General features: G+C 39.7%; 49 protein-coding genes (2 of these 49 cut by a window edge). 21 read left to right on the top strand and 28 right to left on the bottom strand.

Features of this window, described 5'->3' with window-relative positions; translation table 11 throughout:
- Nucleotides 1-2,515: the 5' portion of a PVC-type heme-binding CxxCH protein gene (locus BIZ36_RS00245; RefSeq protein WP_187455844.1), read on the bottom strand. Its footprint begins 983 nt before the window's first position; the window shows 2,515 of its 3,498 coding nt (coding positions 1-2,515); its start codon is at nucleotides 2,513-2,515; the stop codon falls past the left edge of the window.
- Nucleotides 2,516-2,674: 159 nt separating this feature from the next.
- Here BIZ36_RS00245 and BIZ36_RS00250 point away from each other — a divergent pair, with 159 nt between their 5' ends.
- From BIZ36_RS00250 to BIZ36_RS00260, 3 genes are read left to right on the top strand one after another with little or no spacing between them, the layout of a single operon-like run.
- A complete protein-coding gene (locus BIZ36_RS00250) occupies nucleotides 2,675-3,541 on the top strand; it encodes an AraC family transcriptional regulator (RefSeq protein WP_187455845.1) in 867 nt (288 codons plus the stop codon).
- A 56-nt stretch (nucleotides 3,542-3,597) separates the two neighbouring features.
- Nucleotides 3,598-5,148, top strand: a complete 1,551-nt coding sequence (locus tag BIZ36_RS00255; protein ID WP_187455846.1) for an NAD(P)/FAD-dependent oxidoreductase — start codon at nucleotides 3,598-3,600, stop codon at nucleotides 5,146-5,148.
- 53 nt (nucleotides 5,149-5,201) lie between these two features.
- Entirely contained in the window at nucleotides 5,202-6,497 is a 1,296-nt protein-coding gene (locus BIZ36_RS00260; RefSeq protein ID WP_187455847.1) for a DEAD/DEAH box helicase, read from the top strand.
- 8 nt (nucleotides 6,498-6,505) lie between these two features.
- Here the strand turns inward: BIZ36_RS00260 and BIZ36_RS00265 are convergent, their stop codons facing one another.
- A complete protein-coding gene (locus BIZ36_RS00265; protein ID WP_187455848.1) occupies nucleotides 6,506-7,534 on the bottom strand; it encodes an AI-2E family transporter in 1,029 nt (342 codons plus the stop codon).
- Nucleotides 7,535-7,735: 201 nt separating this feature from the next.
- Between BIZ36_RS00265 and BIZ36_RS00270 the strand changes: the two genes are divergently transcribed.
- Nucleotides 7,736-8,569, top strand: coding sequence for an endonuclease/exonuclease/phosphatase family protein (locus tag BIZ36_RS00270; RefSeq protein ID WP_222937109.1), 834 nt, complete (start codon nucleotides 7,736-7,738; stop codon nucleotides 8,567-8,569).
- A 3-nt stretch (nucleotides 8,570-8,572) separates the two neighbouring features.
- On the opposite strand, the gene BIZ36_RS00275 is transcribed toward BIZ36_RS00270, so the two are convergent.
- Entirely contained in the window at nucleotides 8,573-9,685 is a 1,113-nt protein-coding gene (locus BIZ36_RS00275; RefSeq protein WP_187455849.1) for a peptidoglycan DD-metalloendopeptidase family protein, read from the bottom strand.
- An 84-nt stretch (nucleotides 9,686-9,769) separates the two neighbouring features.
- Nucleotides 9,770-10,600 carry an alpha/beta fold hydrolase gene (locus BIZ36_RS00280; protein ID WP_187455850.1) on the bottom strand — a complete coding sequence of 277 codons (831 nt, stop codon included), beginning with the start codon at nucleotides 10,598-10,600 and terminating at the stop codon, nucleotides 9,770-9,772.
- 108 nt (nucleotides 10,601-10,708) lie between these two features.
- Between BIZ36_RS00280 and BIZ36_RS00285 the strand changes: the two genes are divergently transcribed.
- The gene (locus tag BIZ36_RS00285) at nucleotides 10,709-11,071 is read left to right on the top strand and encodes a TfoX/Sxy family protein (protein ID WP_187455851.1); all 363 of its coding nucleotides are present in this window, start codon (nucleotides 10,709-10,711) and stop codon (nucleotides 11,069-11,071) included.
- Nucleotides 11,072-11,105: 34 nt separating this feature from the next.
- Here the strand turns inward: BIZ36_RS00285 and BIZ36_RS00290 are convergent, their stop codons facing one another.
- Both BIZ36_RS00290 and BIZ36_RS00295 read right to left on the bottom strand, forming a co-directional pair.
- Entirely contained in the window at nucleotides 11,106-12,161 is a 1,056-nt protein-coding gene (locus BIZ36_RS00290) for an NAD(P)-dependent alcohol dehydrogenase (RefSeq protein WP_187455852.1), read from the bottom strand.
- Between the two features lie 122 nt (nucleotides 12,162-12,283).
- Entirely contained in the window at nucleotides 12,284-12,763 is a 480-nt protein-coding gene (locus BIZ36_RS00295) for a Dps family protein (protein ID WP_187455853.1), read from the bottom strand.
- Nucleotides 12,764-12,870: 107 nt separating this feature from the next.
- On the opposite strand from BIZ36_RS00295, the gene BIZ36_RS00300 reads away from it, so the two are divergent.
- Nucleotides 12,871-13,815: a LysR substrate-binding domain-containing protein gene (locus BIZ36_RS00300; RefSeq protein WP_187455854.1), complete on the top strand. Its 945-nt coding sequence runs from the start codon at nucleotides 12,871-12,873 to the stop codon at nucleotides 13,813-13,815.
- 48 nt (nucleotides 13,816-13,863) lie between these two features.
- Here the strand turns inward: BIZ36_RS00300 and BIZ36_RS00305 are convergent, their stop codons facing one another.
- Nucleotides 13,864-14,061: a hypothetical protein gene (locus tag BIZ36_RS00305; protein WP_187455855.1), complete on the bottom strand. Its 198-nt coding sequence runs from the start codon at nucleotides 14,059-14,061 to the stop codon at nucleotides 13,864-13,866.
- A 150-nt stretch (nucleotides 14,062-14,211) separates the two neighbouring features.
- On the opposite strand from BIZ36_RS00305, the gene BIZ36_RS00310 reads away from it, so the two are divergent.
- Nucleotides 14,212-15,480 carry a D-alanyl-D-alanine carboxypeptidase/D-alanyl-D-alanine-endopeptidase gene (locus tag BIZ36_RS00310; RefSeq protein WP_187455856.1) on the top strand — a complete coding sequence of 423 codons (1,269 nt, stop codon included), beginning with the start codon at nucleotides 14,212-14,214 and terminating at the stop codon, nucleotides 15,478-15,480.
- Between the two features lie 5 nt (nucleotides 15,481-15,485).
- On the opposite strand, the gene nudK is transcribed toward BIZ36_RS00310, so the two are convergent.
- Genes nudK through BIZ36_RS00325 form a run of 3 tightly spaced genes read right to left on the bottom strand, consistent with a single transcriptional unit; the run spans nucleotide 15,486 to nucleotide 18,380 of the window.
- Complete coding sequence (gene nudK, locus BIZ36_RS00315; RefSeq protein WP_187455857.1) at nucleotides 15,486-16,073, bottom strand: GDP-mannose pyrophosphatase NudK; 588 nt, start codon at nucleotides 16,071-16,073, stop codon at nucleotides 15,486-15,488.
- A 9-nt stretch (nucleotides 16,074-16,082) separates the two neighbouring features.
- Nucleotides 16,083-16,676, bottom strand: coding sequence for a gluconate 2-dehydrogenase subunit 3 family protein (locus BIZ36_RS00320; protein ID WP_187455858.1), 594 nt, complete (start codon nucleotides 16,674-16,676; stop codon nucleotides 16,083-16,085).
- A 3-nt stretch (nucleotides 16,677-16,679) separates the two neighbouring features.
- Nucleotides 16,680-18,380: a GMC oxidoreductase gene (locus BIZ36_RS00325; RefSeq protein ID WP_187455859.1), complete on the bottom strand. Its 1,701-nt coding sequence runs from the start codon at nucleotides 18,378-18,380 to the stop codon at nucleotides 16,680-16,682.
- Nucleotides 18,381-18,541: 161 nt separating this feature from the next.
- Between BIZ36_RS00325 and BIZ36_RS00330 the strand changes: the two genes are divergently transcribed.
- Nucleotides 18,542-20,104: a M81 family metallopeptidase gene (locus BIZ36_RS00330; protein WP_187455860.1), complete on the top strand. Its 1,563-nt coding sequence runs from the start codon at nucleotides 18,542-18,544 to the stop codon at nucleotides 20,102-20,104.
- 8 nt (nucleotides 20,105-20,112) lie between these two features.
- On the opposite strand, the gene BIZ36_RS00335 is transcribed toward BIZ36_RS00330, so the two are convergent.
- Nucleotides 20,113-20,532 (bottom strand): response regulator, encoded by a 420-nt coding sequence (locus BIZ36_RS00335; protein WP_187455861.1) that lies wholly within the window; start codon nucleotides 20,530-20,532, stop codon nucleotides 20,113-20,115.
- A gap of 180 nt (nucleotides 20,533-20,712) precedes the next feature.
- On the opposite strand from BIZ36_RS00335, the gene BIZ36_RS00340 reads away from it, so the two are divergent.
- Nucleotides 20,713-22,188, top strand: coding sequence for a DUF5060 domain-containing protein (locus BIZ36_RS00340; protein ID WP_222937111.1), 1,476 nt, complete (start codon nucleotides 20,713-20,715; stop codon nucleotides 22,186-22,188).
- Here the strand turns inward: BIZ36_RS00340 and BIZ36_RS00345 are convergent.
- Both BIZ36_RS00345 and BIZ36_RS00350 read right to left on the bottom strand, forming a co-directional pair.
- A complete protein-coding gene (locus BIZ36_RS00345) occupies nucleotides 22,185-22,982 on the bottom strand; it encodes a TIGR00266 family protein (protein ID WP_187455862.1) in 798 nt (265 codons plus the stop codon). The genes BIZ36_RS00340 and BIZ36_RS00345 overlap by 4 nt on opposite strands.
- A gap of 67 nt (nucleotides 22,983-23,049) precedes the next feature.
- Nucleotides 23,050-23,511 (bottom strand): DUF4442 domain-containing protein, encoded by a 462-nt coding sequence (locus BIZ36_RS00350; protein WP_187455863.1) that lies wholly within the window; start codon nucleotides 23,509-23,511, stop codon nucleotides 23,050-23,052.
- Nucleotides 23,512-23,644: 133 nt separating this feature from the next.
- Between BIZ36_RS00350 and BIZ36_RS00355 the strand changes: the two genes are divergently transcribed.
- The 6 genes from BIZ36_RS00355 to BIZ36_RS00380 all read left to right on the top strand — a co-directional run bounded on the left by BIZ36_RS00355 (nucleotide 23,645) and on the right by BIZ36_RS00380 (nucleotide 29,537).
- Nucleotides 23,645-24,127 carry a DUF4870 domain-containing protein gene (locus BIZ36_RS00355; RefSeq protein ID WP_187455864.1) on the top strand — a complete coding sequence of 161 codons (483 nt, stop codon included), beginning with the start codon at nucleotides 23,645-23,647 and terminating at the stop codon, nucleotides 24,125-24,127.
- 101 nt (nucleotides 24,128-24,228) lie between these two features.
- Nucleotides 24,229-24,630: a PadR family transcriptional regulator gene (locus tag BIZ36_RS00360; RefSeq protein WP_502709160.1), complete on the top strand. Its 402-nt coding sequence runs from the start codon at nucleotides 24,229-24,231 to the stop codon at nucleotides 24,628-24,630.
- A gap of 45 nt (nucleotides 24,631-24,675) precedes the next feature.
- Nucleotides 24,676-26,490: a PspC domain-containing protein gene (locus tag BIZ36_RS00365; protein WP_187455865.1), complete on the top strand. Its 1,815-nt coding sequence runs from the start codon at nucleotides 24,676-24,678 to the stop codon at nucleotides 26,488-26,490.
- A gap of 127 nt (nucleotides 26,491-26,617) precedes the next feature.
- Nucleotides 26,618-27,349: a head GIN domain-containing protein gene (locus tag BIZ36_RS00370; RefSeq protein WP_187455866.1), complete on the top strand. Its 732-nt coding sequence runs from the start codon at nucleotides 26,618-26,620 to the stop codon at nucleotides 27,347-27,349.
- A 122-nt stretch (nucleotides 27,350-27,471) separates the two neighbouring features.
- On the top strand, nucleotides 27,472-28,482 hold the full coding sequence (locus BIZ36_RS00375; protein ID WP_187455867.1) for a dipeptide epimerase: 1,011 nt from the start codon (nucleotides 27,472-27,474) through the stop codon (nucleotides 28,480-28,482).
- The gene (locus BIZ36_RS00380; protein ID WP_187455868.1) at nucleotides 28,482-29,537 is read left to right on the top strand and encodes an aminotransferase class I/II-fold pyridoxal phosphate-dependent enzyme; all 1,056 of its coding nucleotides are present in this window, start codon (nucleotides 28,482-28,484) and stop codon (nucleotides 29,535-29,537) included. The genes BIZ36_RS00375 and BIZ36_RS00380 overlap by 1 nt, the downstream gene beginning before the upstream one ends.
- Before the next feature lie 9 nt (nucleotides 29,538-29,546).
- Here BIZ36_RS00380 and BIZ36_RS00385 read toward each other — a convergent pair whose 3' ends face one another.
- Both BIZ36_RS00385 and BIZ36_RS00390 read right to left on the bottom strand, forming a co-directional pair.
- Nucleotides 29,547-31,022, bottom strand: a complete 1,476-nt coding sequence (locus BIZ36_RS00385) for a SusD/RagB family nutrient-binding outer membrane lipoprotein (RefSeq protein WP_222937112.1) — start codon at nucleotides 31,020-31,022, stop codon at nucleotides 29,547-29,549.
- Between the two features lie 4 nt (nucleotides 31,023-31,026).
- Entirely contained in the window at nucleotides 31,027-34,182 is a 3,156-nt protein-coding gene (locus BIZ36_RS00390) for a SusC/RagA family TonB-linked outer membrane protein (protein ID WP_187455869.1), read from the bottom strand.
- Nucleotides 34,183-34,454: 272 nt separating this feature from the next.
- Here BIZ36_RS00390 and BIZ36_RS00395 point away from each other — a divergent pair, with 272 nt between their 5' ends.
- The gene (locus tag BIZ36_RS00395) at nucleotides 34,455-34,901 is read left to right on the top strand and encodes a hypothetical protein (protein ID WP_187455870.1); all 447 of its coding nucleotides are present in this window, start codon (nucleotides 34,455-34,457) and stop codon (nucleotides 34,899-34,901) included.
- Between the two features lie 76 nt (nucleotides 34,902-34,977).
- On the opposite strand, the gene trxB is transcribed toward BIZ36_RS00395, so the two are convergent.
- Complete coding sequence (gene trxB, locus BIZ36_RS00400) at nucleotides 34,978-35,946, bottom strand: thioredoxin-disulfide reductase (RefSeq protein ID WP_187455871.1); 969 nt, start codon at nucleotides 35,944-35,946, stop codon at nucleotides 34,978-34,980.
- Nucleotides 35,947-36,178: 232 nt separating this feature from the next.
- On the opposite strand from trxB, the gene BIZ36_RS00405 reads away from it, so the two are divergent.
- Both BIZ36_RS00405 and BIZ36_RS00410 read left to right on the top strand, forming a co-directional pair.
- The gene (locus BIZ36_RS00405; RefSeq protein WP_187455872.1) at nucleotides 36,179-36,868 is read left to right on the top strand and encodes a LytR/AlgR family response regulator transcription factor; all 690 of its coding nucleotides are present in this window, start codon (nucleotides 36,179-36,181) and stop codon (nucleotides 36,866-36,868) included.
- A gap of 206 nt (nucleotides 36,869-37,074) precedes the next feature.
- On the top strand, nucleotides 37,075-37,779 hold the full coding sequence (locus tag BIZ36_RS00410) for a LytR/AlgR family response regulator transcription factor (protein ID WP_187455873.1): 705 nt from the start codon (nucleotides 37,075-37,077) through the stop codon (nucleotides 37,777-37,779).
- Here BIZ36_RS00410 and galK read toward each other — a convergent pair.
- From galK to BIZ36_RS00430, 4 genes are read right to left on the bottom strand one after another with little or no spacing between them, the layout of a single operon-like run.
- A complete protein-coding gene (gene galK, locus BIZ36_RS00415) occupies nucleotides 37,776-38,912 on the bottom strand; it encodes a galactokinase (RefSeq protein WP_187455874.1) in 1,137 nt (378 codons plus the stop codon). The genes BIZ36_RS00410 and galK overlap by 4 nt on opposite strands.
- A 13-nt stretch (nucleotides 38,913-38,925) precedes the next feature.
- Nucleotides 38,926-40,065, bottom strand: coding sequence for a formylglycine-generating enzyme family protein (locus BIZ36_RS00420; protein ID WP_187455875.1), 1,140 nt, complete (start codon nucleotides 40,063-40,065; stop codon nucleotides 38,926-38,928).
- Between the two features lie 25 nt (nucleotides 40,066-40,090).
- Nucleotides 40,091-41,671, bottom strand: coding sequence for an arylsulfatase (locus tag BIZ36_RS00425; RefSeq protein WP_187455876.1), 1,581 nt, complete (start codon nucleotides 41,669-41,671; stop codon nucleotides 40,091-40,093).
- A 10-nt stretch (nucleotides 41,672-41,681) separates the two neighbouring features.
- Nucleotides 41,682-43,031, bottom strand: a complete 1,350-nt coding sequence (locus BIZ36_RS00430; protein ID WP_187455877.1) for a Gfo/Idh/MocA family protein — start codon at nucleotides 43,029-43,031, stop codon at nucleotides 41,682-41,684.
- 368 nt (nucleotides 43,032-43,399) lie between these two features.
- On the opposite strand from BIZ36_RS00430, the gene BIZ36_RS00435 reads away from it, so the two are divergent.
- Nucleotides 43,400-44,668 carry an MFS transporter gene (locus BIZ36_RS00435; RefSeq protein ID WP_187455878.1) on the top strand — a complete coding sequence of 423 codons (1,269 nt, stop codon included), beginning with the start codon at nucleotides 43,400-43,402 and terminating at the stop codon, nucleotides 44,666-44,668.
- A gap of 57 nt (nucleotides 44,669-44,725) precedes the next feature.
- Here BIZ36_RS00435 and BIZ36_RS00440 read toward each other — a convergent pair whose 3' ends face one another.
- From BIZ36_RS00440 to BIZ36_RS00450, 3 genes are all read right to left on the bottom strand, one after another.
- Nucleotides 44,726-46,168: a rubredoxin gene (locus tag BIZ36_RS00440; protein WP_187455879.1), complete on the bottom strand. Its 1,443-nt coding sequence runs from the start codon at nucleotides 46,166-46,168 to the stop codon at nucleotides 44,726-44,728.
- A gap of 13 nt (nucleotides 46,169-46,181) precedes the next feature.
- Nucleotides 46,182-49,715, bottom strand: a complete 3,534-nt coding sequence (locus BIZ36_RS00445; RefSeq protein WP_187455880.1) for a nitrate reductase — start codon at nucleotides 49,713-49,715, stop codon at nucleotides 46,182-46,184.
- A gap of 137 nt (nucleotides 49,716-49,852) precedes the next feature.
- Nucleotides 49,853-51,202, bottom strand: a complete 1,350-nt coding sequence (locus BIZ36_RS00450; protein WP_187455881.1) for an alpha-amylase family glycosyl hydrolase — start codon at nucleotides 51,200-51,202, stop codon at nucleotides 49,853-49,855.
- Nucleotides 51,203-51,399: 197 nt separating this feature from the next.
- Between BIZ36_RS00450 and BIZ36_RS00455 the strand changes: the two genes are divergently transcribed.
- Both BIZ36_RS00455 and BIZ36_RS00460 read left to right on the top strand, forming a co-directional pair.
- A complete protein-coding gene (locus BIZ36_RS00455; RefSeq protein WP_187455882.1) occupies nucleotides 51,400-52,683 on the top strand; it encodes a serine hydrolase domain-containing protein in 1,284 nt (427 codons plus the stop codon).
- A 290-nt stretch (nucleotides 52,684-52,973) separates the two neighbouring features.
- Complete coding sequence (locus BIZ36_RS00460) at nucleotides 52,974-53,570, top strand: ankyrin repeat domain-containing protein (RefSeq protein ID WP_187455883.1); 597 nt, start codon at nucleotides 52,974-52,976, stop codon at nucleotides 53,568-53,570.
- A gap of 5 nt (nucleotides 53,571-53,575) precedes the next feature.
- Here BIZ36_RS00460 and BIZ36_RS00465 read toward each other — a convergent pair whose 3' ends face one another.
- The 5 genes from BIZ36_RS00465 to BIZ36_RS00485 form a co-directional block, all read right to left on the bottom strand.
- On the bottom strand, nucleotides 53,576-54,247 hold the full coding sequence (locus BIZ36_RS00465; RefSeq protein WP_187455884.1) for a response regulator transcription factor: 672 nt from the start codon (nucleotides 54,245-54,247) through the stop codon (nucleotides 53,576-53,578).
- 135 nt (nucleotides 54,248-54,382) lie between these two features.
- On the bottom strand, nucleotides 54,383-55,675 hold the full coding sequence (locus BIZ36_RS00470; protein WP_187455885.1) for an alginate export family protein: 1,293 nt from the start codon (nucleotides 55,673-55,675) through the stop codon (nucleotides 54,383-54,385).
- Nucleotides 55,676-55,706: 31 nt separating this feature from the next.
- Entirely contained in the window at nucleotides 55,707-56,540 is an 834-nt protein-coding gene (locus tag BIZ36_RS00475; RefSeq protein ID WP_187455886.1) for an ABC transporter ATP-binding protein, read from the bottom strand.
- 17 nt (nucleotides 56,541-56,557) lie between these two features.
- The gene (locus tag BIZ36_RS00480; RefSeq protein WP_187455887.1) at nucleotides 56,558-57,397 is read right to left on the bottom strand and encodes an ABC transporter ATP-binding protein; all 840 of its coding nucleotides are present in this window, start codon (nucleotides 57,395-57,397) and stop codon (nucleotides 56,558-56,560) included.
- A gap of 18 nt (nucleotides 57,398-57,415) precedes the next feature.
- On the bottom strand, nucleotides 57,416-57,671 hold the end of the coding sequence (locus BIZ36_RS00485) for an ABC transporter permease (RefSeq protein WP_187455888.1). 851 nt of this gene lie beyond the right edge of the window; only the last 256 of its 1,107 coding nucleotides appear in the window; its start codon lies beyond the right edge, outside the window; the stop codon is at nucleotides 57,416-57,418.

The following is a 57,671-nucleotide window of genomic DNA, read 5'->3' on the forward strand; positions in this document are numbered from 1 at the left end:
CAGCCGCATAAACTGCCTTGGACAACCAACTGTCTTCCAAAATAGTGTCGTCCTCACTTAAATCGAACAATAGTTTTCCAATCGCATCGGAAGGTCCTCTTTCCGCCAAATAAAGGATGGCCGCCATGCGCACAGAGGCATCCTTGTCATACAGAACTTTTGATTCTTCTACAACCTTATCTGAAGCTTCTGTTCTTGGCAACATTTGTAACGCCGCCTTACGAACCGCTGCCGATGGATGACGAAGCGCTCCTTGCACTACTTCCCTGGCTTCTTTATTGGCATCAAGGGACACAAGACCATCAATAGTCCAAAGTGCATGAAAAGCTCCAAAATTCATTCCCGTTTCATCTTGTGATCGGTTTTGAGCTAATTCAAAAAGCTCCGGAAGTATTTCGGTATTACCGGTTTCTACCAATAAACGCTGGGCCGTCATTCTCCAGAACATATTCGTATTTTGCAACTGCTCCAATAGTTCATCTGAATCTGAAGCATCTAAAACCAAACTTTCCATTTGCTCCTCACCCTTGGGAACAATTCTCCAGATACGACCTCTAGATTTGTCACGTAAGGGGTTAACATAAGCATTTCCATCACCATTCTCAGCTTTGTAACCGCCTCTTTCCTCACTTGGGGTTGGGTTGTGTTGAATAATGAAATTATACCAATCTGCTACCCAAACATTACCATCCGGACCTACTTTTGCCTCTACCGGTGACACCCACTCATCTGAACTTGCGAACAGGTTACCACCGTCCGCTTCCTCATATCCAGCACCTACTTTTTTAATTTTGTTGATGTGGACCAAATTTCCGGTGGGTTCACATACAAAGGCCATTTTATTCCAATACTTGCTAGGATAGTTTCTTGCCGTATAAAAATGGTGCCCTGCAGCAGCCGTAAATCCTCCAAAGACATCTACCTGCCGTATATTATCGGTTATAGGCTGCATGGCATAGTGACCATCTATTTTTAGACTTCCGGTTGCGGGAATTCCTTTTATGTCATCCATAAGAGCGTTGGGTATACCAACATAAACACTATGGGTATTGTTGGCGGTGGACGCAAAGATTGAATTGTCTTCCGTAAGTCCCAAGCCCCAAGTATTGTTGCTGGTATTGGTTAATACCTCAAAAGTTTCCTTTTTAGGGTGGAATCTGTATACATTTTGATTGAACTTAAAATCATCACCAAAAATTTGACCTTCAAACCCGGAATACCCAACTACCCCATACAATTGATTATCTATTCCGTATTGTAAATTGGATGGTCCGGCATGGGTATCAAACGTGCCCCAGCCGTCTATCATTACTTCACGAACATCTGCTTTGTCATCCCCATCGGTGTCTTTTAAGAACAAGAAATGAGGTGCCTGAGAGACTACTATTCCGCCATCATAAAATGAAAAACTAGTAGGAATATTGAGGTTTTCGGCAAAAATGGTAAACTTATCGGCCTTTCCATCGCCATCGGTATCCTCGCAAATTTTAATCCTATCATCGCCCACTCCGTTGTCATTTCTTACCGTATTGGGATAATCCACGGTTTCAATGACCCAGAGTCTGCCTTTTTCATCCCAATTAATGGCTATGGGATTGATAATATCCGGTTCTGAAGCAAAAAGCTCCAATTTAAATCCTGCCGGGACTTGGATAAGTTTTTCAGATTCTTCTGGAGATAAAGGCAACTGATATTTAGGAGCTGGGTCTCTTTTTTCATAATTGGGAATATTGGCCCTTTCTTCATATTGAAGCACAGGTATGGTCGATGCAAAAGCTTCCCAATTTTTTTTGGCGGTGTCGTCCACTGCCCATAGAATGCCCTCTTTTACCAACTTTTGAAAACCAGGATGGGTCCATGTGCGCTCATCATGCCCGTATGCGGTATAAAACACTTTTCCCTCTCCATATTTTTTCACCCAAGTCCATGGTTCGTGATGGTCTCCCTCTACTCTCTCCATTAGAACCTCAATATCATCTGCAATCTTATCATGTACATAAGTTTCATCCCAAGTAGAAAATGGCTCTACATTTTGCATTACGGGATGCTCTTTTTTGATAATATCCGTTGTAAATGTCCCTGTACCATGCTCTTTGAACTGGGCTCCTACCATATTAATATAGTCAGGGGAGTTCTTAAAACAGAAACTCGCACAGTGTAAGGGAACAAAAGCGTGCCCCTCTTTTACGTATGAAAGCAAGGCCTCTTCTTGGCTAGGGGTAATTTCTTCATGATTGGCGTAAATGATGAGACCATCGTATAAGGATAGGTTCTCGGCATTTAAATCATTTACATCCTCTGTATAGGTAATATTTATTCCGTCTTTTGTTAATGCAGATGCCAAAATGGGGAAGTATGCCTTTGAATTATGATGTTCTATTTCATGTCCCAAAAAGAGCATTTCTATTCTTCTGGGTTGGTCATCCTTCCAAGACTGCTTTTTTTCTTTGGAACCACAACTTACCAAAATGAGTAAAAAAACAAGGGTTCCAAGCGTTGAGAAATTGAGTTTCATAGGGTGGTAATTTTCAGTTATCAATAATAGTGATAATACACACTTGAAATTTACCCTCTAATATCACATACTGACTGTTTTATATCATAAAAATAGAATTAATGGAATTTTAATGATAATTTAGTTGTTGAACCACAAGAATGCACCTTACACCATATTTTGAAAGCAGCTTTAGAAAAATCGCCCATTCCCGTTTCCCGCGCATATGTTGCCAAACTATTAAACGAGCCCGTTTTTGACCCCCATTGGCACTTTCACAGCGAATACCAAATATTTATGGTCTTAAAAGGGAACGGCACCCGATTTATAGGCGACAGTGTGAAACCTTTTAAAACAGGTGATATCACCTTTACCGGCTCTAACCTGCCGCACCTTTGGCGTAGCGACCAAGAACAGGAACAGGATCAAAACATTGCATGGAGCAAAGGGGTGGTCATCTATTTTAAGGAGGACTTTTTAGGTGATAATTTTCTTAGAACGCAAGAAGCTATAAGACTTAAAAACCTATTTGACAAAAGCTTGCGCGGAATGGAGTTTACAGGACAAACCGCAATGAAGCTTCAAAAAATGATTCTAGAACTGGTAACACTTGAAGGATTGGACGGTATATTACACCTGCTAAATATATTAAAAACCATCAGCCAAACCGAAGATTACAATTTATTGGCTAGCCCTGGTTATACCAACACACTTAGAGAGGCAGACACAGAACGTATGTATATGGTGTACGCCTACGTGATGAAAAATTTTAAAAATAAAATCGCCCTTTCAAAAGTAGCGGAAATGACCAATATGACACCCACATCGTTCAGCAGATATTTTAAAGTGCATGCCAACAAATCATTTACCCAATTTGTAAGTGAAATTAGAATAGGACACGCTTGTAAACTTTTGATCGAGAAAAAGAAAAATATTTCCTCTGCCTGTTATGAGAGTGGATTTCAAACCCTGAGCAATTTTAACAAGCAATTCAAGACCATCACCAAGAGGACTCCAAGGCAATACAAAAGTGAATACGGATTGTAAGAAAGCAGCACGCAATAAAATCATGTTTAGTTAATGAAATCAGCTAATTTTGCGGCATGTTAAAAACGTTACAAATACGTCTTACCCTTGAGGAAGAAGCCATAGAAGGTCAATTGAAAAGAAGGGCGGCCACCTATTTGGGTCTTAATGAGGCCGAGTTTGAACTGGCCATTCTTAGAAAATCCATAGACGCCCGAAAACCGGAAGTGGTCTTTAACTATAAGTTGGCCGCATACGTGGGGGAAAATGCTCCTAAAACCGATTATACCTTTAACTATAAAGATGTTTCCAACGCTCCTAAAGTACACATCATAGGATTTGGGCCTGCCGGTATGTGGGCCGCATTGCGGTGTTTGGAACTTGGTTATAAACCTATTGTTTTTGAAAGGGGAAAAGATGTACGGGAACGTAGACGGGACCTAAGGGCCATTAATCAACAACATACCGTTAATGAAAACTCCAATTATTGCTTTGGAGAAGGCGGAGCGGGAACTTACTCAGATGGTAAACTATACACCCGAAGCCTAAAAAGAGGCGATGTAAAAAGAATCTTCCACAGTTTGGTGCATCACGGTGCCACGGAACAGATCTTAATTGATGCCCACCCCCATATTGGCACCAACAAGCTTCCAAAAGTGGTAAAAAACATTAGGGAGACCATACTTAAATATGGCGGGGAAGTCCATTTCAATATACAACTGACGGACTTAATTATAAAAAATAAAAGCATTCAAGCGATTGTACTCAATAACTCTGAGGAACTTCCGGTGCAGCGGGTTATTTTGGCCACGGGACATTCGGCAAGGGATGTTTTTCAACTTTTGGACAAGAAAAAAATCGACATTCAGGCCAAATCCTTTGCCATGGGCGTAAGGGCAGAACACCCTCAGCACATTATCGATTCCATTCAATACCATTGTGATGGAAACCGAAATGAATTGCTTCCTGCTGCATCGTACAGTTTGGTGCATCAAGTTAAAGGTAGGGGCGTTTATTCCTTTTGCATGTGCCCTGGAGGATTTATAGTTCCCGCGGCAACTGCACCGGGTGAGGTGGTTGTTAATGGCATGTCTCCCTCCAAAAGAAATAATAAATACGCCAATTCCGGTATCGTCGTTGAAATCAATATAGATGAAGATTTAAAACGATACGAAAAATTTGGTGCTTTAAGAGGGTTGGAATTTCAAAAGGATTTGGAACGGCTAGCCTTTACAGCCGGTGGAAGAACGCAAACAGCACCTTCTCAACGAATGACGGATTTTGTGGAAGGCAAGCTTTCCGAAACCTTAAACGATACTTCCTATCAACCAGGGTTACAAAGTGCCCCGCTCCATTCCTTGCTTCACAAACAGATCGGCAGTAGACTACGAAAAGGATTTGAAGAATTTGGCAAAAAAATGAAAGGCTACTATACCGAGGAAGCCAATATAGTAGGTGTAGAATCACGTACCTCTTCGCCAGTTACCATCCCTAGAAACGATAAATTGGAGCATCCCACCATTAAAGGTCTGTTCCCTTGTGGGGAAGGAGGCGGCTATGCCGGAGGTATCGTTTCCGCTGCCATGGATGGTGAACGTTGCGCAGAGGCCGCCATTATTGGATTGTAATTTATTTCTACCACTTGGTTAAATAAGCGTACCTTCGCGCCTTATTTTCAAGTATGAACTTTAAAGACCTTGGCCTCGCCCAACCTATTTTAAAAGCCCTTGATGCAGAAGGGTATACAACTCCTACCCCCATCCAAGAACAAGCCATTCCCATTTTGTTAAAGGGAAAGGACTTATTGGGAGTAGCCCAAACGGGTACAGGTAAAACCGCCGCTTTTAGTATTCCTATTATCCAGTTGCTTTTAGAAGAAAAAGAAGCATCTAACTCCTATAAAAAAGTAAAGGCACTGATTGTTACCCCTACAAGGGAATTGGCCCTTCAAATTGGAGAAAGTATTACAGCCTATTCGAGGTTTACCGGATTAAAAAACGCGGTCATCTTTGGCGGGGTAAAGCAAGGAAAGCAGGTAAAAGCATTGGAAAAAGGGGTGGACATCCTAGTTGCGACCCCTGGTAGGTTGTTGGACTTGATGGGACAAGGCTTTGTATCTTTTAAAGACTTGGAATATGTAGTCTTAGATGAAGCCGACCAAATGTTGGATATGGGCTTCATTCATGATATTAAAAAAATAATCGCAGCATTACCCCCAAAACGCCAGTCGCTCTTTTTTTCGGCTACCATGCCCAAGGACATCGTGGAATTGTCCAAAAAAATGTTGGGAGATTTTGAGAGGGTCACCATAAGGCCACAGCAAGCCACTGCCGAGCGCGTAGAACAGGGTGTTTACTACGTAAGTAAAAGAAATAAGACCCGTTTACTGATTCATTTATTAAGGGAACGACCTAAAGATTCTACATTGGTATTCTCCCGAACCAAACACGGAGCCAATAAAATTGTAAAAAAATTAGACCAGGCAGGAATCAAGGCCGCGGCCATTCACGGGAATAAATCGCAAACGGCCAGACAAAATGCACTTGGTGCATTCAAAGATGGTAAATTGAAAGTATTGGTGGCAACGGATATTGCCGCGAGGGGCATTGATGTGGAAGAATTGGCCTTGGTCATTAATTTTGATTTACCCAATGTACCGGAAACCTATGTGCACCGTATTGGCCGAACCGGACGAGCCAGCGCCAGTGGTATTGCCCTATCATTCTGTGATAAGGATGAGCGACCCTATTTAAAGGATATAGAAATGTTGATCAAACAACGTGTACCTTTAATGCCGGAACATCAATTTGTTGATGATGAGCCGGAGCAGGAAAAAACTCCTGAAAAAAAACCCGCCAACAACCCCAATCCCGCAAAAAGAGGTCAGGGCCAGCGCCGAAGAAATTCAAATTATAGAGGTAGAAATAAAAATCGCAGAAATAGAAGGCAGGGAGGTAATTCTAAAGACAAAAATTAATTCTTAGACTATAACCGCTGTTCTTGAGTATCTGCTTTTCCATATTCGTTTTTATAGATTTTCACTATTATTAGGAACAAGCTTATTAATAATGGTCCGAATATAAGTCCGATAAACCCAAATAGCGGAACCCCCACAATGACACCGATAAGCGTAATCAAGGGGTGTACATCATCCAATTTCTGTAAAATGTAAAGTCGGATAATATTATCCGTTGAGCCCACCACAATTAATCCGTACAGGAGAATTCCCCATGCCTGAACATCATTTCCGCTGGCCAGGGTAAGAATAAAAACGGGCAGAATACCTACCAAAGTACCTATAAAGGGAATCATGGAGCCAACAGCCACTATGGCGAACCAAAAGAAAGGATTATCAATACCAAAAATAAAGAATCCGATTAGGGCTACAATTCCCTGGGCCACAGCTACTAAAGGAATACCTAATGCATTGGAACGTACCATTGCCTGTACTTCCTTACCAATTATTCGTAAGTTCATTTTACTAATGGGGATATATTCAAACAACGACTCTTTTAATTCCTTTCTATTGGTCAACATATAGTACAACAAAAAGTACATGATAGCTATAGAAATAAACAGGTTAAAGGTGCTGCCCGCAAAAGCGGAAACACTTTCCGTTAACCAAGCAGATGCCCCAGATGGGTCAATCTGCGAGGTTAAATCATAGTCCACCGTTTTTTCGACAACGAAAAGTTGGTCTTTGACAATTTCAATAACACTTTCAGATTTTTCTACGGCCTTGCCCATTTTACTTCCCAACATGGCAATAAGACCTCCAACAGGAATTAATATACCAATGAAAGAAAGCACCATTAATAAACCCGCAGCAATATTGGGGTTCCACCCTTTTTTAATCAGTTTGATCATCCACTTCCTAAAAATGACGTAAAGCGTAACCGCTCCAAGAACTCCTGTTAAATAAGGTACAATTTCCCAAAAAATAAGACCTCCAATTACTAATATGAGAAGAAGGACAAATATTTGTCTTATGATATTTGGGTGAATTGATTTCATAAACTAAGGATATATTGGTTGCTTTTTGCTGGCCGAAATGTATACGCTACTGATGAAAACCCCTATCCTTTACACACCTATTTTTGACTGTATCCGAACGAACTTTAAAAAAAAGTAAAGTCAAGATTTTAACTTTTAATTGAATATTCTTTTGATAGGGAAATTGCTAAATTGCCAGTTATCAAACTATCATTTCCTAAAATGAAAAAGAACCTATTACTTTCCAGTCTTCTATTTCTTGCCTTTGCATGCGCTTTTGCCCAAAGTCCAACTGTGATGACCTACAATATAAAGTATGATAATAAGGAGGATCAGGTCAACAATTGGAATTTTAGAAAAGAGGCCATGGTAGATTTGATTCACAATCAGCGACCTGATGTTATAGGTATGCAAGAAGTACTTCACAGGCAATTAGAATTTTTGGATAAGGGTTTGGATAATTACGCCTATGTAGGAGTGGGCAGGGATGATGGAAAGGAAAAGGGTGAGTACTCCCCTATCTTTTACAACTCCAGCGAATATGAGGTTTTGGAATCCAACACGTTTTGGTTGTCCAGATCACCTGAAAAAGTTTCCGTAGGTTGGGATGCTTCCATGGAAAGAATTTGCACCTATGCAAGATTTAGAGAAAAAAAGAGCCAAAAAGAATTTTGGATGTTCAATACGCATTTTGACCATAGGGGCGATAAGGCACGGAAAAAATCCGTTCGCTTAATCCTTAAAAAGATTGATGAAATAAATTCTGAAAATCTACCGGTAGTATTGACCGGAGACCTTAACCTGCTACCGGAGCAAGCGCCCATTCAGTATTTGAGCAAGAGAATGAGCGACGGTCTGGAAACTTCCAGAAAAAAGAATGAAGGTCCGCATGGCACTTTTAACGGATTTAATCTGGAGGACCCCATAAGCAATAGAATAGACTATATTTTTACCCGAGGCTTTTCTGTTAACAATTACCAGCACATAGACGAACGATTGGAGAATGATAACCATATATCCGATCATTTACCAGTAGTTGCTGAGTTGGTAAGGTAACTATTATTTAGAAATAGATTGGCCGATGGACAGCAGGCTTTGGTGCACAAAGGCCCTTTGTTCTTTAAACTTAATATGTACCCAGTTACCTGAAAAACCCAACACCTGAAGGGAGTCCTTTAATCTAACCTCACCTATTTTGCTATATGCCGTAGCAGGCCCTTGCCTTATATTGGCTCTGGATGCCGCAATTACGGCCCATTTTCCATTAGGACTACTTTTAAGTTCAGTGTTAAGAGGTCGTTCTCTCATTTTTACGAAAGGCAAAGGATCAATTGCCCCTTTGTAACCGTCATAAATACCAAAGTGTAAATGAGGCGCGGTAGTTCTAGCATTTCCTGTATTCCCTACCAAACCTAGGGTATCTCCTACTTTTAATTTCTGACCCGTCTTAACAAGAATACTATCTAAATGGGCATAATACAGCGAAAGGCCCAAAAAACCTGTTCGTTGCCATACCTGTTTACCTCCAAGGCCTTTATTCGTCACAGAACTTACCCTACCCGAGGTCACTGCCAAAACTGGTGTTCCTCGTTCCGCAAAAACATCGATTCCCTCGTGGGACCTTCTTCCTCCGTCCCTGCTAGCTCCCCAAAAACTTATAATCGCCTTATTACTCTTTCCAAGAACAGGAAAAGCAAAAGATGGCTCCGTATATAATTCCAACTGAAAGGGTGCTGTTCCATAGATTTCTGGCTGTACAACTAGTTTATAAATGCCATTTTTTTCCACTTTATAGGACAAATTACGCTCTCCGCTTTCGTTGGATAGGATGGAATTAAAATTTTCATCTTTTTCAAAAAGGTTGATAAAAATTTTTTTATCCAGGGTATCTGTCAGAACCTTAATGTTCAAAATTTCCCCTTTTTGCAACTCAAGTTTGTAGCTTCGAGCAACGGTACTTTTAGTATAAAAATATCCGTTCTCCACATACGGTAACGGTACTTCTAAACTATCTAAAAGACTGCGTTCAAAATCATTTTTCCAACTTGTAAATAAAAGGCTGTCCCTTTGTAAATTCCTTTCATATAATTCGCGTGCCGTTGATTGTGTGATTATATCGGTAACCTTTCTAACTTGATTACATCCCAGTATCAAACAACAGAAAATAACCACAAATAATGACTTTAACCCCATACTACCGAAAGAACAAAAATGAAAAAGCCAAGTGTAGACTTGGCTTTTTCAAATTATCAATTTTTACTTGCTTATAAAGTCTATAAGTAGCTCATTTAACTCTTCGGCATGAGTAATGTTAAGACCATGTGGTGCACCTTTTATAATCTTATAAGTATTGTCTCTTATACCTTTTGCCGCCTGCTCTGCAGAGGTAGCAATAGGGACCGTCTCATCCGCATCTCCATGTACAATGAGGGTGGGCAAATCTATATTTTTAAGTTCTTCCCTAAAATCTGTATGCATCCAAGCAAGGGCCGTCTGGATGGTGGCCCTGGGAGAGGCGTGACTGGCAATTATAAAATCATAGTCTAACTGTGCTTGGCTAACTTTATCCTTATTACTATCATAGTTATAAAATCCTCTGTGAAAGTCTTTTAAAAAGCCTACACGATCACTTTGCAGTGCATTTTTTATGTCATCCAAAGCCGTTTCGGGCACCCCGTCCGGATTATCATCTTTCTCCTTGACCAAAGGAATAATTGAACTTATCAAGGCCGCTTTGGAAATTTTATTCGACCCATAATCGGTTAAATATCTAACTACCTCACCTCCGCCCATGGAAAACCCCACGATAATGGCATCCTCAAGCTTGAGACCTTCAATTATAGTATGCAGGTCGCTAGCTAAGGACGAATAGTCATATCCATCCCATGAAACAGAGGAAATTCCAAACCCTCTACGATCATAAGTGATACACCTGTATCCAGATTCTACTATTTTCCAAACCTGTTGTTCCCAAGATTTGCTGCTTAATGGCCAACCATGAATTAAAATTACCGGTTGCCCTTCACCGTGATCCTCATAAAATATATCTACGGATTCTTTTCCTGTTGTATTTGTTATAAATGGCATATAAATTAATTTTTAGTTCAAGCGAAATGTAGGACCATTTAAACCCAATCATTAATGCAAAACATAAACTTGTTGCTTTGAACAAAGATTTAAGTTAGCTTTAAGTATATGGCGTACGATAGTTATATGGCCGATAGGCTACGGAATTTATTAAGGGAAAAATCCATCTATTTTGAAGAAAAGAAAATGATGGGGGGACTTTGTTTTATGGTCGATGAGAAAATGTGCTTCGGTCTCATTAGCGATAAATATGCTGATACGCCCCTATTGATGTGCCGAGTAGGACCCGAAAATTATGAGAGAGCCCTGCAAAAGCCACATTGTTCCGAAATGAACTTTACCGGACGTGCGATGAAAGGCTTTGTTTTTGTTTCCGCCGAAGGCTTGGATACCGAACAAGATTTGGAAGAGTGGGTTCAGTTTTGTTTGGACTACAACCCTATAGCCAAGAAAAGTAAAAAGAGAAAATGAAGAACCCTTCCGTTGGAAGGGTTCTTGGTAGAAATTAACTATCTTTTAATGATTGCATATCAATTACAAATCGGTATTTCACATCGGACTTTACCAATCTATCATAGGCTTCATTAATATTCTGGATATTGATCATTTCAATCTCAGAGACTACATCGTTCTCCCCGCAAAAATCGAGCATTTCTTGGGTCTCTTTAATACCACCGATCATAGAACCTGCTATTCGCTTTCTTCCCATAATGATTCCGCCACCATGCAATGACTCAAGTGGTTCTACAGCTCCGACAAGCACCATGGTCGCATCTCTTTTTAATAGAGATACATAAGGATTCATATCATGGCCCACCGGAATAGTGTTCAATAAGAAATCAAAAGAACCGGCATGTTCTTTCATTTGTTTCTCATCTTTAGAAATTAAAACCTCATCTGCGCCTAGTTTTTTTGCGTCCTCACTTTTATTGGGAGATGTGGTTATCATTACGGTATGTGCTCCCATGGCATGGGCAAATTTGATACCCATGTGACCCAATCCTCCCAGACCGATCACGCCAACCTTATCCCCTTTTTTTACATTCCAGTGAGACAAAGGAGACCAAGTGGTAATTCCGGCGCAAAGCAAAGGTGCAGCTGCCTTGGGGTCTAGATTTTTCGGTATATGAAGTACGAAATTTTGGTCTACCACTATTTTTTCGGAATAGCCCCCAAAAGTATGTCCTCCCAGATGTTTGTCCGGTCCATTATAAGTCATCACAGCACCTTTTTCACAATACTGTTCCAAATCATCCTTGCAAGCACTGCATGTCTGGCAAGAGTCGACCATACAACCAACCCCGACCATATCATTTACTTTAAAATTTTCTACGTTTTCACCTACTGACACTACTTTTCCTATAATTTCATGCCCAGGAACTACCGGATATTTAGAGTTTTTCCAGTCATTTCGCACTTGGTGTAAATCGCTATGGCACACGCCACAATACAATATCTCAATTTCTACATCTTCTGGAGTAGGTTTTCTTCTATTGATTACGAATGGTTCTAAATCTGCCTCTTTTGATGAGGCAGCATATGCTTTAGTTTCTTTTGACATACATTTAATTTTTGAACAATCTAGGTTATTAAAAAATTTGCTAGTTGTTCAATTCAATAAATTATTGAACAAAAAGCCCCACCAAATGGCGGGGCTTGTATAAATCTTTAAACTTTAGTGCATTAAATTTCCTCGGCCAACCAAGCTTTCATCATCCAAACCGTTTTCTCTTGTTCCGTGATAAAATCACTCATCATCGCATTGGTACCTTCATCCCCGGATTTATCCGTAGCATCTAAGATACGCCTTTCAATAACCAATAATTCCTTTAGGGAATCCACTATCAATCTAATAGAATCCTCGTCATTAGAGACATTCTTTCCCACCGGTACCTTGGATGTTTTGATATAGTCCTCAAAAGTATGTAGTGGTACGCCTCCCAAAGTTAGAATACGCTCTGCAATCATATCTACCTTTTCATTGGCATCATCATATAGTTCCTCGAATTTTGGATGCAGTTCAAAAAAACGCTTCCCTTTAACGTTCCAATGTATACCTCTTAAATTCTGATAATATCTTTGGAAATTGGCTAAAAGTTCATTTAAATCCTCGCTTACTGTTTTAGAATCTTTTTCACTTAATCCTATGCTATTCAATTTCATTTCGTTTCTATATTTTTGATTACACCATAAAATTATAAAATATCAGAGGCTTACATAATAAGTTTTATTGATAGTTTTTATAACTTTATCGCTTTAATTTATTTACAATGACAATAACGCAATTGCAATATGTTTTGGCGGTCGCAGAACATAAAAATTTTACCTTGGCTGCTCAAAAGAGCTTTGTTACCCAACCTACTCTGAGTATGCAGGTACAAAAATTGGAGGATGAACTTGATATACTCATTTTTGACCGAAGCAAAAAACCGATTACCATTACTGAGGTGGGAAAAAAAATTGTAAACCAAGCTAAGAATATTGTCAATGAGGCCAACCGTATTCAGGACATTGTAGACCAAGAAAAAGGATTTATTGGCGGGGATTATATGCTGGGTATTATACCCACTGTAATGCCCACCCTACTGCCCATGTTCCTTAAGACCTTTATAAAAAGATATCCAAAGGTCAATCTTATTATTAAGGAACAAAGCACGGAAAATCTCATTAAAAATCTTCAAGACGGTCATTTAGATGCAGGAATAGCCGCCACACCATTGGAAATTGAATATTTAAAGGAACGCCCGTTGTACTATGAACCTTTTGTGGGTTATGTACCTCCCGGACATAGACTTTATCAGCAACCAAAACTTAAACCCGAAGATTTGGATATACAAGATGTTCTTCTATTGCAAGACGGCCATTGTTTTAGGGATGGAGTTATCAATCTTTGCAAGGCGCCTAGAAATTTTCAGGAAGAACATTTTAGATTGCAGAGTGGTAGTTTTGAAACTTTGGTCAACTTAGCGGATGAGGATTTGGGAATGACTTTACTACCCTACCTCAACACTTTGGAGTTGGATGAGCATAAAAAAGAAAAATTAAAATACTTTGAAGCCCCTTCTCCTGCCAGGGAAGTGAGTCTTATCTACCATAAAAGCGAATTGAAAATTCAAATTACAGAAGCCCTACGTGACGTAATACTAGGCATTGTGAGAGGTGCCATTGCCTTTCAAGATGTAAAAATTGTAAGCCCCTTAAATAAAAAAGCTTGAATTGTACAAAAGCAAATCGCCCTCCAAAATGTGGAGGGCGATTTGCTTTTATGCCTTTAGATAAATTAAACTTTGTTGTAATTCTGGCTTATCAGTTAAATATTGCTGTAACCATATTTTTAGCTCTTCCACTTCCTCTGGCAGTAATCTCTCTACCGCCTTTTTAAGCTCTTTTAAAAACAACCTAGAATCGAAACTAACTTTTTTCAATACAGTTTTAGTGTACTCTAGCATACCTTTTGCCATTGATTATTTATTTAGTTAATTGTTCTTTGGGGACCTTTTTGGTCAACCTAAAGTTAAACATTAAACCTCCTCTATTAGTGTAATTCCGTTGTTAAATCTTAGCCAATTTCTTGTTAAATAGCCTATTTTTGGGGTGCCAAACAAATCTATATGTATAGAATATTTCTTTCCGCCCTCCTTGTAGCCTTACTTTCTGCATGTGCCAGTAGTTCCAAGATCATCAACAAAACTTCTAAAGAATTATTACAAACGGAGTTTTACGATAATCATTTTACCGGCATGCTAATTATTGATCCTTCCTCCAATGATACCCTTTTGGACTACGATAGCGAGAAATATTTTATACCCGCAAGCAACACTAAAATTTTTAGCCTCTATACTTCTTTGAAAATGTTACCGGATAGTATTCCGGCATTCTCGTACATCAAAGAAAATGATACTACGTACATTCAAGGTACCGGCGATCCCACCTTATTTCATCCATATTTCAATAGTGACAAAGTGGTTAAATTTCTAAAAAACCAGTCCAACCTAAAATTTAAAATAAACAATCTGAAGGATGAAAAATTAGGACCGGGTTGGTCATGTGGCGATTACCAATATTACTATCAAGTTGAGCGAAGCGCTTTACCCCTTTACGGAAATGTCTTAACAGTTACCAATAGTACGGAACCTAAGGTACAGCCTTCCGTCTTTAAGGATAGTATTATCGCTATTAATTCCCGTGATAACCGAGAGCAGGAAAAGAATATCTTCTACTTTGACTCCAATAGGAAAGACACTTTAGAAGTTCCTTTTAGAACCAGTGAACTGCTTTCCAAATCTATTCTGGAATCTGAGTTGGGAAAAGAAATTATGGTAGGGAATGATTTTCCTCTCGGGACAAAATCAGTTTTTTATAGCATGCCCAAAGATACCGTGCTTAAGAGGATGATGCATGTTAGCGACAATTTTATAGCAGACCAACTACTCATCTTAGCTTCTTCTACCCTGTCTGATACGCTCAGCATTCATATGGCTCAAAAATATATGCTTGAAAATTATTTAAATGATTTAAAGCAAGAACCTAGGTGGGTAGATGGTTCGGGGCTCTCGAGATATAATCTCATAAGCCCAAAATCAATCGTTCATGTTTTGCATAAAATGTACAGGGAAATAGAAATGGAGCGACTATTAAGCTTCTTTCCGGCTGGAGGAGCTTCTGGAACTTTGAAAAGTTGGTACCCTGGCGACCCAGAACCGTATGTTTACGCCAAAACCGGAAGTCTGAGCAATAACCATTGCCTGAGCGGCTTTATAAAAACAAAATCTGGCAAGACCCTAATTTTCAGCTTTATGAACAATCATTTCAGGAAGCCTTCATCCGACGTCAAAAAACGTATGCAGATGATTCTGGAAAACGTAAGGGATACTTATTAACCTTTTTATTCATCTATAAGTCCATGTATTTTAGCATACTGCAAAAGCATAATGGATTTGGAGTCTTTAATCTCCCCACTTGAAATCATGGACATCGCAGTTGAAAACGGCATTTCAAGAACTTCTATATTTTCGGTTTCATCTGCTGCACCGCCGCCTTCGTTCACTTTCATACGGGCCTCATATTCGCCCACGAAAAAATGAAGGATTTCCGTTACCGAACCGGGAGACATATAACTTTCAAAGACTTTTCTAACCTTATCTATTTGATATCCGGTTTCTTCCTCTACCTCTTTCTTAATGCATTCTTCTGGGTTCAAACCGTCTAACAGTCCTGCGCATACTTCCACCATCATGCCGTCTTCGTTACCGTTCACGTAAGTAGGCATTCTAAACTGTTTGGTCAACACTACGGTCCCTTTCTTTTTGTTATATAACAAAATAGCAGCTCCGTTACCCCGGTCATACGCTTCACGCTCTTGGATCTCCCACAAGCCGTCATCTTTTTGATATTCGTAGGTGTATTTATTTAAGGTATACCAGTTGTCTGATAGTACTTCCTTGGTAATATTCTTTATTCGGGAATTGTTCATCTAGGCTATTTACAAACTCCATTTATTCCCCACTTCGGATAGGGGCTTACAAGGTTCATACACCCCTGGGACAGGGTCATAACTCAATACATTTTCGCCAATTTCTTGGGAGGTGGTATAGGCCCAAATAGCCATTGATTTCATTGACCTATAAAAGCCAATAGGCTGTTGGTCACCAACGGAGGTTCCCCATATTCCAGGGTTGAATTTCCCAGAGTTGGCTTCTTGTTCCTTCAAAAAGGCCATTTTGTTATCGTCATTTAAATCTGCAAAATTAGAGCCATAAGCCTTGGTACTCTGTTGGTTAAAAGCAAGAATATCCGCTCTCATTGCCTTTTGTCCTTCTTCATCATAGGTATGTGCTATGACCTTATCAATAAACATATCCGCTTTTACATCTAGAGCACCAGGAGTTTGGGTTCTGGGCAAAATGGTATCTAAAAGAGATGAAATGGTTACCGCTTCATTTTGGGTTAAAAATTCAGGCTGCCAGTCTACTCTTTTTTCTTCTTTACAAGCTTGAAACAAGGAAAATAAGGTTGGGGTCAACACTGTAGCCCCCGCCAATAATCCCGTTCTTTTTAATGCTTTTCTCCTATCCATAACCTATAAATTCATTTTTTTCAATTCTGATACCGCATGGTCTGCCGCCCGGGCCGTAATAGCCATATAAGTAAGTGAAGGATTCACGCATGATGAAGATGTCATACAAGCTCCATCCGTTACAAAAACATTATTGGCCCCATGTACTTGGTTAAACTCATTTAAAACAGAAGTTTTTGGGTCGCGGCCCATTCTGGCCGTACCCATTTCATGCACACCATATCCTGGCGGATGTTCCTTGTCAAAACCTAATACATCCTTGACGCCTGCTTTTTCAAGCATTTCCACAGCATCTTCCTGAATTTGTTTATTGAGTGCCTTTTCGTTCTCCTTAAATTCAGCATCTATAGTAAGCGTAGGTTGTCCCCATTTATCCAATACATCCTTGTTAAGGGAAATTTTGTTCTCATGGTATGGTAGGCATTCCGCAAAACCGGTAATGAAAAACTCCCACGGACCTGGTTTTAGAAGTCCGTCTTTAAAGTCGGCACCAAACTCTTCCTTATTGGCAGCATTACCCCCTCTATAGGCTCCTCCCTGATACCCAAATCCTCTTAAAAATTTGTCCGATTTACTATTTTCGTCAATATTCCAATAGCGAGGGATGTAAATTCCGTTGGGTCTTCGTCCTTTATAATAGGTATCTTCAAAACCTTCCACTTTTCCAATAGCCCCAACTCTATAGGTATGGTCCATTAGGTTATGGCCCAATTCTCCACTATCATTTCCCAAACCGTTTTCAAACCTTTTGGAAACGGAGTTCATTAAAATATGGGCTGTACTAAGTGCAGAAGCGTTTACGAAAATGATTTTTGCGGAAAACTCCATATCCTCGTTTGATTCCGCATCAATAATTCTCACGCCCGTTGCTTTTCCTTTCTTGTCATCATATAGAACCGATTGTACAATCGAGAAAGGCCTAATGGTAAGATTTCCGGTTGCATTGGCCGCTGGCAAGGTAACCGCATTACTACTAAAATAGGCACCAAACGGACACCCACGGCTACATCTGTTCCTATACTGGCATTGCCCCCTTCCATTATGAGGTTGTGTTAAATGGGCTACACGACCTATGGTCATGTTTCGTCCGGGAAAGTTCTTTTCAATTCTAGACTTTACGTGTTTCTCAACACAGTTAAGTTCCATGGGAGGTAAAAAATGACTGTCTGGCAATTGCGGAAGTCCCAAGGCCTCTCCACTGATACCCGCAAATTTTTCTACATAAGTGTACCAAGGTTCTAAGTCCTTATATCTTATGGGCCAATCTATTCCGTGTCCATCTTTGGCGTTGGCCTCAAAATCTAAATCGCTCCATCGGTAGGTTTGTTTCCCCCACAATAAGGATTTTCCTCCCATTTGATGCCCTCTAAGCCAAAGAAATGGCTTTTCTTCGGTATAAGGATTTGCTTCGTCATCTGCCCAAAAGTGCTCTGTATCTTGACCTACCCAGCCAGAACGTATATTTTTGTAATGCTTTTTTTTCTGCTCAGGAGTGAGTCCACCTCTATAGTCCATATCCCATGGGTCCAAGTTCATGGTAGGATAATCTATTACGTGTTTCACTAAAGGGCCGCGTTCCAACACCAAGGTTTTTAATCCCTTTTCACAAAGTTCTTTGGCTGCCCATCCTCCGCTAATTCCAGATCCTATGACTATGGCATCATAGGTCATTTCCTTTTTCGCATCAATATTGTAATTGGCCATAAATAATATAAAATTTACCATCCCAAGATAGGGATATTTCAAAGAGCCTACAAAAAAATACGATATCTCAAAAAGTCTTGTACTTCTCCTTTCTCAAGATAATATAGATTCCAAAAGTTGTACCTTTTACTGCTCCAAACTAAACCAAACAAAAATTTCTCATGAAAAATTTTTTTGCTCTATTTTCCGTATTATCCTTTCTTTTTGGATGTAATAGTCCCGCCGATAAAAAAACAAAAGGCGATCTTCCAAGAATCGCCATTGCTGGTATAGGTATTGAATCCAGCACCTTTTCACCAGCTACGACCGATGAGGCAGCTTTTCATGCGCGCATCGGAGATTCTATTTTTGGGCGCTATCATTTTTTTGCAGATACCACGAGTATTCGCCAAAGGGTCGAATGGATACCCACCGTATTGGGAAAATCAATACCGGGAGGTATTGTAACCCGCGAGGCCTACGAATCTTTGGTAGAAAAAACCTTAAAGATGCTTGAGGAAAATGGACCTTATGACGGATTGTTCTTTGATATTCACGGTGCAATGAGTGTGCAAGGAATTTCTGATGCCGAAGGTGACCTCATTAAAAGAATTCGAGAAGTTGTTGGACCGGAAGTCATGATTTCTACCTCTATGGATCTTCATGGCAATGTTTCGTATGATCTTGCCAAACATTCGGATTTAATTACCTGTTATAGAATGGCCCCTCATGAAGATGCCCTAGAATCCAAACTAAGGGCTATCACCAACTTATTAGATCGTTTAGAAAGTGGTAAGGGCAAACCGGCCTACAAAGCGTATGTTCCAGTTCCTATTTTACTTCCAGGGGAAAAAACGAGTACCCGTATAGAACCGGGAAAAAGTCTTTATGCAAAAGTACCGGACGTTGCTGACAAGGAAGGTGTTATTGATGCCGCGATTTGGATCGGTTATGCTTGGGCAGACGAACCTAGAAACCATGCGGTAGTCATGGCATATGGAGATGATGAAGAAGCGGTTAAAAAAGGCGCCGAATATTTGGCTGATTCTTTCTGGAACGTACGCAAACAATTTGAGTTCGTTGCCCCTACCGCCACCTTGGATGAAAGTCTTAAAAAAGCACTTTCAAGTAACAAAAAACCATTTATGATAAGTGATATGGGCGACAACCCAACTGCTGGTGGCGCGGGAGATGTTACGTGGACTTTAAATGAATTATTAAAAAGATCGGAGTTTAAAAGGGAAATCGGCCCCTCCGTTATATATGCTTCTTTGCCCGGACCTGACTTGGTTGAAAAAGCATTGGAAGTGGGTGTTGGTAAAAGAGTCAAGGGGTTGGTAGGTGCCCAGGTTGATGACCGCTTTGCCCCTCCTATTGAATTGGAGGGTATCATTACCGCAATCAAGAAAGGTGACCGAGATGCAGAAGTTGAAGTGGTCGTAAAGGTGGGTAGCATCCATGTTATTGTGACACAAAAACGAAAGCCTTACCACCATAAAAAGGATTTTACGGATTTACAGCTCGACCCGGAAAACACGGATATTGTAGTGGTGAAAATTGGTTATTTGGTACCTGAGCTATATGACATGCGAGGTGATTGGATCATGGCCCTGACTCCTGGTGGAGTAGACCAAGATTTGGAAAGATTAGGCTACCAAAATATTAAGAGACCTATGTTCCCGTTGGATGCGGACATGGAGACTCCTAATCTAAAGGCACAGTTAATTCCGTTGGCCAACCAATAAAAACCTTATTAAAGATAATTGGCATTAAAAGTCTCTTCCAAAAGTGGTTTGGATAAAGGCTTATCAAAATGCCCTTTTACGGAAGGGTGTTCTTTTGCTTTCTTTCGGTCTTTAGAATTGGTAAAGGCCGAAAGAATGTAAACATCTGTGGAAGATTTTCCCTTTGTCATTTTATCAAAATTGGCGAGAAACGTCCAGCCATCCATACCGGGCATAATCAAATCCAAAAGAATGATATCGGGTTTTTCTTCATCACTGTCCAAAGAATCGGAGAAAATTTTTAGTGCCGTTTCCGCACTATCGAAATCGATGACCTTGCAGTTTCCGTTCCATTGCTCTATACCATAACGAGTGGCGAAAAGAGAAACAAAATCATCATCAATGACCCACACTACTAATTGTGTGTTCGTAACCGATTTAGACTTCATGAAAAAAAATCAGGGCTTTAGGGGGTTGATACTGAGATTCGCAGGGTAAATATAGGTAAAAGTGTCAATGGCCTAGTTCTATTTCTCTTCAAATTACCAATTACCTCTATAACGAACAAAATTTTGGTAAATTTAATCAGTAAGATACATCATGCCTTATAAAACCATTTTCTACCCGTCATGAAAAATGCAATACTTTTCATTGTTCTTTTAACAAGTATATTTTCATTTGCCACTGAAAAATGGGATGTTTTTGAAGTGGAATTCAAAGGTCCAGTCACCACTAATCCATTTACCGACGTACAATTGGAAGCGCAATTCAAGCACGGAAATATTAGCTACATAGTCAACGGCTTTTATGATGGCAATGAAACTTATAAAATTAGGTTTATGCCAGAATTTGAAGGAGAATGGACATTTAAAACCCAAAGTAATATAAGCTCTCTTGATAATCAGACAGGAAAATTTATTTGTACCCCAGCCACGGAAGGTAATCGCGGGCCTGTAGTAGTTCGAGATACGTTTCACTTTGCCTATTCAGACGGTACTCCTTTTTATCCTTTAGGAACAACTGCTTATGCTTGGGCACACCAAAACGATAAGTTGATCGAACAAACATTAAATACGCTTTCTGAGCATAGTTTCAATAAGATTAGAATGACAGTAATGCCAAAATACTATGGGCGATATATTTCTAACGAACCTATACATTATCCTTTTGAAAAATCATCCGATTCTACTTGGAACCACAAAAAATTCAATTTGGAGTTTTTCAGGAATATTGAAAGGCGCATTGGACAGCTGAAAGAACTTGGAATTGAAGCAGATGTTATTCTATTCCATCCGTATGACAAATGGGGTTTTAGTAAAGGAACGGTAGAAGAAAACCAGTTGTATCTCAAATACCTCATTGCGCGCATCTCTTCCTATAGTAACGTTTGGTGGAGTATGGCCAACGAGTACGACCTTATGAATAAATCAGAAGAAGAGTGGGAAGTTTATTTTAAAAGCATTCTAAAAAACGACCCGCACCGCCACTTAAAATCCATTCACAACGGGAAAGCTTGGTACAACCACTCAAAACCATGGATTACCCATTTAAGCGTTCAGACGCCCTACTTAGAAAAAACACAACAATGGCGAGAAACTTACCAGAAGCCAGTTATCAATGATGAGTTCGTTTATGAAGGCAATGTACCCTATGACTGGGGCAACTTGACGGCAGAAGAAACGGTGAACCGCTTTTGGATTCTTTATTGTCGCGGTGCATACGCCTCTCACGGAGAAACCTATACCCACAAAGAAAACATTCTTTGGTGGTCTAAAGGAGGGAAATTATACGGTAAAAGCCCGAAGCGGCTAACTTTTTTGCATCAAATTATGAAAGAAGCTCCCGATGTGGTTCATCCCATTCATACAGAATGGAACAAAGAAACGTACTTGTACAACGGTACTGATTACTATCTCCACTACTATGGCAATAGTCAACAAGCAAGCGCCATCTTAAATCTTTCAGAGGGTAAAAAGTATAAGCTTGAGGTAATCGATGCTTGGAATATGACCGTTGTCCCCTTAGGTGGTCATTATTCGGGTAAGGTTGAAATACCACTGCCCCAACGACCTTACATGGCAGTTAGGGCAAAGGTGATTCACTAAAATCGGTTATCGCCACCTACAATATCGCCAAGGGTACCTAAAATGCTTCCTTCTCCCTTATCTTTACCTCCTCTAGGAATAGAAGCCAATACACGACCTGCCAAACGGCTAAAGGGCAAGGATTGTATATAAACGGTTCCGGGGCCACGTAACGTGGCAAAAAATAGACCTTCTCCGCCAAAAACGGTATTTTTGATACCACCTACAAATTCAATATCATAATCCACCTCTTGGGAGAAACCAACGATACAACCGGTATCTACTTTGAGTACTTCACCGGGTGCCAATACTTTTTTAGCCAAGGTACCGCCTGCATGGATAAAAGCAAGGCCATCTCCTTCCAGTTTTTGCATAATAAAACCTTCTCCCCCAAAAAGACCACGGCCCAATTTTCTAGAAAATTCGATACCTACGGATACACCTTTGGCTGCGCATAGAAAAGCATCTTTCTGACATATGAATTTTCCATTTTTCTCGGAAAGGTCTATGGGTACTATTTTACCGGGATAAGGCGATGCAAAACTCACTTGCTTTTTCCCCATTCCAATATTTAAAAAAGCCGTCATAAAAAGACTTTCCCCTGTCAGTATTCGCTTTCCGGCAGAAAAAATCTTACCTAGAACTCCCTTTTCTTGATTGCTTCCATCTCCAAAAATGGTGTCCATTTTAATATCGGAGTCCATCATCATAAAGCTTCCGGCTTCGGCAACCACCGCTTCTTGGGGATCCAGCTCAATTTCTACATATTGCATCTCTTCGCCGTAAATCTGATAGTCTATTTCGTGTGCATTCATTTTTTTGATTGATTTATTGTGATGCTTATTAGTAGTCTAAAATAGTCGGTTTGTTACAAAACAATCCTTATTTTGAACTTTTTACCTTCACCGTCCATTCAAAATTAAAGGTAGATACCACTACCCCATCTTCATTAACCCCTACGGACTTCATCCAAAAGGTTTGTCCTTCCCCAGTCGCTACCGTTTTATCAATGGCCTCTTTTATCAGATGTCCGTCATTGCAGGTAAAGGTGATTCTTCCTGTGGCTTTTTTAGAGAAGTTGGCATTGTTGTTGGCCACTAACATGCTAATTTTTTTTCCGCTTTGCCGTATTTGATTGATAACCATAGCCCCTGTACTGAGCTCGGCCGCCATACCTTGAACGGCCCAAAACATACTCTTAAATGGGTTCTGATTGCGCCACGAATGTTTAACAGTAACCACACAGCTACCCTCATTTATCGATTTTACACGAACACCTGTCCACCAAGCGGCAGGTAACTTAAAAAAAGTGAATTGATTGAACTTCTTAGCGGAAACGCCCATATTCATTAAGGTTTTTCTCAAAAATATGCAAAATAACCGAAACTCAAATTGTTAATTAATTCTTAAATTTTAGTACTTTGTTTTGCATAGTACCTTTTTTTAGAAATATATTTGCATAAGAAATTACTAAGTCATGGAAAGTACAATCACCAAACACGAACGAAATTTATCGGCTATCATACATGCTTCTACCTTTTCGAAGTTTGTGGTTCCCTTTGGCAACTTTATCATTCCATTGGTATTGTGGACCGCCAATAAAAATGAATATGAGTTTGTAGACTACAATGGAAAGCAGGCCCTTAATTTTCAAATTAGCCTTTTGTTATACTCGGTTATTTTGGGAGCCATCAGTATACCGTTTTTCATTGGCTTCTTTCCTGAGATTTTTGATTTTGGTCTATTTGGTTTCGATAGGCTGAACAACTATAACAATTTTTCGATTCAGCTAGACCCCGATAATTTTCACTTTGGTTCTTGGCTGATTCCATTAAGCCTAGCCGGTTTAGTACAAGCGGCTTTATTCTTACTAAATGTGGTTTATAGCATTCTTGCAACCATCAAAACTAATGAAGGACACCATTTTGAATATCCGCTAACCATAAAATTTATTAAATAAAAATACCGGGGTCTCATCAGCCCTTAATCATAGAGAGTTTATTCATCAATCAATCACCATCAGAATGTTTATTCATCGATCAAAAAACGAACAGTCAACCCATGCAGAAGACATTTACAGAAAAAACGCGTTCCCCCAATGCGAAGGAACTGCATAAAAAGCGAAACGAAATTATGAACGTAGAGAATACAAAAGCGCAGATGCGCAAAGGGGTTTTGGAGTACTGCATCCTATCCATTCTTAATGGAAAGGACAAGTATGCCTCTGAGATACTTCAAACCCTTAAAGACGCAAAAATGCTCGTAGTGGAGGGTACTATTTACCCCCTACTGACCCGATTGAAAAATGCGGGACTATTGAGCTATAGATGGGAAGAGTCTACCTCTGGCCCACCTAGAAAATACTACGCCCTAACAGAGACGGGCAAACTTTTTCTAAAAGAACTTGATGCCACTTGGGACGAGCTTAGAACCGCCACCAATTTGGTAACCAGCAACAAATAACTTAAAAGCAAAAGGCCAACGGCACACCGCCTAAAAATAAAGACAATGAACAAAACGATAAATATAAACCTAGCCAACATGCTTTTTCATATGGATGAGGAAGCATATAACAAAATGCAGCGCTACCTAGAATCGGTCAAGCGTTCTTTTGCCAATACCCCGGGCAGCGAAGAAATCATAGCTGATATCGAGGCGCGCATAGCGGAACTTTTTAGTGAAAAACTAGAAAATGAACGTCAGGTCATCACTACCAAAGAGGTAGATGCCGTAATAGCTATTATGGGGCAGCCAGAAGACTACATGGTAGATGAAGATATGTTTGAAGACGAACCAAAATCTACCTATAAAAAGTCAAGAAAACCCAAAAAATTCTATAGGGATACGGAGCATAAATACATTGCCGGAGTTTCTTCTGGCTTGGGCCACTACTTTAATATCGACCCACTTTGGATTCGCCTCATTTGGATTATATTGACTATCGGTTCTACCGGAGCCTTCATTTTCATCTATGCCCTGCTTTGGTTATTGATACCGGAGGCAAGAACAACTTCGCAAAAATTGGATATGCGGGGGGAGGATATCAACATCAGCAATATAGAACGCAAGGTCAAGGAAGGCTTTGATGATGTTGCCCAAAAAATTAAGAGCGTCGATTACGAAGGTGTATCCCAAAAGGTCAAAAATGGCGGAAAGTCGTTTTTTGATACCCTAGGAGATATTATCATGTTCTTCTTTAAGATTTTCGGGAAGTTCATAGGTATTATTCTCGTGGTCATTGGAGCCGCGACCATTATTGGAATGTTCATTGGCATGCTTACCATGGGCACCCTAGGTTGGGTTGACTTACCAGGAATGGATGGCTTTCTGAACAACATAACGGGCGCTCCAATCTGGGTATTTTCTCTTTTGCTCTTCTTTGCAATAGGCATCCCTTTCTTTTTCTTGATGTACTTGGGACTAAAAATCTTGGTCAACAACTTAAAATCCATAGGTAACGTAGCCAAGTTTTCCTTATTGGGGCTTTGGCTCATCTGTATCATTTCACTGATTGTTTTAGGTGTCAGGGAAGCTGCATCGCACGCATTTACCGGGAGCGTTAAGAATGATTATGAACTTAATCTAAGTGCAGAAACGGATACCCTGAACTTACAATTAGTGGCATCGGAATTTTATGATGATGGTGAATATGTACGTATGAACGATATGATTCTTGTTTACGATAATGAGGGCAACCCCATGTTGCAATCAGAAGATGTGCGTTTCAACATCAGAAAGGCGACTGATTCCGTTGCAAAAATCACTATCAGAAAAGAAGCTAACGGACCTTCATTTGATGAAGCGCGGGCAACCGCAGAAACCATAGATTACCAATACGAACTTAGAGGTCAAACCCTTCTTTTAAACAGTTTTCTAACGACTACCGATAAAAGTAAGTTTAACGACCAAGAAGTTAGGGTGAACCTTTATTTACCCGAAGGTCAGTTCTTAAAGTACTCCCCTTCAAACTCACGTAATTGGACGATAAGGGCAGAACACGACCCTGAAGTAGATGAACCGGAAGATTACCTATGGCAGATGGGTAATGATGGAGAGCTCAAATGTCAGAATTGTCCCGAAGAGATTCTGAACGAATCCAATGATGAAAACAGAATTCGTATCAACGAAAATGGGATAGATATCAATATAAAGGATGAGAACGGAGAATCTTTCAAGATGAAAATAGGCAACGAAGAGGATCAGATTAAGGCCAGGGACCATGAAGATAACGTTGACATTAACATAAGCGGAGAAGGCAACCAAATTAAAATAGAAGCAGAAGATGGGGAAAAGACCATCACCAAAACCATCATTCAAGACTAAAAATGACGATTCAGGTTATAAAAAGAACATTTCAGTAACAATTAAACAAGTCAATCGTCTTTAACATACATCTTTGTCATATCAATAAAACGAACATCAAAAAACAACAATCAAAAAACCAACAGTCATGACAACTTTAGTACGCGCAGCAATTGCATTCATCGTCGCCATATTCCTCTCCTCATGCGGCTTTGACATTAACATTGGAGATTTTGGTTCCGGCACGCCGGGAGATGGAAACGTAGTAACGGAAAACCGTGAAATATCAGATGATTTTACCGAAATAGCCTCCTCAGAAGGTCTGGAAGTAATTGTCTTACAAGAGGACAACTATAAAATTAAGGTAGAGGCCGATGAAAATATCATCGATTTGATAGCTACCGATATCAAAGATGGCAAACTGAAAATTCATGCGAGGGAGAATATTGGGCGGGCCACCAAAAAAATATATGTTTCCCTACCCGAAATTGATTTGCTCAAAGCATCCAGCGGAAGTTATTTAAAAGCAGAAAATTCAATTACCTCCGGAGATTTGGAGATTGACGGTAGTAGCGGGGCTCGAATGATCGTTGAACTTAATGCAACATCCCTAATGATAGATGCCAGCAGTGGTGCCAATTTAACAATTTCAGGAGAAGCGGAACAAAGCAACGTAGATGTTAGTTCCGGGGGCAACATCAATGCAAAAGACCTACAGGTACAATCTTGTAATGCAGAAGCTAGTAGTGGTGGCAACGTAAAAATTATGGTAGCCAAAAATCTTGTTGCGGAGGCCAGTAGTGGAGGTAATATTTCATACTCGGGCGACCCCGAAGTTTCTCAAAAAAAATCCGTTTCAGGTAGCGTACATCAGTACTAACAACCATCATTGAACACATATTCATACCCGTTGTTTAAGCAACGGGTATTTTTTTAAAAAAGACCGAAGACATTTAGATGCGTGAAAAGGTCTTTATATCTTCGTGCAAACTAAACTAACGTATGCAGCTAACTTTACAGAAAAAGGTGCTACAGCTAAAGCACACTTTTAGCATATCACGTGAATCGCACGATTTTCAGGACACTTTAATTGTAAGCCTAACCCTGGATGGCAAAACCGGTTTTGGGGAGAGTACCTCCAATCCCTATTACAAAATAACCGTCGAAAGTATGATGGCCGAAATTGAGAATATTCGTCCTGATATTGAATCCTTCGATTTTAAAAAACCAGAAGATTTTCATAAATTCTTGACTGAAAAGGGACTTACCAATTTTGCTATATGTGCCTTGGACCTTGCCGCTTGGGACTTGTATGGTAGATTGGAGAACCAACCGTTGTACAAAATTTGGGGAACATCCAATGAAAATTACCCCATTACCAACTATACCATAGGCATAGCTCCCATTGATAAAATGGTAGAGAAAATGAAAGAAATGCCATGGCCCATTTACAAAATTAAACTGGGTACGGAAGATGATGTGGCTATTGTTCGGGAATTACGAAAACATAGCGATGCCCTTTTCCGAATCGATGCGAATTGTGCCTGGACGGCGGAAGAGACCATTGAAAACGCCCCACAGCTTAAAGAATTAGGGGTAGAATTTTTAGAACAACCACTAAGAGCCGATGATTGGGAAGGCATGGAAAAAGTAGCTCACAACAGCGTGTTACCGGTTATTGCAGATGAAAGTTGTATTGTAGAGCAAGACGTAGAAAGATGTGGATTGCATTTTAATGGCATCAATATTAAATTGACCAAGTGCGGAGGCCTTACCCCTGCCCTGCGCATGATCAAAAAGGCCAAGGAAATGGGACTTAAAGTAATGGTAGGCTGTATGACAGAATCTACCGTTGGTATTTCTGCCATTGCACAGTTGCTTCCGCAATTGGATTATGTTGATATGGACGGCCCTTTGTTGTTGAAAAATGATATTGCAGATGGCATTAGAATTTTGGATAATGGTCAACTTATCTATCCCGAACTGGCCGGGTCGGGTATAACCTTACGATAATGGCATATGAAATAGACACATTCCCCGGGAGAACGGTTTCCGTGAAAGGAGAACCCCACCTATATTTTGGAGGTACCGGTTACCTGGGACTTCAAACGGATGCGCTATTTCAAAACCTTTTTATCCAAAACGTGCGTAAATACGGCACCAACTATGGGGCATCGCCAAAATCGAACATACAAATAGACGTTTACCGAAAAACGGAATACGTTTTATGCCATTTGGTTGGCAGTGAAGCGGCCCTTACCCTCTCATCTGGTTATTTGACCGGACAATTATTGGCCCAAACGTTGGATGATAAATACCATCACCTATTCTACGCTCCAAACACCCATGCAGCCTTGTTTCAAAGAAAAATTAAGCCATTTACCACCTTTACGGCTTTGAACATTGCGGTCAGGGAGCAGTTGGAATCTAAAAACAATAAAGAAACCCCAGTAGTATTTTTGGACTCCATTGACTTCTCAGGATGTAACTATCCCAATTTCAATGCCTTGAAAGCACTGCCTTTGGAAGAGGTTATTTTGGTGGTCGATGATTCCCATGGAATTGGAGTTGTTGGTGAAAATGGAGGTGGGGTTTTCAATCAACTAAAAGAACTTAATTGTAAAGAGTTAATCGTTTGTTGTTCCTTAGGAAAAGGCTTTGCTATACAGGGTGGAGCTATTTTTGGAAGTGTTGAGCGGATTAAAAAGCTAAAGAACACTGCATTTTTCGGCGGCGCAAGTCCGGCAACTCCAGCTTCTTTGGCCACGTTTTTAGATGCGCAAAAGTTGTATGGCGAAAAAAGAAGGGAATTGCGAAAACACATTGCCTATTTTTCTACCCATCTGAAAAGACCAAAGAAATTCCATACCATGAAGGAGCATCCTGCATACACCTTTGCCGACCCTCAGTTTACGGAGTATCTGGAAAGTCAAAAAATTATTGTGACGAGTTTTCCGTATCCGGACGAAGATGCGCAATTAATGAGTAGGATTGTTTTGAGTGCAGGCCATAAAAAAGAGGATATTGACCATCTTTTGGAATGTATCAATATCCTCCCTAAACTTTAAACCAATTATTTATCTATCCCACCAAACGGGTTCTACCGGAGATTTTTTAAATTGTAAAACATTCTCGGGATTGCGAGTCTCTTCCCTGTCCGGATATACCGCACGAACGTACCATTCTCCTGGGAATTCACTTTCATCACTATCCAATGGTAACTCTAAATCTAGAAATACATCTGAAGAAAAGTCATATCTACGGAAATCGACAAAAGTTTCAGGGTTAAGAAAGTTCGCTATATATTTCTCTTTCATAATATGGTTTAGCATAAGACCACCTTCTCCCATAGCTATGGAGGAATCTGCCAAATAGTTAGTCCCATCAACCCCTAGTTTGTCCATATTAGCCTGTATTCCATCTAAGTAAGCTGTATATGCCGTTACTGTAGTTCCAGAAGAGGTTGTAGTTCCTCCATTGATCAAAAATTCGGCTTCAGCTTTAATGAACATGGCTTCGGCATATGTTATAATGGGAATGGGTGAATCTAATGAGGTATAAAACCCGGCATCTGCAAAGTCAGTATTAGCATCTTCGTTATCAGATGAAACACCATCACCACCACTCACATAACCCCTATAGGGTTCACCTTCTTCTCCTTCATTGTCTGCATAGACCGGTAACCTAGGATCAAATTGCAACTCAGGGTTGGTGAATGGACTAGTTGTACCATTCATATAACTAACTAATTGATCACCAATTTTATCGTGTACATTTCCGGTGTTTGGAGCAAGTACCTCTCTTGAATGCCATGGGTTTATATTTCGTTCTTCAAAATAGACTTGAAAATCATCATCGTTAGAAGAAAATCCATTTTCTATATTGGTCAAAGCTTCTTCCGCTGCTTGAATTCCATTTACTTCGGTCAAGTGAAGTGCGTACCTAGCTTTTAACGTGTAGGCAGCTTTTAACCATTTATCTGAATCTCCTCCATAAACTATATCCCCCGAACCAGGAGCAAATTCTGAAGCATTTTCTGTACTTAATTCCGAAATTGCCTCATTCAACAAACTATTGATACTCGCATAAATTTCTTCCTGACTATCAAAAGCAGGTTTAGAATTTACCGTGCCTTGGGCGGATTCGGAATAGGGAATGTTCTCATAACTATCCGTTGCCAATCCTAAATTTATGGCTATCAATACCTTTGCGATACCGCTGTAATGGTTCGAGTTTGTTTCCTCTGCCTTCATGAGGATGGTATTTAAGTTAGGAAGAGCGTATAAATAGGTTTCGCTCCAAGTACTGGTTATACTACTAGGTCCAATGGTGGTACCTCCCTGTCCCGTAAAATATTGGGTATAATTTCCAAAACTGCGCTCTGCCCAATATTGGGCCATGACAGTATGGTAGATAGATGGTCCCAATAAATCTTCCATACTCAACTGCTCCTCAGTTGCGGAACCTGTGGGGACATTAACATCAAAATATTCATCACTACAGCTATAAATCAATATGCCGAGTAAAACAATTATATAATTTTTTATCCTCATAATATTAAAATTCAAGATTAAGACCTAACGAATAATTCTGCGTCAAAGGGGTTGTTAATCCAGTAAACCCATAGATATTGCTTCCTGCACTAAATTGATTACTCTCCGGATCAAAGCCATCAAAAGGTGTCCATAATATTATGTTGTTCGCATTTAGATTTACCGAAAGCTTCGATACACCCAAATTGTCCAATATTTTATTTGGTAAATTGTAACTGAGAGCTATAGTTCTCAATTTCACCCATGAACCGTCTTGTAGCAATATTTCCGACGCTGCATTATAAACAGATGCGCTTCTGTAAAAATTATCTGCCGTTATAATAGTCTCGGTGGTATTGGGAACAAAACCTCCGCTACCATCGGACATAACTCCATCTAAAACCTTTGGCATATCTCGGAATTCGGTAATGGCCAGATTTCCATTTCGGATATTATTACGTAAGCCTCTATCATACAAATCTCCTCCAGCTTTATACTCAACCAAAAAATTAAGTCCTAAATTTTTATAGGTAAAGTAATTTGACATGGAAAGTACGTAATCAGGAAAAGCGTTTCCTACTTTTACCTTGGCATTATCTCCCTCAAAATAATAACCTTCGTTTTCCGAGCCTGTAACTACCCAATTTCCTCCGTCATCAACAAAACGTTCTCCGTTTGGCGCGGTTTGAAAAACCCATCCATATAAAGTACCTAGGGCATCTCCAACCTTAGCTTTTCCTGTTATCCAATCATCAAAGAAGATAATTTCATCAAGGTCTTCAGGTATTGCCGTAACTTCCCCTCCTGTTGTTGAAAAGTTAACAATTGACTCCCATTTAAATTTATCTTGATCTACAATTTTTGCACTCAACAATAATTCGTGACCCCAAGTTTCATAATCCCCAGCATTTCTTATGATGCTTGAAAGCCCAGAAGAATAGGCGGAACCTACAGGGAAAATTTGGTCGGATACCTTGGTGTTATAATAAGAATAATCTAATCTGATCCTATTGTTCCAAAAACGTACATCAGCTCCAACCTCCGTAGTATTATTTCTTTCCGGAATTAAATCGGGGTCTCCAAATTGGGTACTGGCTCTATATCCTCCAGCACCTCCAAACGGAAAGTCATTATCTTTAATAAAGTATTGACCTATCTGTCCAAAATTGGGTCCTTTACCTACCTGAGCCCAAGAGCCTCTCAATTTTCCAAAAGTTAGGACGTTCCCATTAGGATCAATTAAATCGTTGAATAAATAAGACATACTGACTGATGGATAAAAGAAAGATCTATTCTGTGGGGGCATTACGGAAATCCAGTCATTTCTACCGGTTACCGATAAAAACAACTTATCCTTGTACTCAAATCTTAAATCCCCAAAGACTCCCACATTTCTCAACTGAGTAACCGTTTTATCTCCAAAAAGATTGGTTGTATTGCTAATTTCCTTAATGTCTGGAATGTTAAAGCCTTCTCCACGAATAAAGCTATAGTCAGTTTTAGTATCCGAAACTTGATGACCTGCTGTCAACGTGGTTGTAAAATCATCTGAAAAATCTTTAGTAAATGTGGCCAGAAGATTTGATTCCAAGCCAAAAAAGTTAATATTTTCATTAACCAAAAAGCCTCCAACCTGGGATCCGGCATCAACATCTGGCGGAACAAACCTGTTTCTCAAATCAGAATAGTTATCTACTTGAATAGCATAGGATATGTTTGCCCAGTCGGCAGGCTTCCAATTTAAAGTAACATTTCCAACCCAGCGATTAACATCGTCCTCAAGATTACTCATTTCAGCTAAATATCTGGGATTGTCAATAATACCATCAGAATAATTCTTTTCACTACCATCTGGCAATAAATAATCATTAATATCAAAAGTAGCCGCCCAATAAGAAAGAGAACTATATATAGACTTATCACCTCCCGTACCTCTAGAACCACCGGAGTTGGTGTAAGCAATAGATGAATTGATATTGAATTTATCGTTCACCTTATACCCCCCTTTAAATCTAAAATTGGTCTTATCGTATGAAGTATTAGGTTCAATTCCTTGGTCGCTGCTACGCCCAGCAGAAAAGTAATAATCTAACTTTTCAGTAGCCCCACTAAGGTTGAAGTTAACTTGGGTGTTGATCCCTGTTCTAAAAAAATCATGAGGGTCATAAAAACGATCATTACTGAGATCTATAACCGTTCCATCCTCTAAAGTAAAGGAATCGTCCGTATATGGAACACCCCAAGCATAAAATGAGAACCCTGCATAATAATTATAGCCATTAGGCTGAGTAGGATCTTCAACAGCAGGAATTTTAGTAGTTCTATTACCTTCTCGATAGGTTGTTTGCAAGGTGGGGGTTTTCTTAACCTCTCTTACCGTAGTTGAGGCGGTGACTCCCACCCTAACCTTACCTTGCTTACCTTTCTTAGTTGTAATGACAATTGCCCCATTGGAAGCTCTAATCCCATATAAGGAAGTTGCTGCTGCTCCTTTCAACACATTAAAGCTTGCTATGTCCTCGGGATTTAAATCTCCGGCCCTGTTTGAAAAGGCAAACTGTTCTGAACTGCCCGTAGCATTTGACCCAGCACTTGGCAAAACATTACCTGTAAAAGTATCATTGTTTAGGGCTATACCATCCACGATGATCAATGGCTGGTTATCCCTGCCTGGATTTACTGAAGTTACCCCTCTTATCAAGATATCCACTCCGCCACCTGCTGATCCAGAGGTCCTATTAATTTGTACCCCGGCCACACGCCCTTGCAGCGATTCAAGAGGATTTACCTGCCCAGCCAAGTTTAATTCTTCCGCATCCACTTTTTGAACAGCGTATCCTAAACTCTTCGTCTCCTTTTCTAGACCAAAAGCCGTAACGACGACCTCATCCAATTGCTCGGAATCCTCTTCCAATACAATATTAATGACCGATTGATTACTTACAGTAACTGTTTTGGCTTTCATACCAATATAGGTAAACTGTAAAATATCACCACTACTTGCACTAATGGAGTACTCCCCATCAAAATTAGTGGTTGCTCCCCTACGCGTTCCAGATACTATAATGGTAACTCCTGGCAAGGGTTCTCCATTAGTATCCGATACGGTTCCAGAAATCATTTGCCCCCATGAAGCCTGAATGCACATGATGGCAAAAATGGCAATGAAAATGTTTCTCATATAACTTTTAGTTAATTAGTTTAAATTAAATATAACAAAACGTTAATGAAACCTATCATTTTTAAGAATAATTAGCAAAACATAAATTTTAAATAGCGATTATTATTTTAATCACGATTTTTTGCCTTTAGGTTGTATTCCTAATAAAACCAAATACCTAAACACCCTATTATTGATTTACAACAAAAAAGCCTATTCCGTTAATAAATTGAAAAAAATATTGTAACTTAATAATGATTAAATGAATATCAATCCTTTAAAAACACTAGATTATGAAAAAACTATTCGGATTGGTTTTCTTGATGTTATTTTTGGTCTCGGCCACGTTATATACATCTTCAAAACCTCAAACGGCCCCTACGTTAGAGGGCACTTGGGAACTTATAAACCGTTACAATTGGGAAGACGGTAGCGTTTTAGATACCATTCATAATACCAATGGTTACCAACAAGTAAAAATTTACAGTAAAGGTAAAGTTATGTGGACACGCTATTCACCGGATGACCCTAACGAATGGTTTGGTTATGGTTCCTACAAAACTTCTGCCAACAGCTTGGAAGAGCGCTTGGAATATGGTTCAAAAGTAATGATGAGTATCCAGGACACGATAGACTCCTTTAAATTTGAACTCGTGTTGGATGATGATACCTATAGCCAAATATCACTTGATCAAGATGGCAATAGAATATTCTCAGAAAACTATAAACGAATTGATTAGGGCAATAACCCAAATGAACCAAAAATAGAAAATCCGGCTGTAGGGCCGGATTTCTTATTCTATATCTGTTTCAAATTTAAGAAACCACTTCCTTCTCGGTTTCTACCGTAGCCAGATATCTTTCGGCATCCAAGGCAGCCATACATCCGGTACCGGCTGCAGTTACGGCTTGCCTGTATTCCTTATCCTGTGCATCACCACTGGCAAAAACACCAGGTCTATTCGTCTTGGTAGATTTTCCCTTGGTAATGATATAGCCAGTTTCATCCATATCTAACTGCCCTTTGAAAATATCGGTATTTGGTTTGTGACCAATAGCTATAAAGAGGCCTGTGATAGAAATATCCTCTTTTTCACCAGTTTGGTTATTTACAACACGTAAGCCTTCTACTACCTGGTCTCCCAAAACCTCATCAACCTCAGTGTTATATTTGATTTCTATATTTTCCAAGCTATTTACCCTATGCTGCATTGCTTTTGAAGCTCTCATATAATCCTTTCTCACCAACATGGTAACTTTATTACAGATATTAGCTAAATAGGAAGCTTCTTCAGCCGCGGTATCTCCAGCACCCACTATGGCCACATCCTGTCCTTTGTAAAAGAACCCATCACAAACGGCGCAGGCGGATACCCCACCACCTCTTAAACGTTGTTCACTAGGAATATTAAGGTATTTGGCAGATGCCCCGGTTGAAATAATAACCGTTTCAGCCTCAATTTCCTTGCTATTGTCTATGGTCAATTTGTGTATACCTCCTATATCATCACTTAACTCCACTCCCGTCACGAGACCTATACGTACATCAGTACCAAACCTTTCTGCTTGCTGTTGCAGCTGAACCATCATTGTTGGCCCATCAATCCCTTCCGGATATCCTGGAAAGTTATCGACCTCCGTAGTGGTAGTCAACTGCCCACCAGGTTCCATACCTGTGTAAAGAACTGGTTTCAAATCTGCCCTAGATGCATAAATAGCCGCTGTGTATCCCGCAGGGCCCGAACCAACTATTAAAGTCTTTACTCTTTCTATCTTCTCAGCCATAATCAAAAGCTCATTTTTAGATTAAAAAACAAATGTAACTTTTTTGAAAAAACATTCCCCAAAAGTTATTAAAAGTTATAGCAATAGGTCGATATTTATTTTCAATACTTACAGATATGCAGTGCTCATTAACTGCCAAGAAATTTTGAATTTCAATTTCATAAAATTTTGTTAAAATAAAACCCCTGTATTTCAATTTCGTAGGTACTAGAAAGACCTAAACACCGAAAGAATGGAAAAACTAAAAATAGCCGTAATAGACGCTTCGGAAACGCATAGAAACCAACTAGAGAATTTAATTAAAAATAACAGTAGTTTAGAGCTAATAGGAAGTTACCGAAACGCCATACAAGCAAAGGGTGAACATGTAAACCAGTTGGCTGATTTAATATTCTTGGATGTAGAGATGCCTTTGATCAATGGGTTTGATCTACTGGATTTTTATAAGGATACACCCGAAATTATACTTATAAGCGATAAAGCTGAATATGCCGTGAAAGCATTTGAGTACAACGTTACGGACTATCTTCTTAAACCTTTAAACAAGGAACGCTTTACCAGAGCGATTACCAGAGTAAAAAATAACTTAAAGCTTAAAGCAGATTCTCAAAACAATGCACATCTTTTTGTTAAAAGTAATTTTAGAAAGGTGAAAATTAATTTTAGTGATATTAAGTGGATAGAAGCCTTGGGAGACTATATTAAGCTAGTTACCAAAACTAGCAATCACGTGGTTTTAAGTTCTATGAAGGCTTTTGAAAAACAGCTGCCTACGGAACAGTTCATTCGAATACATAAATCCTATATTATAAATGTAGACCGCGTGGAAAATCTGAACCATGCTATCGTAGAGGTAGACGGCAAACAAATGCCTATTAGTAGAAAAAGAAGGCCATCATTAATGAATGCTCTTGGAATTTGACCCAAAAAAACTGTGGTTGAAGACCAAATTGAAAAGACCAATAAAACCATTTCCCTTTTCCAAAGCTGACTTAAGACAATATCTAAAAGATATACTTAAAGTCTTATATTTGTACTACAAGGCGAGCGATAGGGGGGAAACTCGTTACTTCAGTCAACTTATCAGTGTACTCAGGTATTATTTCCATCTATCCATGAATTTACATTATGAGTATCCAAACCTTAAAATGTGCAGTCATTGACGATTCCAAAATGCAAAGGACTGCCGTAAACAAACTGATAAACAACCACAAGAACTTAGTTTTGGTTTCAGAATATGAAAACGGAATTAAAGCTCAGAAAGGACTTCCCAATGATGATATCGACCTTATTTTTCTAGATATCGAAATGCCCGTAATCAACGGATTTCAGTTTATAGAAACATTAGGAAACAGGCCTCAAATCATTCTCATTACCTCAAAACCTGAGTATGCCATGCAAGCTTTTGATTATGATGTCACAGATTATTTGATGAAGCCCATCAATTCAGAACGTTTTAATACTTCAGTTCAAAAAGCATTGTTCCGTACCATTGGCGTTAATAGTGATGAGGAAAAACACATCTATGTTAACAGTAAGCTTAAACGTATAAAAGTATTCCTTAAAGATATAAAATGGATAGAAGGCCTAGGTGATTATTTAAAGATTATTACCGATGATACCTCGCTTTTGGTTTTAAGTACCATGAAAAGCTTTTTGACACAATTGCCGGAGGATGAATTTATGCGAATTCATAAATCCTACATTATTAACCTAAACAGGGTGGACAGATATAACAGCCAGCATGTAGAGGTTTGCGGAGAAAAGATTCCTTTAAGTAGGCATAAAAAGACTGAACTGGAAGAGGCGTTATTAAACGCCTCTATAAATTAAACGAGTTCCTTGGCCGAAGTTCCTCCCGTAGGTTTCACTTCAAAAGGTTCCAGTTCTATATCAAATTTGCTTTTGTAGGCCGCAAACGCTTCCTTAATAAAAGCTTCAACTCCATTTTGGTGTACGATATTCAACGTACAGCCCCCAAAACCACCACCGGTCTGTCGTGCACCAAGTACGGTATCATATTTTTTTGAAAACTCTACCAAAAAATCGGATTCAGGACAGCTTACTTCATAGAAGGAACTAATACCTTCGTGAGCTTCATAGAGCAACTTCCCAACTCGTTCAAGTTCATTCTTTTTCAAGTGCTCGGTCATATCTAGCACTCGTTTGTTTTCAGCAATAATAAAAGAACACCTTTTATAAATCACCTCCGGCAAATCCATCTTACAAGCATCCAAAATCTCCGGAGTAACATCACGTAGCGACCTTACTTTGGGATATTTCCTTTGAATAATTTCCACTCCTTCCTCGCACTCTTTTTTTCTGACATTATATTCGCTGGTAGCCAAATTATGCGAAACCTTGGTATTCAGAAGTATGATTTTATAGGGATACAGGTTAATGGGTATATAATTACTTTCCAAGGATTGACAATCCAATAGTATTACATGGCCTTCCTTGCTCATTACGGATGCAAATTGGTCCATGATTCCGCACTGCGTTCCCGCATAGGTATGTTCAGCTGTCTGGGAAAGCTGAACCATCTCCAATTTGGTAAGCCCTAAGTTGAAGAGCTCATTCAAACCAAAGGCCAAACCACATTCCAAAGCTGCCGAAGAACTTAATCCGGAACCAGTAGGCAAATTACTCTCCAAGATACAATCAAACCCTTGGAGCCGGTTTGTACGCTTTTGAATTTCATTGACCACCCCAAGAATATAGTTTCTCCATTCAACTTCACTCCTGGCCACTTCCTTTAAATTGAACTCAAAACCAGTATCAAAGGTTTTGCTGTATACGCTGCAGGTGTCCGTAGTGCCATTTTTTTGAAAATTGAAGGTAATGTTCTTCTCTATGGCCGTGGGCAAGACATATCCCATATTATAGTCCGTATGCTCACCGATCAAATTGATTCTCCCTGGGGAAACCACTTCCAGTTCTGATTTAAAACTATCTAAAAATTCCATTAAACTAATACTGTTACTGATTCTTAATCATTTCCGCAGAGGCCACAGTCCTGAATCCCAAATGCTCCAAGGAAGAGTCCAAACTAGTTGCCATTCTTGAAGATATCCTATAACTGGCACAATAGGACGCATTACATAGAAAAGAACCGCCTTTCATTACCTTTTCCCTTGCATACGGGTCACGCTCATTATAAGCCGATGCTGCGCCCTGTGGATTTTTAGGCACTACTCCTTGATTTTTAATCTCTTGGTAGTAATTGGTATTATACCAATCCTGTGTCCATTCCCAGACATTACCAGCCATATCGTATAAACCATTGTCATTGGGAGGGTACGATTTAACGGGAGCCCTATCTTCATAACCGTCTGCTTTAGTATTAATGACGGGAAATTCGCCTTCCCAAGTATTCGCCTGCTCATCTAATGACTTGTCTTCATCACCCCAAAAATAGGTGGTGTTCTTATGATTTCCCCTAGCGGCCAATTCCCATTCCGCTTCCGTAGGTAATCTTCTATTGGCCCATTCACAGTAAGCCAGTGCATCTTCATAAGCGATATGTACTACGGGATAATTGCCTTTTCCCTTTATGTCACTTTCCGGTCCATTGGGATGACGCCAATTAGCTCCTATGGTCCATTTCCACCATTGCGAAAAGTCATAGAGATTGGCTACTGTAGATTTGGCCTTTTTAAAAGTTAAGGAGCCCGGTTGCATAATGGAATCATGTGGCCTTGGGGTACCTTCAGGAAGCTGTTTTTTCATTTCTTCCCAATCAATTTCCCTTTCGGCGACCGTAACATAGCCAGTTTCATCCACAAACTTTTTAAAAGCATTATTGGTCACTTCTGTAGCATCTATGAAGAAACCGTCTACAGCAACTTTATGTGCCGGCTTTTCGTGGCCCATAGCCATTTGGTCCTGAGGAACCGCCCCTTGCTTAAAAACCTCCCCTGAAATCCAAACCATTCCAGGAGGAGTCTCAATGTCCTCTGGCCTTTTCTTAATTACAGAAGTATCCACTTGCACCGGTTCAACGGCATTTCTCTCTGCTACGACCTTTTTTTCAGTTATTTTATTTTTGGGGTTATCCTTGCATTGAACAAAAAGTAAAACAACCACGAACGCCGTTGCTAATCGAAACAAAACTTTCATATTTAATCTTTATTGAGACGTAAATTTAATCGTTATTTTCTGCAATGAGTCCATTCTCAATTAAAGGAATTTTAAAGTGTTCCAATTCAGGGGTCTGTCGCTCCCTTTCATAAATATCGGCTGCTTTTTGAATGATTTCTGGATGTTCACTTGCCACCTCATTCTCTTCGGTAGGGTCATTCTTTAAATCATACAGTTCCAACGTTGCGGGTTTTTCATTGGACAAATTCTGCCTCACCACCTTCCAGTCACCCATACGTATGGCAACTTGCCCACCATAGCTAGGAAATTCCCAATACATAAAATCGTGCTTCTGTTGGTCTTTTCTACCTATCATTGTTGGCAACATGCTTATTCCATCGGATACTTCAGGTGTTTCAAATCCCGTAATTTCGGCAAAGGTGGCAAGCATATCATAATGGGCAGAGGGCAAATCACTTTTAGTTCCACCTTTTATTTTATTTGGCCAACTGGCAATCATAGGAACTCGAATTCCTCCCTCGTACAAATAACCTTTACCTCTCCCGTGTTCCCCACGAAAAGGCTTGGCACTCTCAAAAAACTTAGGGTCTGCCCCTCCCGCATAACTAGGTCCGTTATCCGAAGTAAAAACAATTAATGTATTGTCATAAATACCTTCGTCTTTTAGTTGCCTAACCAATTTACCAATATTTTCATCCAAATAGGATACCATGGCCGCATAAGCAGCATGTGGGTTTTTATGAGGAAAGTAGCCTATCTCCCCTAAATAAGGCTCCTCATCACCAAATTTCTTTTCATAATAATCTACCCATCTCTTGGGTGCCTGTAGGGCCACATGCGGAATTGGTGTAGCCCAGTAGAGATAAAATGGTTTTTCTTTATTATTAGCCACAAAATTGGTAATCTCATGAAACATTAAGTCAGGCGCATAATCCGTAAGGGTATAGTTTGCATAACTTTTAGGGTCGTTGGAATCAGCCCCTTTTTCCAGTTTTGTGTTAGGTGCAATAGTATCATTTGCCAAATGAACCCGTTCCCTATTTTTATATAGATGTAAAGGATAGTAGGTATGTGCTTGGCGTTGGCAATTAAAACCATAGAAAAAATCAAATCCCATATCATTGGGAACAGAATGGGTATGTGGGGCACCTAATCCCCATTTGCCAACAATACCAGTGGTGTAACCCACATCTTTTAATTTATGTGCAAGAGTTACGGTGTTTTTTGGCATGGGGCCTTGACCTTCTAAAGTAGAATCTTTTGCCATGGCTCTATAATCCCATACAGCACCTCTTTCTCTCCATTCAGAATTGCTACGAATATAGGCGTGCCCCGCATGCTTACCAGTGAGCATCATATACCTTGCCGGAGCACAAACCGGTGCACTGCTATAATGTTGTGTAAACATCATTCCCTCTTTCGCCAAAAGGTCTATATTGGGTGTTTCAATTTTTTCTTGCCCGTAAACGCCCAATTCCGCGTAGCCTAAATCATCTGCCAATATATAAATGATATTGGGTTTATCCAGTTCGGCCTTTTTTTCCTCAACTTTTTTATCTTCCTTACAAGATAAAAAAAGTGTCCCTGCCAGAAGCAGGGACTTAAATACGTTATTCAATTGCATGAAAAGCTATTTATATTACGGTAGTTTTTCCTGGAGTAGGAATATCATACATTCCATCTGCGTTTGGTTGTACTGGCGCTTGGGAGTCCCAAGTTAGATTGTCCGGAACTAAGGCCAAATTGGACTGCATGGCCTCTTCCCACTTAATTACTTTACCACTATAAGTAGCCATTCTACCGATTATAGCACTCATGGTACTCTTGGCACCGTTTTCGGCATCTGCAATAACTCCTCCGTTTCTTATGGATTCAAAAAGTTTTATATGTTCTACCTGATAGGGATTTGGATCATCTTTTCCTCGGTGTTCAAAAATAGTTTTACCGCTCCAATCTTTTAGAGTAGCATTATCACCCTCAGTGGATACCGTTCCCTTGGTTCCTTGGAAAAATTCCGAAACCCTGCTCATTGTTTCAGGCATATGTCTACACTGGCTAGCAATTACCGCCCCGCTGGGATAAGTGAATTCCACAAAATGATGATCATAAATTTCACCGTGGTCCTTACCTGTCCTAACTTGTCTACCCCCCATACCTTGGGCAGAAATAGGATATTCACCAATAAACCAGTTGGCAACATCAATGTTATGAATATGCTGTTCCAATATATGATCGCCGCACAACCAATTAAAATAATACCAGTTACGCATTTGGTACTCTAATTCCGTTTGGCCTGGCTGTCTTTCGCGCACCCAAACCCCACCACTGTTCCAATAAACCTGGCCGGAAACTATGGAGCCTATGGCATCCTTTTTTAAATGGTCCAAGGCTGCAAGATAGTTGTCCTGATAATGGCGCTGAAGACCTACAACCACATTTAATTTATTCTCTTTGGCTTTTTTTGCTGCGGCCAAGACTTTACGAACCCCCGGTACATCAGTGGCGACAGGTTTTTCCATGAAGACGTGCTTACCATTGTTAATGGCATACTCAAAATGTTGTGGGCGGAACCCCGGAGGGGTAGCCAAAATAACCACATCTGCCAAATCCATCGCCTTTTGGGCAGCATCAAAACCTACGAACTGATTCTTCTCCTTTACCTTAACTTTTTTGGACTCCCCCATAGCTTTGGTAATGTTCATAAGGCTACTTTTAAGTCGATCTTCAAAAGCATCGGCCATAGCTACCAATTCCACATTATCATCAGCGTTCAAGGCCTGCACAGCAGCTCCAGTTCCCCTACCTCCACAACCTACCAAGGCTATTTTAAGTTTTTTATCATTTAGGACATTAACCATTGCATTCATTTGCAAATTGGGCAAGAGCATGGCACCTCCAGTAAAAAGAGCGGTATTTTTAACGAAACCTCTTCTGGTATTGGAAAGAAGTTGCGTTTTTTGTTTTTTCTTGTTAGAATTTTTCATTTCTCAGCTTTGTTAAGTTGAATTTGGATTTTAAACAATAATGTCGTGAATATATAAATAATATCGCACTCAATCGTTTGAGATATTGGGTTTTTACATTTATCGTTCCTTACGTTATGAAAATAAAACCGTGATGAAACGCTTAAGTTCTGCAATTGAGTTTTTTATGAATAGAATGGACTGCTATAGACCTTAGAAAATTGTCCTTATCAATTTTAAACACTTGACTATTTTATCGGTTAAAGCGCTTTTTTTTTATCAATTAAGGATTTTTGAATTATCTTTCGTTGCAATTTTCGTAAAAAATCCTGTTTATTGGATGCAATTCGGAAAGAGAACACTTAAAACAATAAACCAAATAAAACCTTATGGAAACATCAAGTAATGTGTCGGCAACCAATGCCAACAGACTCTTTTATGCAAGTTGCTTTGCATTGATTACCACAGCCTTTTCCTTTAGTATACGGGCTGGTATTTTACCTCAATTAGGAGAAGAATTAAGTTTAACCGCAGAACAACTAGGGTTTATCAACTCCATGTGGTTTTTAGGCTTCCCCATATCTATGGTCATCGGTGGATTGATTTACCATAAGGTGGGCGGTAAAGCTATTATGCAATTTGCCTTTTTTGCCCATGCATTGGGTATTATCCTTACTATTTATTCGGGAAGTTATACAGGCCTTCTTATATCCACTTTGTTAATAGGGCTAGGTAATGGATGTACTGAAGCCGCTTGTAACCCAATGATTGCAGATGCCTACCAAGGTACCCGAATGAGTAAAATGATGAACCGTTTTCACATGTGGTTCCCAGGAGGTATCGTAATTGGTAGTTTAATTTCCAAATTTATGACCGATTGGGGCATGAGCTGGGAAACCCAAATTTGGATCATAATGATTCCTACTTTGATCTATGCTTATTTATATTTTGGTCAAGCCTGGCCAAAAGCAAAAGTGGAAGAAGGGGCTACTCTCTCTGGAAATTTCAAGGCAATGCTTTCGCCCCTGTTCCTTTTCATGGTAGTTTGTATGGCATTAACCGCTGCTTCGGAATTTGTACCGCAACAATGGTCCAGCATTATCCTTGCTAAAAGCGGGGCCCAACCCATGTTAATTTTGGCATTGGTTACGGGAATTATGGCAGTGGCCCGTTATTTTGGTGGAGAAATGGTTCATAAATTTGACCAAACCGGAGTATTATTGGGATCAGCAGTACTAGCTGCCGTAGGAATCTATTTATTTAGTACACAAACCGGTGCAATGGCCTATGTAGCTGCCATCTTTTTTGCTTTGGGTGTTGCTTATTTCTGGCCTAATATGCTTGGCTTTGTTGCTGATAAAATTCCAAAAAGTGGAGCATTGGGACTGTCTATTATGGGTGGTGTTGGTATGTTCTCCCAAACTATTTTCCAACCAATTACGGGAAGATGGATCGATAACGACCTTAAAGAAGTAGCTGCTAGAGGTCTTACTGGAGATGAATTGGAATTAGTGGCCGGTCAACAAACCATGCAAACACTCACAATTTTCCCAATTATACTAATTGTACTATTTACAATTTTATTCTTCTGGGTTAGAAAAATGAAAGCAACATCAACCGCTGAAGCTCAATCACCCTCCGAGAATACAGCGATGTAAAGTTATACACTCAACTTAATCATGAAGCGGTTCCGAAATTTTTGGGGCCGCTTTTTTTTATGCAATCTCGAGGCTAACACTTGAGAAATTGCTTTTTGGCCCTTCGCAAACAGGGCATATATAATTACTTGGTAAATTTTCAAAAGTGGTTCCAGCAGGTATTCCAGACTTTTCATCCCCATAGGATTCATCAAAAACCGTAAGACATTTAGAGCATTGATACACTGTACGGGCTTCCTTGTCTTTTTCGCTTTTGTTTTCCAAAGTTGCAGAAACCCCAGAAGCAAAGCCCAACTGCTCAAAGTATTTCTTACTTAACTCCATCAATAACCCAGGTAATTCAATCTTATCCACATCTTGGGCCAACGCCTGATATTTAAGGGAATTAGGGTCAAAATTTTCAAAGTGAAGTACGTTGTATGTTGGCCTTACCTCAAAATCCTTTACAATGGATGGCGGAGCATTTTTTTCGATAATGACCGATGCAAAATGGGAACGCTTGCCCACATCATTGCTTATACCAAAGGTTAGGCCATAGGTGCTAATATCATTCTGATCAAAACTCCTCACCAAAAACTTTTTCAATTCCATAGCTTCTTCATCATCCACAGGAAGATGCCAGTTCATCTCTAGTTGAGAATGCCTAATGTTAATACCCCTTTGCCCTAAGAACCTTTCCAATTCTGGTCTTGATTCTTTTTTTATGCCTTTAATTATAAAGGATTTCCATGGGGTAATACAGATTTTACCAATGCTGTTATTCAAACAAAATCCACATAGCTCCCTTAAAAAATAAAGGTCGTACTTATTGTTTCGCCAATAGAGACCTAACCAGTACTGGTCAAGGCCCATACGATTCATACCTTCGTAATAGGGAAATTTGATATACGGAATCTCCAGAGGTTTATCTATGGTCCTACTATTGGTGTCCAACTGTTTGTGAATGTAAAAAGACAGCTCCTCTACATTATCCGCCTCTATTTGAAACTCTTCTATTGCTTTGGTGACTTTTACAATATCCCAACTATAAATTAAAACAGGGTAGTAGTCTGAGTCTTTCCAATGGGGTAATTTGATATGCAAGTACCAATAATCTTCATTTTCCGAAGCAATAAAATTTAGGTTGCCACTAAACAAGGGAACCAACCTCTGTTTTGGATCGGTAATATTGATTTTAAGCTGGGGCTTAAAGTCAAACCCCTCCAAAATATACAGATAGGTAGACCCTTTAAGCCAATGCGTCATATCAAAAATATCGGCGGAAACATAAGAACAAACTATATTTTGAAAGCTTCTGTTCGCTTCTATATTAACATTGAATTTAGACGTTATTTCCTTATAATCCTCCGAGGTATTTAATGGAAACAATAGATCTTGCCTAGAACCAAAATGAACCTCTTTAAGACCTGCGGCCTCCAGCATGGCAATACAATCCTTCAGTTCGCCCGGGGAGGTTACCCCTCCTTTAAGCATTATTCTATGCAGATTATCATTTGTCATATGACCTATAGTTTTAATTGACCGCAGTTTTCAACTGGGCCGATAAAATTTCCTGTACTTCCGGTTTACAACTACCACAACCGAGTCCGGCACCAGTTTGCGAACACAACTGACCAAAATCCTCACATCCTCCTCTAATGGTGTCAATAATATTTCCTTCCCCTACCTGACTGCAGGAACACACCATTTTACCCTTTAAAGGCACTGAAGTATTATTGCCCCTTAGCAATTCCTCTCTTTTTTCACTTAGTTCAATTTCTTCTTCAATTAGTCTTTTAAATTCTGCAAATTCGTTCTTATCGCCCATCAAAATAGCCCCTTTTAGGATGTCATTCTGTACAATACACTTTTTATAATACCTTTTGCTTACATCCATAAAAATAATTTCTTCAAAAGAAGCATCAGAGGAAGGCGCATTTACCATACCTAAACTACAAAGGTCTAAATCCTCAAATTTTAAAATATTCATAAGAATGGACCCGTTGTAGTAGCTACCATAGTCCCCCAAGATAAACCTGGCTGCAATATCTGCCTGTTGTTCCGCGGCAGAGGTTATTCCAAAAAGGGAATTTTTAAACTCGGCTATTTCCCCAAGGGCAAATATGTTGGGCTGATCGGTCTGCAAATACTCATTGACAATAACCCCTCTACTGGTCAATAAGTTTGATGTTTTGGCCAATTCAATATTTGGCCTTGTACCTATAGCATAGACGATTGCATTGCATTTTATGGTTCGCCCGGTTTTTAAGGTAACGGACAAATAGTTCTTACTGTCCTTTTCTTCAAAAACGGTACTCACCTCATTATCAAAATAGACCTTGATTCCTCGTTCCATCACATCTTGTGCCAGTAGGTTACTGGCCACTCGATCTAATTGTCGCTCCATTAATCGTGGCGCTCGCTGAATAATACTTATCTGTACTTTACGCTTTTTGAGTGCTGCAGCCAATTCCAGTCCCAGAAGTCCGCCACCCACTATGACCACGTGCTGTTCCTCTTCTGGCAAACCTGTTTTTTGGAGATAGGAACGTAGTCTATCCGCATCTCCACGTTCCCTCATAGTAAACCTCCCTGGTAAATTTATTGGTACATCATTGGGTACAAAAGCACGACTTCCCGTAGCCATTATCAAAATATCATAGGTATGCGTTACGCCCAAATCATCTACCACTTCCTGATTCTCCTTATCCAACTTTTTTATTCCCACCCCGGAATGTAAACTGATACCCAATTTTTGTACTTCTCCCTTTTTAAGTTTTTCGAGAGCTTCCCACGAAAGCTCTTCACTTACATATTCAGGCAACAAAACCCTGTTATAGAATGGGTCTTTTTCTTTGGAGAACACATGAATTTCATCACTCTTATTTTTTGAACGGTAGGTTTGAACGAACCTATAGGCAGCGGCTCCCGCTCCTATAACCACCACTTTTTGTTTCGGCTTTACATATTTGGCGACCTGAACGGCACAATATTTAAAATCCGGCTCCTTGGAAATGGGGTCTACTAAATCATTCGTCATGTTATTGGCACGACCAAAATCATTGTTCAATACCTTGCCCCAGTGCATGGGCAAAAAGACCACCTGCTCCCTTATGTCATAATTTACCTTGACCTTTACCTGTACTTCTCCCCTACGGCTCTTTACAGTAGCTACATCACCTTCTTTAAGCCCTCTTAGGTAGGCATCTACTTTGTTCATTTCCAAGTAAGGTTCCGGAATGTGGGTGAGCAATCTTTTCACCTTTCCCGTCTTGGTTCGGGTATGCCATTGATCTCTAACCCGGCCGGTATTTAAAATAAGTGGATATCGTCCATCTGTTTTCTCGGACTGATTATACAGTTTGGGCGGAGCATTAAAGTGCGATTTTTCATCATTGGTGAAAAACTTACGATTCGTGAACAATCTTGGAGTACCCATATGTTCTTTATGCGGAACGGGCCATTGAAAACTACCTTCATTTTGTAGACGTTCATACGATAATCCTGAAATATCAATATTGGTGCCCTTGGTCAATAGACAATGCTCATCATATACTTCACTAGCATTGGAATAATCAAATCCCTTATAGCCCATTTTCTGGGCAAAGCGCCATAGAATTTCCGCATCTGCCATGGCTTCCCCGGGAGGGTCTATGACCTTGGGAAGGTAACTGATACGACGTTCTGAATTGGTCATCGTACCTTCTTTCTCTAACCATCCGGCTGCCGGTAATAACAAATCTGCATATTTGGTAGTTTCGGCATGATGTGAAATATCCTGAACCACCACAAAACTGGCGTTTTCCAGCGCTTTCTCCACTTTATGCACATTGGGAAGACTCACAATAGGATTTGTACAAATTATCCAAATGGCTTTCATTTTACCAGATGCCAAAGCATCGAACATCTCCGTTGCGGTATACCCTGCTTCACCTGAAATTTCCTTTCCTCCCCAAAAGTTAGATACTTCCTTTCTGTGATTAGGGTTCCCTAAATCCCTATGCGCCGCCAATAAACTGGCCATACCTCCTACCTCTCTACCCCCCATGGCGTTGGGTTGACCCGTTAAGGAAAAGGGGCCAGCCCCAGGTTTACCAATTTGTCCCGTCAATAGGGAGAGGTTAAGAAGGGCCAAATTTTTACTGACCCCAATTACGCTTTGGTTTAAGCCCATGGTCCACATAGAAATGAAGGCTTTTGCATTGCCAATATAACTGGCAGCAGTACGAATTTCTTCCACGGTAATTCCGCAAAGTTCCGCTGCCTTTCGTAAACTCAACTGAAATGCGCTCTCTTTACATGCCTCAAAATTAACCGTATGTTGTTTTATGAATTTTCGGTCAATTTTTTTCTTTTCTATGAGCCACCTTGCTATCGCGTTGAATAAAATAACATCCGTACCCGGTAATATTTGTAAATGAAGGTCTGCCAAAGCACAAGTCTGTGTCTTTCTAGGGTCCACTACAATTATTTTAACATCTGGATTCTCTTCCTTGTGTTTTTCAATTCGCCTAAAAAGTATAGGATGACACCAAGCAGGGTTGGCTCCGGCAATCAGAAAACAGTCTGCCAATTCAATATCGGCATAGGAAATAGGAACTGAATCTTCACCCAGGATTTTTTTGTAGCCCACAACGGCCGAGCTCATACACAACCTAGAATTGGTATCGATATTATTGGTGCCAATAAACCCCTTGGTAAGTTTGTTGACCAAATAATACTCCTCAGTAAGGCATTGGCCTGAAACGTAAAAGCCCACACTATCCGGGCCATGTTTATTAATAATACTCTTAAAAACTGCTACGGCACGATCAAATGCGGTATCCCATGAAACCCTTTGCATAGGATGGTTTCTGCTCCACCTCATTTGTGGGTAAAGAATCCTATCAGTAGTATCTTGCGCTACGTAGTTTAGGTTTTTCCCTTTGGAACAAAGCATTCCTTTGTTCACCGGATAGTCCTCATCGCCTTCAACGCCAATGGTACCCTTTGCATCTACTTTAACCTTTATACCACAGCCAACACCGCAATAGGAGCAAATTGTTTTATGTTCAGTTTCTCTATGCATAAACTAAGGGTTCTTGACAACAATAATTTATACTTGCAAATTATAAAATTACGTATATATACGTAGTTTTTAATTCGTAAAAATTGAACGATTATTTACGGGTACCGAAAAATATTATGAGAAATTCAATGAAATATTCATTTTGAATCCGACAACAGCCTGAAGCTTAAAGGTGGAAGATTCAAAACAAATGACCCCTTAATCACATTAATGCTAAGGTTCCTATCCAGAACATCCTTTATTTCAGTTGTTTCCAAGGCAGAATGAACCATTTTCAATTCAACGCAAGAATTATCTAGATTATAAGCTGCCACAATACGTTCATTTTCAAACTCCCTGGCAAAAACCAATACCTTCTTCCTTAAGACAATTAAAATAAAATTACCATGGCCAAGCGATGGAAGTTCTTTTCTTAGTGAAATCAACTGCTTAATAGTTTGGAAAATTTCAGGATATTTTGCTTCTCGCCACCTATTTGAATAGGTAATGGCAGGCCTTAATTCTGTATCGTTAAATCCTTGCCTAGTACCCGCATACCCAAATTCACTACCGTAATAAATAGATGGTACACCGGGAAGGGTAAAAAGTAAGGCGTATAACAATGGTAAATGCTGCCTATTGATCAAACTACTAAACGCCCTATTGACATCGTGATTATCTACAAATGTGTACAACTGTACATTTCTATACTTACCTCGCGCACCAGATTGTCTTTGTAGTAAAGGACCCAAAAGGTTAAAATCGTGCTTATTAAAACATTCGTACAGAGGCGAATGCAATTCATAATTGGTAACCGAATCCAACATTTTATCATTTACCCAGGTTAAATAATTACCTGATACCGTCTCGCCCAGTAACCAGAATTCCGGATGTAACGTTTTAGTAAAAGTTGAAAGTTCTATTAAGAATTTTTTGTCAAGAATATCTGCCGTATCCAGACGTAACCCGTCAATATTAAGAAAGTTAATCCAAAATCGTACAGCCTCTAAAAGGTGTACTCTAACCTCTGGGTTTTCGTGATTTAATTCTACCAATTGATAATGGTCTTGCCAACCGGAATATGAAAAGCCATCTAAAAACACTCCTTCTTTAGAAAAATCAACGTTTTTAAACCAATCCCTATACCTTGAATTATTTTTATTCTTAAGCAAATCCTTAAAGGCCCAGAACTCCCTTCCCACATGATTGAAAACCGCATCCAACACCACCGCAATTCCTTTTGAATGCGCCACATCTATTAATTCCTTTAAAAGTTTATTGGAGCCCAATCGCCGATCAACCCGAAAAAAATCTACGGTATCATATCCATGTGATACACTTTCAAAGACAGGTCCTAAATAAAGTGCATCACAACCCAAATCCAGCATATGATCAAGCCAAGGCTTTAATTTTGAAATTTTTGAGGTAGGCTGAAAATCAAAAGAATTTCTTTCCGGAGCACCCAAAAGACCTAAAGGATATATCTGATAAAAAATTCGATTGACCATCTTTTAATTTTGGTATTCTAAAAATAAACAATGCCAGTCTCAAACGAAATGAAACAATCAACTTCTCTCAAGAGACGGCTGAAAGATGAAGTGTTAAAAAATAACAATTAGTATAAGAATTTATGCATTTCATCCGTTATTTAAGTAATTCATCCTATATTCAAGCCCTATAACCCTAAAGTCAATCCAATATCCCCATGCGATCATTTAAAGTATTCGCCATTTTCGCCCTTCTTACCTTTACCTTATTTTTGGCGACATCTGGCGTAAAGAGTGAAGAACAACCAAAACCTAGTACCTCTTCCGAAATCGTTGTAGAAAATACAACAAAACCTTTGTCCAAAGTGGACATAGAGAAATACCACGCAAAAAAAGAAGAATTACAAAAGGCCTTGAACGACTATTTTGATAGGGCAATCAAAAATGGTGATATAGTAGGTGCAGGGGTAAGTATCGTGCAAGGTGATAGCATTATCATTTCAAATGGCTTTGGCAAGAGAAACGTGAATTTTAATGATAAAGTTGATGGCGAAACTGTTTTTAGACTGGGATCATTAAGTAAAGGGTTTGCAGGTGTACTTGCTGCCAACCTTAAAAATGATGGCTATTTGAACTGGAGAGATCGCGTTATTGATTATTTGCCACAATTTAAATTGGGTGATGCCAGCAATACTTCTGAAATTACCTTAGCGAACATTATGAGCCATACCTCAGGTACTCCCTACCACAGTTTTACCAATTTGGTAGAAGCCAACTTACCATTGGAAACCATTGCCGAACGATTTAAGGAAGTGGCCCCGATCAGCAAGCCTGGCGCCATGTATAGCTATCAAAACGCAATTTTTGCCTTGTGCGGAGAAATCATGAAGAAAGCAACTGGTGACGAAATCTCCACATCTTTACAAAACAGGTTCTTTACCCCATTGGGAATGTGCAGCACTTCTATGGACCATAAGACCTTGAACAAAACGATTAATGTTGCGTTACCACATTCTAAATGGCGTAGTGGCTATAAAACCCTACAACTTACCAACAAATATTACAATGCTATTGCTGCAGGGGGTATTAATGCAAATGCCCACGACATGGGGAGGTGGATGCGTTTCCTTTTAGGCCATAACCCTGAAATCATGAAAAAAGAAGCTTTAGAAGAAGCCTTTACCCCATTTATTGAAATTTCTGGAAGCCATAAATATTACCACAAATGGCCCGGACATCAAAAGTCCTATTATGGATTTGGGTGGAGAATTCACAAGTTCATAGAGGAAGATTCTACCGTAGAAAAAACTATTTGGCATCACGGAGGCAGTGTAAACAATTACAGAAACGAAATAGCAATGTACCCAGAGACAGACCTTGGAATCTGTGTGCTATTGAACAGTAATTCCAAAATTTCCAAAACAGTGATTCCTGACCTTTATGAAATAGTGAGGGATGTTTACAAAGATGAACCATTGGCAATTGCAAATAATAAAAGTTAACGGGATAAATTCTTAGCTCTTCTCCAATTGCCCCATAACCCAATTGAATTCTTAAGGGAGTTTTTTTGAACTTCGACAATTAAATACGCTATCAACATATAGTTTTGTGAATTGTCTATTTAGTTGAACTGCTTACACTGTGATAAACACTTTCAATCAATAAGTGAATCTTCTATTAACTTTGAAAACGAGCCATCTACATTTATAAGTACACAACTTAACAGCATTTAAAACGTTCTTCTAAGAATCAAAAAAAGGTGTTTTTCCAATTTGACAGCCACTAACCGCACATGGATACGAACCTAAAATCAAACTCCCCGGAAGATCAGCTCATCAATGCATGTTTTAAAGGATATGCCAAGGTGGCAACAGACTTGCTACAAAAAGGCATTTCGCCCAATTGTCAAGGGGTCATTAAAACTACACCGTTGAATGCGGCCGTAACGCACCGGCATTTTGATGTTGTGGACATCCTACTTGATTTTGGTGCAGATATCAATTATGAATCAGGTGAAATACTATCCTTTTCCCGGACTCCGTTGGCTATTGCCTGTCATAACGGGGACATGGAAATGGCGGAATTCTTAATGCAACGTGGAGCACAAATTGATTTAATGAGTGGAATTTATGGTAATCCGCTTCATGCCGCCATTGAATCCAACAACTTGCAATTGCTTAAGTTTATATTGGAAATGAATGCCAACGTTGAAGCAAAAATTGGTGTTTATTTAGACACGCCTATCTGTGCAGCGGCCAGATCGGGTAATAAGGAAGCTATTGAATTATTGGTGCAATTTGGAGCGAAAACCAAACCTCTTAGAAAAATGGAAAGGCATAAGCTTTCCCCAGCAATAGTCAGGTTTTTGAAAAGTAAAAAATACATTTAACAGACCTATATCAAATTAAATTTCTGTGCCTTTTTTGATAGGTCAATAAGGTTTTTCACATCCATCTTCCGCATAAGATTAAACCTATGGGTTTCTACCGTTCTTTTACTATTCTGAAGTTTTTCGGAAATCTGCTTATTGGTTAGTCCGGACAATACCAATTCCAGAATCTGTAATTCCTTATTGGTCAATTCAAAAGGATTATTGCCCACCTTTAGCTTGGATACTTTCTCAACAATTTTCTTCGTGGGATTCAAAAGGTTGTTTACCAGAACATTGGAAATATCACCGCTGTAATAAGTTCCGCCTTCCCTAACGGTTTGTATGGCTTTAATGAACTCTACTTTACCCGTATCCTTTAAAAGATATCCTTTGGCACCAGCACTTACCGATTTTAAAATATATTCTTCGGAATCATGCATGGAAAGAATGATACACTTAACACTGGATTTTCTTTTATTCAGCTCATTGACCGCCTCAATCCCCGTCATATTTGGCATCCTGATGTCGATAATCAAAATCTCAGGATTTTTTTCCTCCACTAGTTGCAATGCTTCTAGGCCATCATCTCCCTCTCCTATAACTTCTAAATCAGATTCGCTCTCTAGCAAAGCTTTAATCCCATCTCTTACTAAAGAGTGGTCATCAACCAAAACGATACTTGTGGTATTGCTCAAAACATGCGTATTAATACGTACAAATATAATTGAATTTTAATTTTTACAAATTACCTCAATTTGACATTACAGAAAATGAATGAACCGCCATAACCCAGAGGCTACAACGGCTCAATCGAAGCATCCTATAAACAACTAATCCTTAGCGGTATTTAAAAATTTTGGTTTGATGACCAGCATGGCCCAAGCCCAGTTTTGGCTACTTGCCGCCATATCCTCGGCAACTCCCTTTAATTCGTACATCCCGCTAGCGGCAAACATGTGGGAATAGCCTATTTTAAGGGCATAGCCATTAAATGCCTGTGAATAGACCAAATCAACTTCAGTTCCTAAATTGCTTTCGCCACTAGGCAAATCTTGTTCCCCATTGAACTTTAAGATTTTAAGAAGTAGACTTGATTTTTCTCCCAATTTAAAGTTGGCACTGGCATGTATATCAAATAGACCCACAGAGTTCGCGTGGTTGCCTACGTAGAAATAATCCATGAAGCCATTAAATTTGTGATTCGTTCCGTAAAGTGGAAAAAATGCTTCGGTTTCACCAGTGGTATCGGCCTTATTACCACTTATAATTTCGGTACCGATACCCAAGCCTATCGTATTGGAAGCTTTATAGGTCAGATCGAGCCCCAATAAATAGGCCCCGCTTACTTTTGCCTCATTTTGCCTTTCGCCTGTCTGTAAAAAGGCATTCAAAGCTGCACCGAATTTCCCTGAACTATAATTTAAATGAGTACCCAAGGTCTGCAGATTACTCACCCCGTCGGCCACTTGGGCATCACCTTCTGTTATAAAGTTTTGAAATCCGTTATTGAGCAATAAAAGGCTACCGGAAAAATTATCCCATTTTTGCTTGAGATAAAGGTACTGCATAGTTTTATAGGAAAAGAATCCCGTGGTATTGTAGGCCGTTCCCACCGATTGAAAACCAGCCGGATTGCTGAAATCCTGATTAAATGCCAGACCAAGATCAAGCATAAACCTGTCTTTGTTATAGCTGAGAAGGGCTGCATCGTGATTTCGGCCTTGTTGAGCCCAGTCAAGTCCCCCAAAAATTCGTTGATCATCATACGAAATTACCTGTCGGCCTAATTTAGTGGAAAAGCCCTTGCCCAAGTTCAATTTTGCCCAAGCCTGAAAAACAGCAAAGGAATTATTTTGATCGTAGGGTAAAATCTGCCTATTCTCGCCCCAGACCATGACATCTTGAAGACTCAAATAAAATTCATACGAACTAAACTTATAACCCGCGTTCAATCGGGTTCGGGTCGAAATTGCGTAGCCAGGGTCCGCCACATCTGGAATGATGGAACCAAAGCCATTGCGATATTCGGTACGGGGCCTAAATTCACCATCCAAAATAAATTGAGAATTAATATAGTTTACCGATAGAAATACTAGGATTAATAAAATGTATTGGTTTTTCATTTTCCTTAAATTATTTGAGTTTGTTAGTTACTTAATGCTCTAGAAAATCAATCAAATGTTTGCGGTAGGCATAGTAATCATCCTGCTCTAGCACCGATTTTCTGGTTCTTGGTCTTTCAAAATCAATATTGAGAATATCACCGATTTTAGCTCTAGGTCCGCTAGTCATCATCACAACCCTGTCTGCCAAGAAAATAGCTTCGTCCACATCGTGGGTAATCATCACCGCCGTAATCTTTTCTTTGTTCCATATCTCAATTAAAATATCTTGCAATTCTCCTCGGGTGAGGGAATCGAGCATTCCAAAAGGTTCATCCAACAATAACACCTGTGGTTTTATGGCAAAAGCCCGTGCAATACCTACCCGTTGTTGCATGCCTTGCGAAAGTTCTTGTGCTTTTTTATCGAATGCACCATCCAGGCCTACCTTATGCAAATAGTATTTGGCAATGTCCTTTCTCTGTTGCTTGGTAGCATGTGGGAATACCTGATTGACTCCTAACATTACGTTCTGCAAAGCGGTCATCCAAGGCATTAAACTTGGTGCTTGAAAAATAACCCCTCTATCCGGTCCAGGACCTTTTACAGGATTGCCCAAGACCGAAATATTTCCACCAGAAATAGCGTTCAAACCCGCTATCATTGATAACATGGTGGTTTTACCACAACCAGAATGCCCAATAATGGTCACAAATTCTTCTTTCATAATCTGAAGATTCAAATGTTCGAGTACCACATAATCTCCTTTGGGAGTTGGATACACCTTTTTTAGATCATTCAAATCAAGCATTACAGGCGACGGGTAGAGTATACCGTTTTCATAGGTTCCTAAACTTTCTTTATTCTCAATGGTAGATGTGTTCATCTTTGTGATTTTTAAGGTTAGGCTACAAAACTTTTCGGACTAATTTCAGGCAGTTCGTATTGCGTCTGCACTTCGGCTTTTCTTTCGTTTCCGATATCCATCAGATATTCAATAATGGCATTTCGTGTTTTCTTATAATTGACATTGTCGTTCAACTCGGTTTTATCCCTTGGCCGGTCGATATCAATTTTAAATTCAGGTCCTAAAGTTGCCCTTGGTCCCGGACGGAGCGGAATAATGCGATCAGCCATATAAATTCCCTCATCCACATCATTGGTAATCAAAAGGGCGGTGCGCTTATCCTTACTCCAGATATTGAGTATTTCATCTTGTAGGTTGCCACGGGTCAAAGCGTCAAGGGCTCCCAACGGCTCATCCATAATGATCATTTCCGGATTCATGGCCAGGGCCCTTGCGACTGCTACCCGTTGCCTCATTCCCCCAGAAAGCTCTTTGGGTCTTTTGTTAATGGCGGGACTAAGACTTACCATCCCCACAAATTCTTTCACCCTTTTCATGAGCTCCGATTTTTTTTCCTTTGGGAATGCTTCCTTGACAGCCATATACACATTTTGACCAACCGTCAACCATGGCAAAAGCGAATAGTTTTGAAAAATTACCCCCCTATCGTGGCTTGTACCCTTAACCGGTTCGCCCTTAAAAAGAACCTCTCCGCTGGTGGGTTGTAACAAACCGTTTATCAGGTTGACCAATGTTGTTTTTCCGCTTCCCGTAAATCCTACGATGGCCACGAACTCTCCCTCTTCAATACTCAGATTAATATCGGAAAGTACTTCTGTAGCACTGCTACCTTGTCCGTAAGTTTTGTACACATTGTTTAATTCTAAATAGGCCATACCCTTTGTTTTTATAAATTATATAGCTTCGCTTTTATTGAAAGACACCATGTTTTGAATGGTCAGCATAAGCCTATCCAATAAGAAACCGATGATTCCTATGACAAACATGGCCACAATGATTTTTGAATTGGAATCGATGGCCCCATTCTGAAATTCCTCCCAAACGAAAGATCCTAAACCAGGACTCTGGGCCAAAAGTTCAATGGCGATCAACACCATCCAAGCCACGGAAAGTGTAATTCTCAAACCTGTAAAAATCAATGGTAACGAC

This window comes from Cytophaga sp. FL35 (assembly GCF_014349235.1).
Classification (GTDB): Bacteria; Bacteroidota; Bacteroidia; order Flavobacteriales; family Flavobacteriaceae; genus Euzebyella.

Coding starts and splice junctions, on each gene's coding strand:
- BIZ36_RS00270 (WP_222937109.1), top strand. CDS start 7,736: ATGAAAAAGAACCTATTACTTTCCAGTCTTCTATTTCTTGCCTTTGCA.
- BIZ36_RS00280 (WP_187455850.1), bottom strand. CDS start 10,600: ATGCCATTTATAACAAATACAACAGGAAAAGAATCCGTAGATATATTT.
- BIZ36_RS00460 (WP_187455883.1), top strand. CDS start 52,974: ATGGATACGAACCTAAAATCAAACTCCCCGGAAGATCAGCTCATCAAT.
- BIZ36_RS00360 (WP_502709160.1), top strand. CDS start 24,229: ATGCAGAAGACATTTACAGAAAAAACGCGTTCCCCCAATGCGAAGGAA.
- trxB (WP_187455871.1), bottom strand. CDS start 35,946: ATGGCTGAGAAGATAGAAAGAGTAAAGACTTTAATAGTTGGTTCGGGC.
- BIZ36_RS00385 (WP_222937112.1), bottom strand. CDS start 31,022: ATGAGGATAAAAAATTATATAATTGTTTTACTCGGCATATTGATTTAT.
- BIZ36_RS00350 (WP_187455863.1), bottom strand. CDS start 23,511: ATGGGCGTTTCCGCTAAGAAGTTCAATCAATTCACTTTTTTTAAGTTA.
- BIZ36_RS00380 (WP_187455868.1), top strand. CDS start 28,482: ATGGCATATGAAATAGACACATTCCCCGGGAGAACGGTTTCCGTGAAA.
- BIZ36_RS00480 (WP_187455887.1), bottom strand. CDS start 57,397: ATGGCCTATTTAGAATTAAACAATGTGTACAAAACTTACGGACAAGGT.
- BIZ36_RS00300 (WP_187455854.1), top strand. CDS start 12,871: ATGACAATAACGCAATTGCAATATGTTTTGGCGGTCGCAGAACATAAA.
- BIZ36_RS00455 (WP_187455882.1), top strand. CDS start 51,400: ATGCGATCATTTAAAGTATTCGCCATTTTCGCCCTTCTTACCTTTACC.
- nudK (WP_187455857.1), bottom strand. CDS start 16,073: ATGAACAATTCCCGAATAAAGAATATTACCAAGGAAGTACTATCAGAC.
- BIZ36_RS00435 (WP_187455878.1), top strand. CDS start 43,400: ATGGAAACATCAAGTAATGTGTCGGCAACCAATGCCAACAGACTCTTT.
- BIZ36_RS00340 (WP_222937111.1), top strand. CDS start 20,713: ATGAAAAATGCAATACTTTTCATTGTTCTTTTAACAAGTATATTTTCA.
- BIZ36_RS00420 (WP_187455875.1), bottom strand. CDS start 40,065: ATGAAAGTTTTGTTTCGATTAGCAACGGCGTTCGTGGTTGTTTTACTT.
- BIZ36_RS00365 (WP_187455865.1), top strand. CDS start 24,676: ATGAACAAAACGATAAATATAAACCTAGCCAACATGCTTTTTCATATG.
- BIZ36_RS00290 (WP_187455852.1), bottom strand. CDS start 12,161: ATGTCAAAAGAAACTAAAGCATATGCTGCCTCATCAAAAGAGGCAGAT.
- BIZ36_RS00355 (WP_187455864.1), top strand. CDS start 23,645: ATGGAAAGTACAATCACCAAACACGAACGAAATTTATCGGCTATCATA.
- BIZ36_RS00425 (WP_187455876.1), bottom strand. CDS start 41,671: ATGCAATTGAATAACGTATTTAAGTCCCTGCTTCTGGCAGGGACACTT.
- BIZ36_RS00440 (WP_187455879.1), bottom strand. CDS start 46,168: ATGACAAATGATAATCTGCATAGAATAATGCTTAAAGGAGGGGTAACC.
- BIZ36_RS00390 (WP_187455869.1), bottom strand. CDS start 34,182: ATGAGAAACATTTTCATTGCCATTTTTGCCATCATGTGCATTCAGGCT.
- BIZ36_RS00260 (WP_187455847.1), top strand. CDS start 5,202: ATGAACTTTAAAGACCTTGGCCTCGCCCAACCTATTTTAAAAGCCCTT.
- BIZ36_RS00475 (WP_187455886.1), bottom strand. CDS start 56,540: ATGAACACATCTACCATTGAGAATAAAGAAAGTTTAGGAACCTATGAA.
- BIZ36_RS00310 (WP_187455856.1), top strand. CDS start 14,212: ATGTATAGAATATTTCTTTCCGCCCTCCTTGTAGCCTTACTTTCTGCA.
- BIZ36_RS00370 (WP_187455866.1), top strand. CDS start 26,618: ATGACAACTTTAGTACGCGCAGCAATTGCATTCATCGTCGCCATATTC.
- BIZ36_RS00430 (WP_187455877.1), bottom strand. CDS start 43,031: ATGAAAAATTCTAACAAGAAAAAACAAAAAACGCAACTTCTTTCCAAT.
- BIZ36_RS00295 (WP_187455853.1), bottom strand. CDS start 12,763: ATGAAATTGAATAGCATAGGATTAAGTGAAAAAGATTCTAAAACAGTA.
- BIZ36_RS00265 (WP_187455848.1), bottom strand. CDS start 7,534: ATGAAATCAATTCACCCAAATATCATAAGACAAATATTTGTCCTTCTT.
- BIZ36_RS00285 (WP_187455851.1), top strand. CDS start 10,709: ATGGCGTACGATAGTTATATGGCCGATAGGCTACGGAATTTATTAAGG.
- BIZ36_RS00255 (WP_187455846.1), top strand. CDS start 3,598: ATGTTAAAAACGTTACAAATACGTCTTACCCTTGAGGAAGAAGCCATA.
- BIZ36_RS00445 (WP_187455880.1), bottom strand. CDS start 49,715: ATGCATAGAGAAACTGAACATAAAACAATTTGCTCCTATTGCGGTGTT.
- BIZ36_RS00410 (WP_187455873.1), top strand. CDS start 37,075: ATGAGTATCCAAACCTTAAAATGTGCAGTCATTGACGATTCCAAAATG.
- BIZ36_RS00320 (WP_187455858.1), bottom strand. CDS start 16,676: ATGGATAGGAGAAAAGCATTAAAAAGAACGGGATTATTGGCGGGGGCT.
- BIZ36_RS00335 (WP_187455861.1), bottom strand. CDS start 20,532: ATGAAGTCTAAATCGGTTACGAACACACAATTAGTAGTGTGGGTCATT.
- BIZ36_RS00375 (WP_187455867.1), top strand. CDS start 27,472: ATGCAGCTAACTTTACAGAAAAAGGTGCTACAGCTAAAGCACACTTTT.
- BIZ36_RS00330 (WP_187455860.1), top strand. CDS start 18,542: ATGAAAAATTTTTTTGCTCTATTTTCCGTATTATCCTTTCTTTTTGGA.
- BIZ36_RS00405 (WP_187455872.1), top strand. CDS start 36,179: ATGGAAAAACTAAAAATAGCCGTAATAGACGCTTCGGAAACGCATAGA.
- BIZ36_RS00345 (WP_187455862.1), bottom strand. CDS start 22,982: ATGAATGCACACGAAATAGACTATCAGATTTACGGCGAAGAGATGCAA.
- BIZ36_RS00470 (WP_187455885.1), bottom strand. CDS start 55,675: ATGAAAAACCAATACATTTTATTAATCCTAGTATTTCTATCGGTAAAC.
- BIZ36_RS00450 (WP_187455881.1), bottom strand. CDS start 51,202: ATGGTCAATCGAATTTTTTATCAGATATATCCTTTAGGTCTTTTGGGT.
- BIZ36_RS00305 (WP_187455855.1), bottom strand. CDS start 14,061: ATGGCAAAAGGTATGCTAGAGTACACTAAAACTGTATTGAAAAAAGTT.
- BIZ36_RS00395 (WP_187455870.1), top strand. CDS start 34,455: ATGAAAAAACTATTCGGATTGGTTTTCTTGATGTTATTTTTGGTCTCG.
- galK (WP_187455874.1), bottom strand. CDS start 38,912: ATGGAATTTTTAGATAGTTTTAAATCAGAACTGGAAGTGGTTTCCCCA.
- BIZ36_RS00325 (WP_187455859.1), bottom strand. CDS start 18,380: ATGGCCAATTACAATATTGATGCGAAAAAGGAAATGACCTATGATGCC.